Source organism: Streptomyces murinus, assembly GCF_002154555.1.
GTDB lineage: Bacteria > Actinomycetota > Actinomycetes > Streptomycetales > Streptomycetaceae > Streptomyces > Streptomyces murinus.
The window spans coordinates 1-50727 of record NZ_MUNF01000072.1 but is presented as its reverse complement, the minus strand read 5'-3'; the positions used below and the strand labels follow the sequence as shown (position 1 = coordinate 50727).

General features: G+C 72.2%; 45 protein-coding genes and 1 pseudogene. 22 read left to right on the top strand and 24 right to left on the bottom strand.

Going from position 1 to position 50727, the window contains the following annotated elements:
* Nucleotides 1-1365: 1365 nt before the first annotated feature.
* The gene (locus CCN72_RS05880) at nt 1366-1926 is read right to left on the bottom strand and encodes a TetR/AcrR family transcriptional regulator C-terminal domain-containing protein (protein WP_208637928.1); all 561 of its coding nucleotides are present in this window, start codon (nt 1924-1926) and stop codon (nt 1366-1368) included.
* Between the two features lie 78 nt (nt 1927-2004).
* Here CCN72_RS05880 and CCN72_RS05875 point away from each other — a divergent pair, with 78 nt between their 5' ends.
* Nucleotides 2005-3255, top strand: coding sequence for an FAD-dependent monooxygenase (locus CCN72_RS05875; RefSeq protein ID WP_086806608.1), 1251 nt, complete (start codon nt 2005-2007; stop codon nt 3253-3255).
* Between the two features lie 330 nt (nt 3256-3585).
* Here CCN72_RS05875 and lanL read toward each other — a convergent pair whose 3' ends face one another.
* A complete protein-coding gene (lanL, locus tag CCN72_RS05870) occupies nt 3586-6156 on the bottom strand; it encodes a class IV lanthionine synthetase LanL (RefSeq protein ID WP_086806607.1) in 2571 nt (856 codons plus the stop codon).
* 2 nt (nt 6157-6158) lie between these two features.
* Nucleotides 6159-6341: an SflA family class IV lanthipeptide gene (locus tag CCN72_RS05865; RefSeq protein ID WP_086806606.1), complete on the bottom strand. Its 183-nt coding sequence runs from the start codon at nt 6339-6341 to the stop codon at nt 6159-6161.
* A gap of 589 nt (nt 6342-6930) precedes the next feature.
* Here CCN72_RS05865 and CCN72_RS38895 point away from each other — a divergent pair.
* Entirely contained in the window at nt 6931-7089 is a 159-nt protein-coding gene (locus CCN72_RS38895; protein WP_158101324.1) for a hypothetical protein, read from the top strand.
* Between the two features lie 83 nt (nt 7090-7172).
* On the opposite strand, the gene CCN72_RS05860 is transcribed toward CCN72_RS38895, so the two are convergent.
* A complete protein-coding gene (locus CCN72_RS05860; RefSeq protein WP_086806605.1) occupies nt 7173-8213 on the bottom strand; it encodes a helix-turn-helix transcriptional regulator in 1041 nt (346 codons plus the stop codon).
* A 299-nt stretch (nt 8214-8512) separates the two neighbouring features.
* Between CCN72_RS05860 and CCN72_RS05855 the strand changes: the two genes are divergently transcribed.
* From CCN72_RS05855 to CCN72_RS05840, 4 genes are all read left to right on the top strand, one after another.
* On the top strand, nt 8513-9886 hold the full coding sequence (locus tag CCN72_RS05855; RefSeq protein WP_086806604.1) for an ATP-grasp domain-containing protein: 1374 nt from the start codon (nt 8513-8515) through the stop codon (nt 9884-9886).
* A complete protein-coding gene (locus CCN72_RS05850; protein WP_086806603.1) occupies nt 9883-11895 on the top strand; it encodes a PEP/pyruvate-binding domain-containing protein in 2013 nt (670 codons plus the stop codon). The genes CCN72_RS05855 and CCN72_RS05850 overlap by 4 nt, the downstream gene beginning before the upstream one ends.
* Nucleotides 11892-13265 carry an MFS transporter gene (locus tag CCN72_RS05845; protein ID WP_244174140.1) on the top strand — a complete coding sequence of 458 codons (1374 nt, stop codon included), beginning with the start codon at nt 11892-11894 and terminating at the stop codon, nt 13263-13265. The genes CCN72_RS05850 and CCN72_RS05845 overlap by 4 nt, the downstream gene beginning before the upstream one ends.
* A 372-nt stretch (nt 13266-13637) precedes the next feature.
* Nucleotides 13638-15281: a M4 family metallopeptidase gene (locus tag CCN72_RS05840; protein ID WP_086806602.1), complete on the top strand. Its 1644-nt coding sequence runs from the start codon at nt 13638-13640 to the stop codon at nt 15279-15281.
* A gap of 576 nt (nt 15282-15857) precedes the next feature.
* On the opposite strand, the gene CCN72_RS05835 is transcribed toward CCN72_RS05840, so the two are convergent.
* A complete protein-coding gene (locus CCN72_RS05835) occupies nt 15858-16451 on the bottom strand; it encodes a TetR/AcrR family transcriptional regulator (protein WP_086806601.1) in 594 nt (197 codons plus the stop codon).
* 105 nt (nt 16452-16556) lie between these two features.
* Here CCN72_RS05835 and CCN72_RS05830 point away from each other — a divergent pair, with 105 nt between their 5' ends.
* Together CCN72_RS05830 and CCN72_RS05825 are read left to right on the top strand one after the other, a co-directional pair.
* Nucleotides 16557-17348, top strand: a complete 792-nt coding sequence (locus tag CCN72_RS05830; RefSeq protein ID WP_208637927.1) for an SDR family NAD(P)-dependent oxidoreductase — start codon at nt 16557-16559, stop codon at nt 17346-17348.
* Between the two features lie 284 nt (nt 17349-17632).
* Nucleotides 17633-18244: an O-methyltransferase gene (locus tag CCN72_RS05825; protein ID WP_086806600.1), complete on the top strand. Its 612-nt coding sequence runs from the start codon at nt 17633-17635 to the stop codon at nt 18242-18244.
* 114 nt (nt 18245-18358) lie between these two features.
* On the opposite strand, the gene CCN72_RS39535 is transcribed toward CCN72_RS05825, so the two are convergent.
* Together CCN72_RS39535 and CCN72_RS05815 are read right to left on the bottom strand one after the other, a co-directional pair.
* Nucleotides 18359-18526 (bottom strand): hypothetical protein, encoded by a 168-nt coding sequence (locus CCN72_RS39535; protein WP_086806599.1) that lies wholly within the window; start codon nt 18524-18526, stop codon nt 18359-18361.
* 52 nt (nt 18527-18578) lie between these two features.
* A complete protein-coding gene (locus CCN72_RS05815; protein WP_086806598.1) occupies nt 18579-18896 on the bottom strand; it encodes a hypothetical protein in 318 nt (105 codons plus the stop codon).
* Between the two features lie 215 nt (nt 18897-19111).
* On the opposite strand from CCN72_RS05815, the gene CCN72_RS05810 reads away from it, so the two are divergent.
* Nucleotides 19112-19648 (top strand): hypothetical protein, encoded by a 537-nt coding sequence (locus CCN72_RS05810; protein ID WP_107430070.1) that lies wholly within the window; start codon nt 19112-19114, stop codon nt 19646-19648.
* A 79-nt stretch (nt 19649-19727) separates the two neighbouring features.
* On the opposite strand, the gene CCN72_RS05805 is transcribed toward CCN72_RS05810, so the two are convergent.
* Nucleotides 19728-20129 (bottom strand): winged helix-turn-helix transcriptional regulator, encoded by a 402-nt coding sequence (locus tag CCN72_RS05805; protein WP_244174141.1) that lies wholly within the window; start codon nt 20127-20129, stop codon nt 19728-19730.
* A gap of 154 nt (nt 20130-20283) precedes the next feature.
* Between CCN72_RS05805 and CCN72_RS05800 the strand changes: the two genes are divergently transcribed.
* Nucleotides 20284-21204, top strand: coding sequence for a GNAT family N-acetyltransferase (locus tag CCN72_RS05800; protein ID WP_086806597.1), 921 nt, complete (start codon nt 20284-20286; stop codon nt 21202-21204).
* 88 nt (nt 21205-21292) lie between these two features.
* On the opposite strand, the gene CCN72_RS05795 is transcribed toward CCN72_RS05800, so the two are convergent.
* Complete coding sequence (locus CCN72_RS05795; RefSeq protein WP_086806596.1) at nt 21293-21955, bottom strand: zinc ribbon domain-containing protein; 663 nt, start codon at nt 21953-21955, stop codon at nt 21293-21295.
* A gap of 261 nt (nt 21956-22216) precedes the next feature.
* Between CCN72_RS05795 and CCN72_RS05790 the strand changes: the two genes are divergently transcribed.
* The 5 genes from CCN72_RS05790 (at nt 22217) to CCN72_RS05770 (ending at nt 28470) form a co-directional block, all read left to right on the top strand.
* Nucleotides 22217-23017, top strand: coding sequence for a hypothetical protein (locus tag CCN72_RS05790; RefSeq protein ID WP_086806595.1), 801 nt, complete (start codon nt 22217-22219; stop codon nt 23015-23017).
* A 179-nt stretch (nt 23018-23196) separates the two neighbouring features.
* Nucleotides 23197-23685, top strand: a complete 489-nt coding sequence (locus tag CCN72_RS05785; RefSeq protein ID WP_086806594.1) for a DUF5990 family protein — start codon at nt 23197-23199, stop codon at nt 23683-23685.
* Nucleotides 23686-23993: 308 nt separating this feature from the next.
* Nucleotides 23994-24407 (top strand): hypothetical protein, encoded by a 414-nt coding sequence (locus CCN72_RS05780; protein WP_085568322.1) that lies wholly within the window; start codon nt 23994-23996, stop codon nt 24405-24407.
* 188 nt (nt 24408-24595) lie between these two features.
* Complete coding sequence (locus tag CCN72_RS05775) at nt 24596-25576, top strand: hypothetical protein (RefSeq protein ID WP_143664050.1); 981 nt, start codon at nt 24596-24598, stop codon at nt 25574-25576.
* A 185-nt stretch (nt 25577-25761) separates the two neighbouring features.
* Nucleotides 25762-28470, top strand: coding sequence for an ATP-binding protein (locus CCN72_RS05770; protein ID WP_086806592.1), 2709 nt, complete (start codon nt 25762-25764; stop codon nt 28468-28470).
* 111 nt (nt 28471-28581) lie between these two features.
* On the opposite strand, the gene CCN72_RS05765 is transcribed toward CCN72_RS05770, so the two are convergent.
* The 8 genes and pseudogenes from CCN72_RS05765 to CCN72_RS05735 all read right to left on the bottom strand — a co-directional run bounded on the left by CCN72_RS05765 (nt 28582) and on the right by CCN72_RS05735 (nt 38297).
* Nucleotides 28582-29751 carry a hypothetical protein gene (locus CCN72_RS05765; protein WP_143664049.1) on the bottom strand — a complete coding sequence of 390 codons (1170 nt, stop codon included), beginning with the start codon at nt 29749-29751 and terminating at the stop codon, nt 28582-28584.
* A gap of 110 nt (nt 29752-29861) precedes the next feature.
* Nucleotides 29862-30557 carry a lysophospholipid acyltransferase family protein gene (locus CCN72_RS05760; RefSeq protein ID WP_244174139.1) on the bottom strand — a complete coding sequence of 232 codons (696 nt, stop codon included), beginning with the start codon at nt 30555-30557 and terminating at the stop codon, nt 29862-29864.
* 101 nt (nt 30558-30658) lie between these two features.
* Nucleotides 30659-30753, bottom strand: a pseudogene (locus CCN72_RS38890).
* Nucleotides 30754-30891: 138 nt separating this feature from the next.
* A complete protein-coding gene (locus CCN72_RS05755; protein WP_244174138.1) occupies nt 30892-33408 on the bottom strand; it encodes an acyl-CoA reductase in 2517 nt (838 codons plus the stop codon).
* The gene (locus CCN72_RS05750) at nt 33405-34571 is read right to left on the bottom strand and encodes a LuxE/PaaK family acyltransferase (RefSeq protein WP_086806588.1); all 1167 of its coding nucleotides are present in this window, start codon (nt 34569-34571) and stop codon (nt 33405-33407) included. Before CCN72_RS05750 ends, CCN72_RS05755 begins: the two co-directional genes overlap by 4 nt.
* The gene (locus CCN72_RS05745; protein WP_086806587.1) at nt 34568-35707 is read right to left on the bottom strand and encodes a GNAT family N-acetyltransferase; all 1140 of its coding nucleotides are present in this window, start codon (nt 35705-35707) and stop codon (nt 34568-34570) included. Before CCN72_RS05745 ends, CCN72_RS05750 begins: the two co-directional genes overlap by 4 nt.
* Nucleotides 35704-37041: an MFS transporter gene (locus CCN72_RS05740; protein WP_086806586.1), complete on the bottom strand. Its 1338-nt coding sequence runs from the start codon at nt 37039-37041 to the stop codon at nt 35704-35706. The genes CCN72_RS05745 and CCN72_RS05740 overlap by 4 nt, the downstream gene beginning before the upstream one ends.
* On the bottom strand, nt 37038-38297 hold the full coding sequence (locus CCN72_RS05735; RefSeq protein ID WP_086806585.1) for a phenylacetate--CoA ligase family protein: 1260 nt from the start codon (nt 38295-38297) through the stop codon (nt 37038-37040). Before CCN72_RS05735 ends, CCN72_RS05740 begins: the two co-directional genes overlap by 4 nt.
* A gap of 561 nt (nt 38298-38858) precedes the next feature.
* Between CCN72_RS05735 and CCN72_RS05730 the strand changes: the two genes are divergently transcribed.
* From CCN72_RS05730 to CCN72_RS05715, 3 genes are all read left to right on the top strand, one after another.
* The gene (locus CCN72_RS05730; protein ID WP_086806584.1) at nt 38859-39398 is read left to right on the top strand and encodes an EF-hand domain-containing protein; all 540 of its coding nucleotides are present in this window, start codon (nt 38859-38861) and stop codon (nt 39396-39398) included.
* Between the two features lie 251 nt (nt 39399-39649).
* Nucleotides 39650-40189, top strand: coding sequence for an ArsR/SmtB family transcription factor (locus tag CCN72_RS05720; protein ID WP_086806582.1), 540 nt, complete (start codon nt 39650-39652; stop codon nt 40187-40189).
* The gene (locus tag CCN72_RS05715) at nt 40186-41481 is read left to right on the top strand and encodes an MFS transporter (RefSeq protein ID WP_208637926.1); all 1296 of its coding nucleotides are present in this window, start codon (nt 40186-40188) and stop codon (nt 41479-41481) included. Before CCN72_RS05720 ends, CCN72_RS05715 begins: the two co-directional genes overlap by 4 nt.
* A gap of 142 nt (nt 41482-41623) precedes the next feature.
* Here CCN72_RS05715 and CCN72_RS05710 read toward each other — a convergent pair whose 3' ends face one another.
* The 5 genes from CCN72_RS05710 to CCN72_RS05695 all read right to left on the bottom strand — a co-directional run bounded on the left by CCN72_RS05710 (nt 41624) and on the right by CCN72_RS05695 (nt 43660).
* The gene (locus CCN72_RS05710; RefSeq protein WP_037652113.1) at nt 41624-41899 is read right to left on the bottom strand and encodes a hypothetical protein; all 276 of its coding nucleotides are present in this window, start codon (nt 41897-41899) and stop codon (nt 41624-41626) included.
* A 2-nt stretch (nt 41900-41901) separates the two neighbouring features.
* On the bottom strand, nt 41902-42066 hold the full coding sequence (locus CCN72_RS39530) for a hypothetical protein (protein WP_037652110.1): 165 nt from the start codon (nt 42064-42066) through the stop codon (nt 41902-41904).
* A gap of 364 nt (nt 42067-42430) precedes the next feature.
* Nucleotides 42431-42871: a VOC family protein gene (locus CCN72_RS05700; RefSeq protein ID WP_086806581.1), complete on the bottom strand. Its 441-nt coding sequence runs from the start codon at nt 42869-42871 to the stop codon at nt 42431-42433.
* A gap of 66 nt (nt 42872-42937) precedes the next feature.
* Nucleotides 42938-43072, bottom strand: a complete 135-nt coding sequence (locus CCN72_RS41360) for a hypothetical protein (protein ID WP_269820427.1) — start codon at nt 43070-43072, stop codon at nt 42938-42940.
* 93 nt (nt 43073-43165) lie between these two features.
* Nucleotides 43166-43660, bottom strand: coding sequence for a cupin domain-containing protein (locus tag CCN72_RS05695; RefSeq protein WP_208637925.1), 495 nt, complete (start codon nt 43658-43660; stop codon nt 43166-43168).
* 81 nt (nt 43661-43741) lie between these two features.
* Here CCN72_RS05695 and CCN72_RS05690 point away from each other — a divergent pair, with 81 nt between their 5' ends.
* Nucleotides 43742-44593 carry a LysR family transcriptional regulator gene (locus CCN72_RS05690; RefSeq protein ID WP_244174137.1) on the top strand — a complete coding sequence of 284 codons (852 nt, stop codon included), beginning with the start codon at nt 43742-43744 and terminating at the stop codon, nt 44591-44593.
* Nucleotides 44594-45009: 416 nt separating this feature from the next.
* On the opposite strand, the gene CCN72_RS05680 is transcribed toward CCN72_RS05690, so the two are convergent.
* Together CCN72_RS05680 and CCN72_RS05675 are read right to left on the bottom strand one after the other, a co-directional pair.
* Complete coding sequence (locus CCN72_RS05680) at nt 45010-45516, bottom strand: hypothetical protein (RefSeq protein WP_086806578.1); 507 nt, start codon at nt 45514-45516, stop codon at nt 45010-45012.
* 165 nt (nt 45517-45681) lie between these two features.
* Entirely contained in the window at nt 45682-46842 is a 1161-nt protein-coding gene (locus tag CCN72_RS05675; protein ID WP_085568303.1) for a glutathione-independent formaldehyde dehydrogenase, read from the bottom strand.
* Between the two features lie 334 nt (nt 46843-47176).
* Here CCN72_RS05675 and CCN72_RS05670 point away from each other — a divergent pair, with 334 nt between their 5' ends.
* From CCN72_RS05670 to CCN72_RS05660, 3 genes are all read left to right on the top strand, one after another.
* Nucleotides 47177-48649 carry an aminotransferase class I/II-fold pyridoxal phosphate-dependent enzyme gene (locus tag CCN72_RS05670; RefSeq protein WP_086806577.1) on the top strand — a complete coding sequence of 491 codons (1473 nt, stop codon included), beginning with the start codon at nt 47177-47179 and terminating at the stop codon, nt 48647-48649.
* Nucleotides 48650-48812: 163 nt separating this feature from the next.
* Nucleotides 48813-49397: a DinB family protein gene (locus CCN72_RS05665; protein WP_086806610.1), complete on the top strand. Its 585-nt coding sequence runs from the start codon at nt 48813-48815 to the stop codon at nt 49395-49397.
* 140 nt (nt 49398-49537) lie between these two features.
* Nucleotides 49538-50581, top strand: a complete 1044-nt coding sequence (locus CCN72_RS05660) for an LGFP repeat-containing protein (RefSeq protein WP_086806576.1) — start codon at nt 49538-49540, stop codon at nt 50579-50581.
* The last annotated feature ends 146 nt before the right edge of the window (nt 50582-50727 follow it).

Below are 50727 nucleotides of genomic sequence, written 5' to 3'. Positions count from 1 at the left end.
CTTCTACACCGTCCCCGTCGGCCAGGCCTACGTCACCACCGCCGCACCCGCCCCCACCGACGACTACTTCCCCTCCACCGGCCGGGTCGTCACCGGAGGGAAGAGCATGTACACCATCCAGTACAACCACCGCACAGCACTGGTCTACGCCTCCGACGTCAGCGCACGGTAAGCATCGGGCGGCAACCCGCCGCGACGGTCCGGGGACGGAGTGGCGGGCCTGCCGTAGCGCGCAGATCAGGTGAGCCGGACGGCCGGTGGGGCGGCCCGTGCCGGAGCGGCCGATGGGGGTGAGCCGTCCCCGGCCTCGCGGTCCGGGCCGAACGCGGAACACAGGGCAAGCAGTCCGGTCCCCGTGCGGTCCGGGCCGACTTGCGCCTCGCGCTGCGGGATCGCATCGAGGCCGGCGCCCCTGTGTACGAGGATCCGGATGTACGAGGATCCGGCGATCTCCAGCCGGATCCTGTCCGTGCATCGGCAGGGCTTCCGGCAGCTCCTCGATGAGCCGCGGTCGGCGACACGTGGACGGCGTCGTCGCCGCGGTCGGCGGGACGAACCCGGATCTCCCGTCCACGCCGGACGAGGTCCAGGCCGTCGCCTCCGTCCCCTCGCCGCAATGCCTCGGCGCGCCCGTGGCCGCGGTCCTGACACCGGCCGGGCGGGACCGGGCCGGAACACGGTGGCGTGTCCCGGCCCGTGCCGGCTCGCGCGCTACCCCCATGCCCGGTGGCAGAGGCCCACGATCTTGGACGACACGATTCCGGCCGCCCGGCCACACAAGACACGCATCTGTCCGGAACGAACCCGCGGCGCCTTCGCCGCCCGCCAGGGCGACGAAGGCCGGGACCGCGCCCGCGGCTGAACGAAGTGCCGGGAGGGGCGGGCGCGCCAGACACGGTGTGTCGACCGTCGCGAGAGCGTGGTGCTGGTGTGCGACTTGCGCGCGGGCGCCTCGGTACGGCGTACCGGGGCGGCCCCGGCCCGGTCATGCCCGGGCCTGCCGTGAGACCGGTCGGGCCCGATCCGCACCAGCGCGGAATCCTGCCTCGGAGGCACCCGCGAACCGGTCGGCAGCGGAACAGGGCGGGCGGAGACGGCCGGACCGCGTACGCCCTGCGGACGACCGTCCGCCGACGGGGTGCCGGGCGTCACCGTGGCGCAGCCCGTGACACCCAGCAGGACCAGGACCACAATCAGCGGGCGAAATGACACCGGCCCACTGTGCGCCACCGCGAGCGCCGACGGGCCGTACCACGAAGCAACTCACCCCAAGGAACGACCGGTCGAGCTGGATTGACCGCGTAGGGCACCTGATCCGAGGGACCAGTCGACTCCCTGCATCCCGGTTCCCTGCGTCCCGGTTCCCTACATCGCGGTGCGGTGCACGAGGCCGTTCAGGATGAGGGCGAGGCCCGCCTCGAACGCCGACTCGTGATCGATCACCGGCATGTCGGCCGGCAGATCCGCGTCGTCACCGGGGCCGGGGTCCGCCTGCTCCTCCAGGACGCTGCCGACGGTGAAACGGCCGGCGGCCAGCATGGCCATCTGCGCGTCCCGCTCAGGCACACCGGAGTCGACGAGGAACTCCATTTTGCGGCGGAGCCGGGCGAGGTCGCCGGTGGGGGTGGTGCCGGCGTGCAGCCGTGCGCCGTCCCGGCGCATCAGCAGGGTGCGCCGGAAGCTGCGCGTGTTGTCCGCGAACCAGTCGCGCCAGTCGTCGCCAGGGGATGGCAGGGGCGCCGTCGCATGGGGTTCCATCGCCGCTTCCGCCATGGCGGCGAGGAGGTCCTTCTTGGTGCGGAAGTACCAGTAGAGCGAGGGCTGTTCCACGTTCAGTCGATTCGCCAGCCGTCTCGTGCTCACGGCGTCCAGCCCGACCTCGTCGAGCAGGCCGAGGGCCTCGGTGATGACGACTGCGCGGTTCATCTTGGTCACGTTGACAATCTATCGCTGATAGATAACTCTGAACAGGAATCTTTCACTGATAGATTGGGGAGGGACGGCATGGCGGAGGGATGGGGCGAACGGCGGCTGCGCGTTCTCGTCGCCGGTGGGGGAATCGCCGGGCAGGCCCTGGCTTTCTGGCTCAGCCGGGGCGGCCACCGGGTGACCGTTGTCGAACGCTTTCCGGCGCTGCGGGCCGCCGGGGCCCAGGTCGATCTGCGCGGGCAGGGCATCGAGGCCGTGGAGCGCATGGGGCTTCTCGACGCCGTCCGGGGCAAGCTCGTGGACGAGGCGGGCGTCGCCCTCGTCGACGCCCGCGGCAGGGCCAGGGCGACGATCATGGCCAACACCTCGGGGCGGGGCCGGCAGACCCTCACATCCGAGTACGAGATCATGCGCGGGGACCTGGTGCGCATCCTGCACGATGCGACGAGGGACGATGCCGAGTACGTCTTCGGCAAGAGCGTGGACGGCTTCGAACAGGACGAACACAAGGTCGTCGCGCACTTCTCCGACGGCTCCTGCGGCGAGTACGACCTCCTGGTCGGCGCCGACGGGCAGGGCTCCCGCATCCGGCGGGCGATCCTCCCGGAGGGCTTCGACCCGTACCGGCGCCTCGGCATCCACATGGCCTACTGGTTCGTCCCGCGCATCGCCTCCGACAGCAACATCCGGGACACCTACATGGTCCCGGGCGGCCGCCAGATCATGCGCCGCAGTCACAACCCGACCGAGACGCAGGTGTACTTCGTCCTGCGGGAGGGGTCCGAGGGTGCCTCGGCGATCCACCGCGCGCCCGTCGAGCGCCAGCAGGAGTTCTGGGCGAGCAGGTTCCACGACGCCGGATGGCAGACCGAACGCTTCATCGAGGGCATGAGGACCAGCCCGTTCTTCTACTCCCAGGAGATCGTCCAGGTCCGCGCCGACACCTGGTCCAAGGGTCGCGTGGTCCTGGCCGGAGACGCCGCCCACTGCGCGTCCCCCTACAGCGGCATGGGCATCTCCGGCGGCCTGGTCGGCGCCCACGTCCTGGCCGGTGAGATCAACCGCCGCCCCGGCGACCTACCGACCGCCCTGGCGAACTACGAGAGCGCGCTACGGCCCTTCGTCAACAAGATCCAGGGCCAGGTCAAACCGAGCCTGCTGCGCCTGGCCATGCCGATGACCCGGCGTGCCATCGATGCCTTCCAGGCCACCACCGCGCTGGCCTGCCTCCTGCACATCCCCGACCTCGCCGCGCGCCTTTCGAAGGAGGATCGCGGAGGCACCTGGCAGCTCCCCGAGAACCCGGCCCCGACCGCCACCGTCTGAAAGCGACCGGGCGGTTCGTACGGAGGGCCGTCGCAAGTACCCTTGGCCGGGCGGCCCGTTCCCCCGCCTTCGCTGCTGTCCGACCGGCTCACCGACCGCCAAGCGGTGACCGGCGAGGCTTGGTCCGCCGACCGCGTGTCGGCGCGCCTCACGCCTTGACGGGTCCCCCACCCAACTCCCCCATCCCACACACCGCACACGCGCAGCGCGTGTCAGGCACCGTGCGCGGCTTCGCCGAGCGCCGCCGTCTTCCACGCGAAGTCGCCGTACGCGAAAGCCGTACCAGCGGCGGGGGGACCGCGACGCCAGTGGCGGTGGCGGTGGCGGTGGTCAGGTGACTCGGCCGAGCCGTGGGCCGCCCCGGGCGCGGAGGCGTCTGAAGAAGGCCAGGACGCCCGCGGAGCCGCCGGCCCAGGTGGCGCTCGGCCCGGTGAGCCCGGTGTCCGGGAACATGGGCCGGGACCAGGTGCCGCCGCTGCGGCCCAGGATGAGCAGGGCGGTGGTCTCGGCCGCGTCCCAGAACTCCTCGGACCCGGACGCCTCCGCGACATCCACCATCAGCTCGCCCACCCCGGCCAGCCCGCAGCACTGCGTGACGAGCGGCATTCTCGGTGCCAGTGCGGCGCAGGCGCGCGCGGACCGTCGGGCCAGGTCGAGGTGTCCGGGTTCGTCGAGGCGTTCGGCGGCCCGGACGAGTACGGTCCCGATGCCTGCCAGGCCCCGGCACCACGAGCCGTAGCGGCGTGTCGCCCCTGGCCCGGTGGCCGCCGCGATGATGTCCGGTGTCACGGCGGCCAGGTGTGCGCCGGCCTGCTCGGAGCGGCTGATCGCGTCCATGTCCCCGGTCACGCCGCCGTATTCGAGGAGGAAACAGGCCACGCCCGCCTTGCCGTGGGCGATGCCCTCGCGCAGCGCGGCGCTGCCTGCCGTGTCCGTGCCGCCCGGGGTCAGCCGGGCGGTGCCCGAGGCCAGCATCCGGTCGCAGTCGGCGGCGACGGCGAGGTGCCGGTGTGCGGCGTGCCGGTGACCGGACCGGAGGGCGAGGCCGGCCAGCAGCAGTCGGCCGAGGCCGATCCCGGCGGCGCCCGCGATCAGGTCCGCCTCGGGCGGTCCGCCGTCCGGTGCGCGGCCCGGCAGGGCGGGTTGCCCGGGCAGCGGGTCTTCGTACGTCCCCGCCTCTCCTGCTGTCACCTGGGCCTGGGTCAGGAAGAGTTCGACGCCCGTGCGCCCGGTGTAGAAGCCGGGTGGGAGGTTCCTCGACTGTTCCGCGGTCCACCGTGCCAGCGCGGTGACGGTCGAGCGTACGCGGGGCCGGTGCAGGTGGTGGAGGAGTTCCAGTCCGATTCCCGAGCTGCCGCCGTAGACGTCGATCGAGGTGGGGACGTTCCGTCGGGCGGCCCGTTCCGGGTCCACGATCGCGCTCGCCTCACCGACGCAGAACGCGGTGGTGTACTCGATGATCTCGTCCAGCAGGTCGTCGTCGATCCGGGGCCGTGCGGGCCGGAGTGTGGTCCCGGCGGTGCCGGTGCGCAGGCGGTCGGCGGTGGCGGTCCGTTCGGCCGGGTCGAAGCTCAGGAGGCCGGATATCCGCGACCGGATCTCCCGGTGGGCGGACCCGGGCAGTGCCCATGCCAGGCAGGCCAGGGTCCGGTCCCGGTTGACCGCGTGGTCGCTGTCGACGATCACCGGGTCCATGCCGGTGGCGGCGAAGAAGAGGGTCGCGCCGAGGGCGTAGTAGTCGTCGGCGGGGGCGGCCGGGCCGGTCGTCCGCAGAACCGGCGCGCCGTACCCGGGGGTCGCCCCGCCCGGACCGGTGCCGTCCCGCTCGCTGATCCCGAAGTCGATCACGTGGCAGTGGCCGGGGCGGGAGGCGTCGAGCACGACGTTGTCGGGCTTGAGATCGCGCACGACCACGTTTCGGCCGTGGATCGCGTCCAAGATGCGCAGGAGCCGGGAGGCCAGGGCGGACAGGGCGCGCTCCGGCCGGGTGCCGTCGTCACGGTACGAACCGTCGTCACGGTACGGGCCGTCGCGCAGGACCTCCCGGCGCAGGTCCCGGTCGCCGCAGTCGCTCATCACCAGGCACTCGTCCGACCGGTGAGCGAAGTAGTCCAGCGCGCGGGGCACGCCCGTGACGCCGTCGAGGGCGGTGAGGACCGCGCGTTCGTTGCGCAGCCGGTGGCGGGCGTCCGCGCCGGACTCGTCCTCGCCCACGAAGGCCCTCGCCTGTTTGACCACCACCGGCTGCCCGAGGACGCGGTCGACCGCGCGGTAGACATTGCCCTGCGGCGATCGCGCGATGCCGGCGGTGACCGTGTAGCGGCCGCCGCCGAAGTGGGGTGCGGACGGTTCGTCGCCGGGTCCGGAGCCGCTCGCGAAGGGGTCCTCGGCCCAGGGCGGGCACCGGTAGCGGCCGACGGCCAGGCCGTCGAACATCCGGCCGTCCGGGCCGGTCATGACGGATTCGAGCCGTCCGCTCCGGCCGGTCCGGTAGTCGCCGGTGAAGGGGCCGTAGCGGTAGTAGACCGGTGCCCTCGGATCGACCCGCCGGTCGCTGACGACGCGCGGGCCCTCCCGGTCGCGCAGTACGGCGGCGAGTTCCCGGGCGATCTCGGCGACCGTCTCGGCCGGGGCGTAGACGGTGATGGCCTTGCCGACGGCTCCGGCGCTCACCACCCCGGAGTTGAGGCGGCGCAGGACGTCCGGATCGCGGGCGAACTTGGCATGGCAGACGTGCCGGGACAGCACCGGCAGTACGAGCGCGGTCACGGTGTCGAGGTCGGCGGGACGCGCCGAGACATGCAGTTTCCAGCCGTGTTCCATCGCCGGCATCCGTGGATCGTTCAGGTACGACCACGTCTCGTCGGACCAGCCGCCGCGGCCGGCGATGGAGACGGCCACCGCTACGAGTTCAGGTCACACGAGAAGCGGGTGGTGGCGGTCACCCAGGGGTCGGCGAGGCATGCCGTGGGCTCACGGTCGTCACGGTCGTCGTCCTCGAACACGATCGCCTCGTCGTCGATCTCCAGCGGACCCGCGTCGCGGAATCCGTCGGTTTGAAGAAGATCCGGCACGGCTACGGGCATGTGACGCCTCCATGGTGTGTCGTGCGCTGAGGGAAGGACATCGGCCGACGCGGGACGCTGGACCCGCCGGGCCGAGGACTGCTGCACAAAGGTAAGGAGGGGTACGCCCGCTGACAAGAGGTCAGATCACCCAGCGGGGCCGCTTGACCTGCCGTCATCGGGACGGCCGCCGCGATGCGGAAGGGGAACGGGGGACTCCCTCTTCGCGCGGCGGCGCGCCCGGGCCGTGATCCCGGCGTGCGTGTCGTTCCACGGGCCGGGGAGCCGCCGGCCCGCTCCGCCGTCGCCGGAGCGGGGACGACATGGCCGCCGACCGTATGCCGCCTCCGTCAGGTACCGGCCGGGCGGGTCGCGTTCGGGCAGGAGCGCCGAGCACGGAATGCGGGCGTCCGCCGGGCGCGGTGTTCATTGCGGAACCTCCGGTCGGCGCCGTGCGGCCCCCGGGGACGTGTCCGGCGTTCTTCGTCCCGGGCCACGCCGCCGATCCGGAGCCGGTCGCGGTGACCACCCCCGGCGCCGCCCACCCGGTCCGGACCGGTTCGCCCGCCCAGGCCGGGGGTCTGCGGGCCGGTTTGACCGGATACTCGCCGTGGACGGAAACCTCGTTCCGGACGCCCGGGTCGCGGTCGCGGCCGCCCGCTCCCGACGGCCCGGATCCACCATCGTGCTCACCGTCGGGCGCGGCAGCGGGCGCCTCCGCCTGTCCGTCCGGCTGGCCACCGGTCTCCCGCGCGCTGCTCCCCGCTGACAGCGCGGATTTTCGCGTCGGTGGCCCAGGTGGCGCATGCGGAACCGGCGTACGCCTTCAGGCCGCGTACCTCGCGCGGGCGGTCACACCGGGCTGGAGGGGTGGGCCGCCGTGGGTGAGCGGGGTGGCCAGGCGCGGGGGGAGAGGAGGCCGAGGACGTAGGCGCGGGCGACCATCGCCGGGCGCGTCGGCGCTTCGAGGAGGACGCGGAGCCGGCTGAGGTGGTAGTCCAGGGTCTGCCGGGACAGCCGCAGTTCCTCGGCGATGTCCGCGTTGCTGCGGCCCGCCGCGAGCAGGGCGACGATGCGTATCTGGGCGGCGGTCAGGGTGGGCTGGGTCTGCTGGCGTCGGCCCAAGTGCGTGACGACGGCCCAGACGCCGGTGACGCCCGGCGCCGGCGCGCCGACGGTGGTCAACCGGATGCGGGCCCGGCGCTGCCATCCCTCCCCGTCGACGAGTACCGCCGAGGCGCGGGCGCTTCTGCGCCGGCCGGCGATCAGGTCGTCCCAGAGTCGTAGCAGGGCGCAGCGTTCGGGTGTGTCGGCGAGAAGGGAGGCGGCCCGCACTCCGGTCAGATCGGAGAGGCGGACGCGCAGGATCTCGGCCGTGGCGGTGCCGGCCTCGCTCACCCTTCCGTCCGGGGCGAGGCGGACGCAGGCCAGTCCGCTGTGGTCGCGCAGTGCGCGTAAGTCGGCCTCGGCCCGGTGCCGTTGGTCCATCGCCCGGACGTAGTCGGTGACGTCGACGTAGATACCCGCGACGCAGCGTTCGGCGCCCCAGCGGACGGGAAACCGGTAGCCCGCCGCGTGGGCGGGAGTTCCGTCCGGGCGGCGGTAGGTGAGGGCGTGCCGTATGGACTTGCCGTCGGTCAGGACCTGTTGGTCCATGGCGAGGAAGCGGCCGGCGTTGGCGGGTTCGTCCAGGTCGGACAGATGGCGGCCGATCACCGCGTCGCGTGTCGTCCCGTACAGGTGGGCGTAGGCGTGGTTGGCCCACACATGGCGGCCGGCGCCGTCGCGCATGAACGCGGCGGCCGGGGTGAGTTCGGCGAGGGCTCCGAAGGGGTTCCGGCCGGGCGGGCCGGCCGCTTCGTCCGAAGGTGCGTTGCGTTCCGTCTCGTCCACGGGCCCACTCCTTGAATACCGCACGACATGACGTTGGGTGACGTCTCGTGCGTAAGCCGTAGCACCCCGGGAACACGGGAGAACCGGGCGCTCTCAGGCTCTGCACCAGCTGGGTGCTAGCGCATCACAACACCTTCACATGACATCAACCGCCCGGCGGGATAGGGCATTTGCCTGAATGGTTCGCGTGGTGCGGCCGCCGGGGGGTGAGTTGGGACTGGTTCGCTTGAAGGGGGAGAACCGGCGGGCGTGAGTGCTCCCGACGTCAAGTGCCCCGACATCGAAGGAGATGGGTCTACGTGAGCCAGGTGCTGTACGTGCATGCCAAGGGCGGGCCCCCGGTGGGTCATGCTCTGACGCGGGTGGCCGGGCGGGCCACGGTGCACCTGCTGGCGCTGAGCGGGCTGCCCGTGGGGGTGGCCGAGGACGCGGCGCGGCTGTGCGCCTCGGTGGTGACGCCTCCCCGGGCGGAGCACGCGGACCTCGTCGAGCTGATCACCACCCGCGCCCGCGAGGTGGGGGCGGACGCCGTCCTCACCTTCTCGGAGTACGCGGTGGTCGCGGTGGCCGAGGCGTGCCGACGGCTCGGCCTGAGGGGCGCCGGGGCGGCCGCCGCTCTCGCCCGCGACAAGCGGCTGATGCGGGCCACGTGGGACCGTCACGGTGTTCCGCAGCCCCGCTTCCGCCCTGTCGCGGGGCTCGCCGAGCTGGAGCGGGCGACCAGCGAATTGTCATGCCCCTTATTACTCAAGGCCGCGTGGAGCGCGGGGTCGACCGCGCACCAGATCATCGACGGGCCGGAACAGGCGCGGCACGCCTGGCACCGTTCGCGTCAGGTCATGGCCGAGTCGGCACACCTCGGCTTCGCCGAGATGCATGTGCGGGGCGCGTCGGAGGACTTCATCGTCGAGGAGATCGTCACCGGGCGGGCCGAGGAGTGGTTCGACGGGCCCGGCTGGGGTGACTACGTGAGCGTCGAGGGCGTCGTCGTCGACGGCGATTTCCGGCCGGTCTGTCTGAGCGGGCGCATGCCGACGGTGTGGCCGTTCACCAAGCGCGCCGGGATCACTCCGGCCGCCGTCGGCAGCGGGGCCCAGCGCGGGATCGTGGCGCTGGCCCGGCGGGCCGTGGACGCGCTGGGGCTGGAGAACTGCGGCACCCACACGGAGATCAAGCTGGGCGCGGACGGCCGTATGTGGGTCATCGAGACGGCCGCCCGGTTCGGGGGCGCGATGACCGTGCCGCAGATCGAGGACGTCTTCGGCCTCGACCTGGTCGGCATGTTCACCGATCAGCTGCTCGGCCGCTCGCCCGGCTGGCCCGCGCGGACGCTGACGCCCGCGGACGCCGAGGGCGCGACGGGCTCGCTGGTGGTGCTCGCGGTCGACGGCGACGGCACGCCGTGGCCGCGGCGGCATCTGTGGGACTCCTCGACGGTGGTCCGCAAGGCGCCGATCGGGGCCGGCAGCACGCTGTCCGTGGTCCGCGAGAGTTCCCTCCCCGACGGCTCGCCGGTCCCCGTCTACGACCCCGCGGGCGGCGCCAACACCATGGCGGGGCTGTGTCTGCTGTCGGCCGACCGGCCGCAGTCCGTCGTACGCGACTTCACCGCCCTGGTGGCCGCGCTGCCGGACCTCCTGCCGGTGGACGCCGCCGAGGAGGCACGCGCATGACGTTCGCACCGGACGAGGCCCGCGCCGCCGATGCGGCGGGCGACCGTACCGTGGTCGGCGTCAATCTGTCGCTGCCGCTGTTCCGCACGCTGTCCGGCGTGCTCGCCGGACACCCGTACCTGAAGGTCGTGGTGGACCGGGCCGAGGACACCTGGCATCTGCTCGACACCCGGGTACACCCCTTCCACGTCGACTACATCGCCACGCGCGTCCTCGGCATGACACCGCGGCAACTCGACGCGGAGCTGGACGCGTTCAACGCCCAGGTGTACATGGCGCCCGACCGCCGCTTCCTGCTGGGAATCCTCTCGTTGCACAGCGACGAGGATGCCGACGGCGCCGAACGGCCCTTCCTCGTCCTGGAGACGACGGAGGCGGACACCATGCACGGTGCCCTGCTCCAGGAGTTCTACGACTACGTCCGCCATCGCGTGGACGGGCGCCTCCCGTTGCTGCTGAAGCCGGCGAACCACGGCCAGGAGCATGAGCTGGCCCTGGTCGGCGACACCCGTATCCCGCGCATCCTGAGCCAGGAGCTGTTCGGCAGCCGCACCCGGACCTGCCTCAACCCGGGCGTGGCGGAGGGACGTCTGCGGTATTTCCGCAGTCCGCAGGAGTACCGCGCAGGGGCCGCGGACCTCGGCTGGGCGGACATCGTCGCCATGGCGGGCCTGCCCGACGACGTGCCCCGGGTGGCCGGTTTCATCAACACCCGCCCCACCACACCGCTTTCGCACACCAACGTGCTGGCCTCGGGCTGGGGTATCCCGAACGCGATCGTCCGCGACCTGGACGTCCTGGTGGAGCGGCACGGCCTGGACGACGCCTGGGTCCGCTACCGGGTGCGGGAGGACGCCGTCACCCTCGAACCGCTGTCCTGCGCCCCGGCGTTGGAGCGGCCGGTCTGGGACACCCAGCGCATCCATATCGGCGCGCCGCTCACCGGGGACGCGCCGATCATGGAACTGCACCGGCTGCGGCTCGCCGACCGCGACAGCTACGGCACCAAGGCCGCCCACCTCGGCGAACTGCACCATGTGCTGGACAGCCGCACCGCGGACCTGACCGCCTTCTACGCCCGCCCGCGCCCGCCGCGGCCGGATCTGCTCGCTCATCTCGGCACCCGGCTCGGTGAGCCCGAAGCACCCCTGGAACGGCTCCGGTTCACGGCCGCCGAACGCGTGGCCCGAACGGTCCGGGCGCCGCGGGGCGTGGCGCTGCCGTTCCATCTGCACCATCTCTATCTGACCTCGTCGCCGGCGCTCCAACAGGGTATCGGCAAGCTGAAGTTGGCGCTCGAACTCGACGCGCTCGACCTGATCGACCCGCTCTCGCTGGATCTCCAGCACCTGATGCGGAGCACGCCGATGCCCGAGGAGGTGGCGCGAGCCATCACCGGAGCCGTGCCGCGGCTGCTGGCCGACGGTCGCCGTCTGGTGGTGCGTTCCTCCTCCAACGCCGAGGATCTGCCGGGGTTCTCGGCAGCGGGCATCTACGACTCGGTGACGACGGTACGCGGCGCGGAGCAGCTGATGGACGCCGTCATCCATGTGTGGGCGTCGCTGCTGTCGCCGCGGAGCGTGCGGATGCGGCACCAGGTCGGCATCTCGCTGGACGACACCTACATGGGGGTGATCGTCCAGGAGTACACGCCGGCCGACCTCGGGGGCGTGCTGGTCACCTGCAACCCGACGCGCCGGGAGGACTTCCGGAACGTGTACCTCAACTGCACGGCCGGTTCGCCCGAGCGCGTGGTGGACGGCACGGTCCTGCCCCACCAGTACCTGTACAACACGGTCGAGGGCGGTGGCCGTACGGTCGCCGTCGGATCCTCGGGCACCGACCTGCCGGCGGACACGAGGCAGGCGCTGGCCGAACTTGCCCTGGCGGGGCGCCTGTTGCAGTCCCACTTCAGCACGGACGACCCGGACGACGCCCTGGACATCGAGTGGCTGATGACCGGCGAGGGGGCGTTCCAGCTGGTCCAGGTCCGCCCGTACGCCCGATGAGGCGCCATGGGCCCGCGCCGTGGCGCCGCGCTCCGCACGAGGACCTGACCCCGGCGGCCCGCCGGGTGATCCGTCTCAACAACGGGTTCCAGCTGCTGTTCAATCTGCTGTGGTGGATGCCCGTCTTCTACGCCTACCAGCGTGACGCGGGCCTGTCCGACGGCCAGATCTTCGGCATCCAGAGCGTCTACTACATCGCCTTCTGCCTCTTCGAGATCCCGACCGGACTCGTCGCCGACCGCATCGGCGCGCGCAACTGCCTGTGGGCGGGCGCGGTGGTCATGACGGCGGCGAACCTGATGCCGGTGTTCTCCCCCTCCTACCCGGGCTTCCTCCTCCACTTCCTGGCCATCGCCGCGGGGCGCTCCCTGACCTCGGGCGCGGCCAGCGCCTGCCTCTACGACGGGCTGCGCGCGGAAGGGGCGGACGCGCACTACCTCCGCGCGGAGGGTACGGCGCGGGCCCTGGGGCTCGCGGCGAAGGTGGTCTGCTGGCCGCTCGTCGGACCGCTGATGGTGCTGGCGCCGCAGGCTCCGTACGTACTGAGCGCGGCGAGCGCGGCGGGCTCGCTCGGCTGCGCCCTCGCCCTGCCACGGCTCGCTCCGCGCGAGGCGAGCGGGGCGAGCCGCGCCTCCGGGCGGCGCGAGGCGGCGCTGCTGCGCGACACCGGCGCCGCGCTGCGGGCCCTTCGGGCCTCGCCGTGGCTCGCCCTGCTCATGGTGCAGGGCGTGGCCGTCTTCACGCTGTCGCGGATCTGCCAGGTCAACCTCTTCCAGCCGGTGCTGCTGCACCATGGCATCGGCGAGGGCAGCACCGGCAGTGTGCTCGCGGCGATGACGGTCGCCGAGGCGGTCGCCGCCGCGCGGCCCCAGTGGCTGGGCTCCCGGCTGTCGCCCACGGCCTGGGTGTCCCTGCTGAGTGTCGCGCTCGCGGCCACGCTGGCGGGCACCACCGTCGGCGGCCCGTGGACGGTGGCCGCTCTGCTCTGCGTGTTCGCCGCGATCACCGGCTTCTGCTACCCGGTGCAGCGCAAGCTCATCAACGACGCGATCCCGAAGGACGCTCCGCGTGCCACCCTGCTGTCGGTGGAGAGCATCGTGGACCGCGGGGTGTGCGCCCTGGCCGCGGTGGCCGCGGGCGCCTGTCTGGCGGCGGGCCGGCTCGACGCCCTGCTCTGGCAGTCGGCCGCCGTCACCTGCGCCCTGATCCCGGCCCTCCATCTGGCGCTGCGCCGCGCGAACCGGGCGGCACGGACGCGCGGGGCGGGTACGGCGACCGGCGCGGACGCGGGCTCCGGGCGGGCGCGGACACTCCCGGCCGACGAACCCGTCGCGCTGCCCGTCGACGAGGGGGCCGCCCCGAGGGCCTGAACCGGGGCTCGGGGCGGGCCGGGAGCGCACCGGGTACCGGCCGGGCGGCCCGCCCCGTCCACCGTGCGAGCGATGCCCGCGCCTTCGCGGGAATTCGCGCGGCGTACACATGCGGAACAGGCTGTGCGTCGCCTGTGAAGGAGGCGTGGGGTTGTTGTCGCTTGTGACCCACGTGTATGGCGCAAGCGGTCGTTGCTGGGGTTTTCTCTGCATGTCACTGCCAACCCCCCACGTGATGAAGGGAATTGAAAGACCGTAGAGCCTCGCTCTGCATTGGCATGCCCCTGCCATTCCGGGGTGTGTCCTTCATGTGGCTCACACCGGCCGGCCCCACACCGACCGGGAAATCCCCCCACGGAAAGAGAAGCCTGCATGACCCACGGCAACATACGTCACCAGCGCACGACCCTCGCGGTGGCCACCGCCGTCGCCGCCGCGGCCGCCCTGCTGAGCACCTCGCTCACCGCCTCGGCCGCCGCCCGGCCCACCGCCGACTCCGCCCGCCCGGCCGGTGCGCCCGTCGCCCTGTCGGCCGCCGCCCACACCGGTCTCATCCGGAACGCGCAGGCCGAGCTCGCCGGGACCGCCAGGGCCCTCGGCCTGGGCAGCCAGGAGAAGCTGGTCGTCAAGGACGTCGTCAAGGACGGCAACGGCACCGTCCACACCCGGTACGAGCGCACCTACGCCGGCCTCCCGGTGCTCGGCGGCGACCTGATCGTGCACACCTCGAAGTCCGGCAGGACGCAGGGCGTGACCAGAGCGTCGAAGGCCACGCTGAAGCTCGCCTCGCTCACCCCGCGGATCGCCGCGGCCACCGCGCGGAAGCAGGCCCTGAGCCTGGCGCAGAAGGGCCGGTCGGCGAAGCCCGCCGTCGACCGGGCTCCGCGCAAGGTCGTCTGGGCGGCGAGCGGGAAGCCCGTCCTCGCCTACGAGACCGTGATCGGCGGCTTCCAGGACGACGGCACGCCGAACCAGCTGCACGTCATCACCGACGCGGCCACCGGCAAGAAGCTCTTCCAGTACCAGGGCATCGAGACCGGCGTCGGCAACACCCAGTACAGCGGCAAGGTCGACCTGACGACGGCGCAGTCGGGCTCGTCGTACACCCTCACCGACGACTCCCGCGGCGGCCACAAGACGTACAACCTGGACCACCAGCAGGACGGCACCGGCACGTTGTACTCCCAGGACAACGACACCTGGGGCGACGGAACCACGTCGAACGCCGCGACCGCCGCGGCCGACGCCGCCTATGGCGCGCAGGAGACGTGGGACTTCTACAAGAGCACGTTCGGGCGCAGCGGCATCAAGAACGACGGTGTGGGCGCCTACTCCCGTGTCCACTACGGCGACTCGTACGTGAACGCGTTCTGGGACGACAGCTGCTTCTGCATGACGTACGGCGACGGCTCCGGGAACAACGACCCGCTGACCGCGCTGGACGTCGCCGGCCACGAGATGAGCCACGGTGTCACCTCCAACACCGCGGGCCTCGAGTACTCGGGCGAGTCGGGCGGTCTGAACGAGGCCACCTCCGACATCTTCGGCACCGGCGTGGAGTTCTACGCCAACAACAGCTCGGACCCCGGTGACTACCTCATCGGCGAGAAGATCGACATCAACGGCGACGGCACCCCGCTGCGCTACATGGACAAGCCCAGCAAGGACGGCGGTTCCGCCGACTACTGGTCCTCGTCCGTCGGCGACGAGGACGTCCACTACTCGTCCGGTGTCGCCAACCACTTCTTCTACCTGCTGTCCGAGGGCAGCGGCGCGAAGACCGTCAACGGGGTCGACTACGACTCGCCGACCAAGGACGGCTCGACCGTCACCGGTATCGGCCGGGACAAGGCGCTCCAGATCTGGTACAAGGCGCTGACGACGTACTTCACGTCGACCACCGACTACGCCGACGCCCGCAAGGGCACGCTGTCCGCGGCGACCGACCTGTACGGCGCCGACAGCGCCGAGTACAAGGCGGTCGAGGCGGCCTGGACCGGGGTCGACGTGCACTGAGCCGTCCCGCTCCCGCTCGACCGACGGTGGCACCCGGGCCTGTGACCCGGGTGCCACCCGCGTTTGCGCCGACCCGGCTCCGTCGGCCGCCGACCGTCGGCTGACGAACAGTGAACGGCCCGGGGCGGGACCGGTGCGGAGTCGCATCGCCGGCTTCGGCGGGAAACTCGGCGGTCTCCGGCCTCGCGCACCGTACGCCGGCGTCACGGGTACGCCGGCGTCACGGGTCGGCCACGCCCCGGCCGCGTCCGGCGCGACGGGTTCGGTCACGGGTGCGGCAGGTGCCGGAATCGGCCAAGTGCCGTGGTGGCGCCGGTCCTTCACCGGGGCCGGGTGTTCACGGTGGGGGCCGATCTCGCGGCGCCTGCGACGGGTCGGCCATCGCCGCGGCCGGTTCGTCCTCGCCCGGCGGCATCCCATCACAGGACTCTTGCCGGTGGCCCCCGCGCGGCTCGGCGGCATGGGGTTTCGGTCGCGGGGCGCGGCGGGATCGTCGCGCGCCTCAACCCCGCCCAGCATTCCGGCAGCGCGCTCACGGAGACGCGGCGCAGGCCGGTCACGGAGTGCCCAGCGCGCTCACGGAGTGCCGCGCAGGCCGGTCAGCAGGATCTCCAGGGCCAGGTCGGTCGCCTCCCCGACCGGTGTGTCGTCCAGCAGATCACCGACGGCGAGCACGGCCAGGCCATGGACGGTGGAGAAGGCGACCTGGGCGAGGCGCACCGCGTCGCCGGAACGGACGGCGCCGGTCCGCTGGGCCTCGGCGATCACCTCGGCCGCGATCTCCAGGCTGCGGTGCCCGAGCACCCGGATCTCGGCGTCCGGCTCCACCTCGTGCTTGGCGGTGAACATCAGCTCCAGCAGCGCGGGCCGCTCGGTCGCGAACCGGACGTAGGCGCGCCCCAGTGCGGCCAGCCGGCCTTCGACGGGGCCGGGGCCTCCCGCAGCCGCCTCCATACGCCGGTTCAGGTCGGTGAAACCGTCGGTCACGAGCGCGTCCAGCACAGCCTGCCGGTCGCGGAAATGCCGGGTCGGGGCGGCATGGCTCACACCGAGGTCCCTGGCCAGCCCGCGCAGGGACAGCCCGACGGCGCCGCTCTCGGCCAACACTTCCTCCGCCCGCTCCAGCAGAGCGGCCCGCAGGTTGCCGTGGTGGTAGGAGCCCTCGGCCATGCTTCTCTCCCGATGTTGTCAGTTGACTACAATGATGTCACGTGCCTACATTGGCATGGCCGGCCCACCCCGAACGACCGACCGACCGAAGCGGAGCCGCCTCCCATGCCCACCATGTCCTATCAGGGGACCACCGCCGTGATCACCGGCGCCAGCTCCGGCCTGGGCGAGGAGTTCGCCCGGCAGTGGGCCGAACGCGGCGCCGACGTCGTACTCGTCGCCCGCCGCCTCGACCGGTTGGAGAGCCTCGCCGCCGAGCTGGAGAGGCGGCACTCCGTCTCCGCCACGCCGATCGCCATGGACCTCGCCGAGCCGGGCGCCGGCGTCGCGCTGCGGGAGGAACTCGCCGCGCGTGGCAGGTCTGTCCAGACCTTGATCAACAACGCCGGATTCGGCAGCCACGGCGCCTTCGCGGAGCAGGACCCGGAGCAGATCGCGCGCATGATCCGGCTCAACGTAGGGGCGGTTACCGAGCTGACCCGGGCCTTCCTGCCGCAGCTGGCCGCCGACGGCCGCGGCGCCCTTGTCAACGTCGCCAGTACGGCCGCCTACCAGCCCACTCCGGCCATGGCCGTGTACGGCGCCACCAAGGCATTCGTCCTCAGCCTGACCGAGGCACTGGCCCACGAGAGCCGCGGCAGCGCGCTGCGCGTGCTGGCGGTGTCCCCGGGACCGGTCGCCACCGAGTTCTTCGATGTCGTCGGCAGCAGGAAGGCGATCGTCGGCCGGATGGCCACGGCCGCCGACGTGGTGGCGGCGACCCGCAGCGCCCTGGAGGGCCGCCGCACCCCGTCCAGCGTCATCGCCGGGCTCGGCAACCGCATATCGGCCACGGCGGCCCGGCTCGCCCCGCGCCGCATCGCCCTGGCCGCGGCCGGCCGGGCCCTGGGGGCCTGACCGAACGGGGACGATGCGGACGACGGCTTTCGGCCTGGTTCGTGCGACGCCGTTCGTGCGGCGCCGTTCGTGCGGCACTGGCCGTGGGATCGTCGGAACGCAAAGGACTCAACAGCTCGTACAAGGAGGGGGCGAGGGGGCCGGCCCCGTGCGGGGGCCGCCTCGGCGACGGCGAGGAGACGTCCGTCCACGAACCGTCCCCTCCACGTGCATCTCGCCTCACGTGGCACCGTATCGAAGGGCCGCGGCGATGAACCGGCCCACTGACGACGCAGGAGCAGACCATGCCGAGCACGCTGGTGAACAGGTTCCGTCCGGTGGCCGTCGCGGCGATCGCCGCCGTCCGCCGACCCCTGGAGGTGGCGGATCCCTTCGCCGACGTCCAGGCCGCAACCCGGCGGCACCGGCGCGCCCACCACTGCGGAGCGTTCGCCTACGGGGAGGGTTCACTGCCCGCCGCGATCGTGGCGGCGGTCGGCGCCAGGCGGATCGTGGAGGTCGGTACGGCCTTGGGCTACACGGCTCTCGCGATGGCCCACGCGGCGCCGGGCGCGCGGGTGGAGACGATCGAAATGGACCCCGGCCACGTCCGTCTGGCCCGGGAACAGATCAGCGCGCACCGGATGAACGATCGCATCGACGTCCTGCCGGGCACCGCCGAGGCAGTCCTGAAGACACTGGAGGGCGGCTCCTACGACGTGGCGTTCTTCGACGGGTTCACCCCAACCGGCGAGGTCGTCCGCGAACTCCACCGCCTGCTGCGGATCGGCGGGACGCTGATCGCCGGCAACCTCATCCTGGGCCCGGACCGGGCGGTCACCTCCCATCTCGGCGACACGTCCCGCTGGCGGACCCACTCCTTCGGCGAGACGGCGCTGTGCGTCAGACTCGCCTGAGCCGACCCACCAGTGACACGCCGTCCGCCTGCGGGCCCGCAGCCTGAGCGGTGGCAACGGTGGGGCGGGGGCCCTCCGGTCGGCCGCGGCGGACTGTGGAGTCTGAGGCCCCCGTCACCTTCTGCGGGACCAGCCGCTGCCGATCCCCGCGACGTGCAGGGCCAGCGCGGCCAGCCCCAGGAGCATGATGTTGACGGACGAGAACGTGTGATTGGTGCTGATCTCGGCCGCGTTGACGAGGAACGACACGAAGAACAGCACAGCCGCGACGATGCCGAGCATGACAAGCCCCTCTCGGTAGGAAGTGAAACCCGTATGCCCGGCCGACGCGGTCTCAGGCGTGGGCTTGAGCGTGGGACTGGGCGCTGGCGTGGCGGGAGCCTGTCGCCCGGTGCGGGGCGGCGTGATGTGCGGGCCGGCCCGTCGCGGGGACGGCGAGCCGCCTCAGGGACAGGCCCGCGGTGACGAGGAGAGCGGTGAAGACGGCCAGCAGGAGAACGGACACCCACATCTCCCGGCTCCCGGGCGCCTGCCGGCCGGACCACACGGCGGACCCCGCCCACAGCAGGACACCCGCGGCGTAGAAGGAACGGACGCGGCGCAACTGCCGTACGGCCCGCAGGAATTCGATACGTTCGGTCTTCGGTGCCATACCGAGCCGGGTACCCCCGATGTGTGACGGGCATCAGGGTCGATCAGCCCCCGCACACCGACGACGACCACGAGCGGCTCCGTCGCCGAAACGGTCCGGCCGCGTGCCATCCGGGCGACACACCGGCATCAGCCCGCCCTCTTGGTGGTAGGTCTGACCGGTGTCCGGGCGCGAGCGAGACCTCCCGGTCACTCAGGCCACGATCAGGAGTGAGCATGCCCCCAAGCCTGGCGTCCCGGCCCGCGAGCGGTTTCCGGCGCCCTGCGCTGCGGGAACGCTGGCGCAGGGCGCTGAACGATCACACGGTGCCCGCCCAGCGCTCACTCATGGCTGCCTGGCTCGGCTTCGGCTGCACCTTCGGCGCGGCACGGCTGATCACTCACGGCATCCGGGGCGGCTGGCTGCCCTGGGGAAACATCTCCGCCGGCCGGACACATCTGCACCACTACAACTTCGGCATCGCCACGCTCGCGGGCATCGGACTGGTGGCGGTCCGCGGCGACGACGCCTATGTCGGCCACCCCGGGATCGGTGCCCTCTACGGTGCCGGTTCGGCGTTGATCGCCGACGAGTTCGCCCTGCTCCTCGACCTCAAGGACGTGTACTGGGCCAGGCAGGGACGCATCAGCGTGGACGTCTCCCTGGGCATCCTCAGCGCGTTGGGTCTCTATCTGACCGCGGTCCCGTTCTGGCACGAGGTCACCAAGGTCACCCGCGACCATCTCCAGGGGCGGCCGGCCGACGCGGCGTGAGCGCCGTGAACCGGCACCGGTGAGGCCGGTCCAACCGGCTCAGCCGGTCCACGTCTCCGGCTCGTACCGGCCGCCCGGTCTATCCGGTCGGTTCGGTGATGACGCCCCGGCCGGAAGGCGAATGGAGCTGCTCACGGGCCGGGCCACCGCAATGCGCGCACACCACCGCCGCCTCGAAGCGGTGCCCGCACGCGTGCTGGAAGCGCATCGGCGGGTCCTCGGCGTTCAGATGCCGATCACCCCACGCCATCAAGGTCAGCAGCACATCGTTGAGTTCCGCACCCGCCTCGGTCAGGTGGTACTCGTAACGCGGAGGATGCGCGCTGTACAACTCACGGCGCACGATGCCGGTGGCCTCCAGCTTGCGCAGCCGGGTGGTCAGAATGTCCCGCGGCGCACCCGTGTTCGCCGCGATCCCCCCGAAGCGCCGTACACCATGGCTGAGCTCGCGCACGATGAGCAGGGCCCACCGCTCCCCCACCAGACTCAAGGTGTCCGTTATAGAGCATTCCCGAGGCGACATGACTGCGAGAATAACCCGGAGCCGGACCGACGAAGACGCGCGGGGGACGGCGGAGCGCGTCCGGGCCGGATCGGGTCTTCCCTCCCGGTCGGGGGGTCGGGGAGGGTGAGGCATGCGAGCGGATGACTGGCATCTCACCCAGGACATCGACGGCTTCCTCGACCGGACCGGTACGTTCCTGCATGCGCGACCGGTACGGCACATCGTCACCCTGTCCGCGTTCCAGAAACTACGGGAGCGGGAAGCGGACACGGGCGGCGCGCAAACCCCCGTGACCGGAACGCGAGTCCCCGTCTTCGGGTGGGCGGAGCGGGCCGGTGAGATCGGCGGGACCTTCTACCACCTGCCCTCGGGCGGCATCGGGCTCACCCCGCTCTCCCCCGCGCGGGCGGACGCTCTCGCCGCCCGGCTGGCCGGCCTCGGCTATTCGTTGCCCTATGTCAGCGCGGACCGCGACACCGCGGCCGCGTTCGCGAAGGCGTGGCAGCGGTATACCGGGGTGGGGGCGGCGGTGCGGGTGCGGCTGTGTCTGTACCGGCTCGGGGAGCTGACACCGCCGCGGCCGGTTGCGGCGGGGCGCGGGCGGTCTGTCGGCGAGCACAGCGGCGACCGTGACCAACTGATGGAGTGGTGCCGGGAGTTCGCGGCCGATGTCGAAGAGGACGTGACCATCGACGCGGGCACCTGGGCGGGCACGCGCTTCGCCCGTAAGCGGTACACGTTCTGGGAGTCGCCCGACGGCGTGCCGGTTTCCATGGCGGGGGTGAACCCGATGCTCGCCGGGGCTGCCCAGGTGGACCCCGTCTACACCCCGGCGCGGTTCCGGGGGCGCGGGTACGCGGGCGCGGTGACGGTGGAGGTCAGCCGGGCGGCACTGGCCACGGGCGCCGAGAGCGTCGTCCTGTTCACGAACGCGGCCAACGCGACGAGCAACGCCCTCTATCAGCGCCTCGGATACGTCCGGGTGACCGACTGGGCGGTGTACGACTTCGCAACCTATGAGTTCACTCGGCTCGGCTCCGACGATCGGTGATCCCGGACTCGGGAGCGTTCGACGCCGGCCGCTCGGCCGGGCCGGCGCGTGTGGTGTCCCCGGACGATCGCGCCCGGGGACACCCGGGTCAGCGCCTGGCTCCGCAGGAGGGGCAGAAGGCGGCGTCGTGCGGGAGACTCTGATGGCACGCGGAGCAGCTCACGGGCTGGGCCAGATGGTGGCCGCAGCCGTGGCAGAAGGCGCCACCCCGGGTCTCGGTACGGCAGTTGGGACAGACCAGCTGGCGGGGAGTGGTGACGTCGTACCCCGTCCCCTGCTGCTGGCCGACGTCGTACGCGCGCTGGGCGACCATGTCGTTCAGGCCACGCTGCTGGGCCGCCTGCGCCTCGGCCGCGGTGTCCGGCGAACAGGTCAGGCACAGTCCCTGCCCCTGGTTCCAGCAGCGGGCGCAGACGTAGGAGGTGCAGCGCGGGCAGCGGTTGAAATGCCCCTGGGCACGTTCGATGGCACGGGTGAAGGCGGCGTCCCGCTGGCTGCCGAAGTTCGCTCCCGCCAGCCCGTCGGCGGCGTTGGTCACGCTCTGGCCGGTGCTGCCGCCGATGACCGACCAGGCGGCGTTCACACCCCGGGACAGCCAGCCCGCCATCTGTCCGGCCCGGAACGGCTCGAACGGGGAACGCCAGGTGTCCCAGCAGCGCGAGCACGAGAACTCGAACTGGAAACCCGCGCCGGTGCCCTGCTGGACGCACAGGTCGCGGTGGTTGTTGCTGAAATATATCTCGGTGCCCATGACGGCCGTCTCCCCCACAAGTCGATCCCGGCGAGGAGTGTATAGCCGTCGGCCGAAAGCGATCCCCGCGAGGGGCGGGCCGCGGTCTGCCTCGAGGACATCGGGCGGGCGGCAGAGGTCCGGCCCGGCGGACGCCGAGGACCGCGCCGGCGCTGCTCGGGGCGCCGCTCGCGACCGCGCACGGCTGAATCGTGACCGGGCGACGGGCGCGGCCACTAATCTCTCGAACAGCCTTTCCACTCGATCGGAAGCGAGTCGCACATGGCCTCTTCAAGACCCCTCAACACCGCCACCGCATGGCTGGTGCGCCTGTTATCCGCGCTCACCCTGGTCGCGGGCGGAGTCGTCTTCTTCTCCGGTACCGCCGAGGCCGCCAGCATATGCGGCAATGTCTCGGTGCCGCCGGGCTACGTGATCACCTCGGAGTCGCTCACCGCGAGTTGTACCGGCGGCTACCTGACCGAGACCATCCAGCCGCCGTCCAACGGTCTCGCCGTCTGTCTGAACGGCCCGGTCCCGAGCGGCTACGCGGTCACCTCGATCTACACCACCAACAACTGCGGCCCGTACCAGACCGGCCGGATCAACACGGTCACCAACGGCATGCGGATCTGCGGCAACTCCAATGATTCGCTGCCGAGCGGCTACGTGATCACCAGTGAGGGACCGGACAGCACGTGCTCGCAGTGGTACGGCGAGACGGTCAACGTCGCGAGCAACGGCATCGCGGTCTGCGGCAACTCGCCGATTCCGGCCAACTACGTGATCACCTCCAGCTACCAGAACGCGGCCTGCGGCATCTATCTCGGCGCCCGGCTCAACACCGCCTCCGACGGCATGACGTTCTGCGGCAACTCGCCGATCCCGACCAACTACGTGATCACCGCGAACTTCCAGATCAGCAGCTGCGGCCAGTACCTGGGCGGCCGTCTGAACGTGGCCTACAACGGCATCATCGCCTGCGCCGACTCCCCCACTCCGCCCGGCTACTGGGTCTCCGCCAACGGCATCCAGTCCTCCGCGTGCAGTCCCTACCAGGCGGAGCGCCTGAACAACAGCTGATCCCCGGCACCCATTTCCGATCCGGTCCGCCGTCGACCAGAGCGGCGGACCGGATTTCAGGGGGCGATGACGTCACCGGCGCGGCGAGCGATGTCGTGGGGCGGGCGGAACCGGGGGCGCCGGGTGTGCTGCCGGGTGCCGGCCGGGACAGCGCTGTCCGCCGGAGCCACACTGGTGGCATGCATCTGCACATCGAAGCTCACACCCTGCCCGGCCGGAACTGCGGTCCCGGCCCCGGCTTCCCGGGGATCAGCGGGATCGAGGTCGCGGTCCAGCGCAAGGACCGGCCCGCCGAGCTGCTCGATCCGCAGCCCGGCGACGCGCCGACGGCGACCTGGACGCTCCCCTGTACGTTCACCGCCGACGGCGAGTTGCGCGGTCCGTACGTGCAGAACCGGCTCGGCGGGCGCTTCGTCTACCTCTCCTGGCTCGGCAGGCGGCCCGGCGAGGAGGTCTCGCGGATGTTCCGGCGCGCCAAGCTGATGCTCGACGAGGTCGCGCCGCGGGTGCTCGACGAGGCGCGGCTGAGCGGCGTGCTGGTGGCCCGGCTCGCTCTCACCGACGCCCAGGGCGGTCCGCTGTGCGGGCGGGTGCGGCTCCCGGCGGTCGTCTGGAGCGCCGGCGAGCCGTCGGACGCCTTCCCCGGACGCGCCGGTCGTCGCCCCTGACGCGCGCCTCGCCGTCGGCCACCGGCGAGCGCGACCACCCGTACCGGCCGATCCGCGATCAGCGGCCCCGGTCCTGGCCCTGAGTCGGATCCGGCAGCGGAGCGGTGGACGGTCCGGACCCTCGTCGTCGCCTCGGCCGTGCCCCTCCGCCGGGGCCCCACCGGGCCGGGGCCGAACGCCAGGCGAACGTCAAGCTGCCGTCATGGAGACGCCGACCGGGGGCGCCGAGGATGTGATGCAACGGCAGGGGCGAGAACAGGGGCCGGCCCGGCACCCGTCGCCTCCTGCCGGCAGAAGGGACAGCTCCGATGCAGTTCCGCACAAAGCTCGCCGTGGTGGCGACGGCCGGCCTGCTGGCCTCCGGGCTCGCGTTCGCCGGCGAGGCGCAGGCCGCCACCGGGTCGCCCTCCGCGAACGTGTCGCCGAAGTGCTCCAACTCCTACGGTGCCCTGCGGGCCTATTACCTCAGCGGCTACTCCGGGCCCTGCGAGGAGTTCTGGGCGACCTGGCACGACACCTCCGGCATCACCTTCAGCAACGGTGTCACGGTCACCGGCGGTCAGGTCTGGAGCGCGGAGAACGACAGCTGGCGCAACGCCAACATGTACTCCGGCGCCTGGGGCCAGGGGAACCTGCACATCCAGTACGCCGGGACCTCAAGCAACAACCTCAAGGGCCTGGGGCTCCTCAACTCGCTGAGCTGGACGCCCGACTGGAACTGACACCGGCGTCCTGAATCGGACGCACCGGACGCACAGACCGGTCGGCCTCCGTGACCGCGAGCCGGTCGGCGTCCGGTGTCGCGGACCGGTCGGCGCGGCGTGCCACGCGAGTGGCCGCCGTGCCGGCCTGCCAGGCCCCCGCCGCCTCCCTGCCGTATCCGCATCACGATGGAGCCGAGGTCCCGCCCGTGATCCCGAAGCCGCACCGCCTTGGCCGCGTCACCGGACCGCTCCTGCTCGCGGCCGTACTGACGGGCGCCGCGACCGCCTGCGACGGCCCGCCGACGGCTCGGCCCCACCCCGGCGCCGGGCACCCCACGGTCAGCGCCGCCGACATGCCCCTGCCCGCCCGGGTCCCGGTGACGTCGGTCGGCGCGTCCCCGACCGCCTGGCAACTGCCCATGGACGCCTACCAGTACACACCGGCCCAGTCCGCCCGGGTCCAGGGCGCCGTCTACGCGCTGGCCAACTCCTGTATGCGCGACCTGGGTTACTCCACCGATCTGCCCACGCGGCTGCACCCGGGCCCCGACCACAACGCCTTCCGCTACGGACCGGTGACGGACGCCCAGGCGGCCCAGGGTTACCGCTGGATGCTGCGCAAGGCCGCCCCCGACGGCGCCGGCGCCCTGAACCCGACCGGCGAGGAGTACGGCGCGCTGCTCGGCAAGTCCCGCCAGGGGCGCAACGGGCGTCCCGTACCGGCGGGCGGCTGCCTCGGCTCGGCCCGCGGCGCCCTGGACAGCCGGGGAGGCCGCGTCGACCTCCCCGACGTGATCCGCGCCATCGCCGATGACAGCTACGCGCTGTCCCAGCGCACCGCCCAGGTCCAGACGGTCTTCCGCGCGTGGTCGGCCTGTATGCGGCAGGCCGGGTACCGCTATCCGGACCCGACCGCGCCCGCCCGCGACAAGGCGCTCGTCGGTACGGCGCCCAGCGGGACCGGCCCGGTCCCCGCGGCGGGCCCCCGCGAGGTGGCGGTGGCCCGCGCGGACGTCGCCTGCAAACGCCAGGTCGGGCTCTTGTCGGTCTGGTACTCCGTCGAACGGACCATGCAGTCCGAGGCGGCCGCCCGTCATGCCGCCGAACTCGCTCCCGTCCCGGCCGCCATCGCCCGGACCGTACGCAACGCCACCGCCGTCCTGACCGCCGGTGGCCACCCCGGCTGAACCGGGCCCGCACGCCGAACAGGGGACCCGCGCACCACGCTTCCCCTCCGCCTGAGCGGCCGCGAGCCCGGTGCAGACTTGCCCTCCCCCAGGACAAGCGGCAGTTGAACCCGTACCGGCTGTTGACCGAGAATGGTTCGACTGACTTGTGCCGTTTCGACGGCTAACCGTTTCCAGGGGGGGAAATGGGCGGTAGTGCCTTTGGGGAGCTTCTGCGCGATTGCAGGCTCTCGGCCAGCTGGACACAGGACGAGTTAGCCGACCGGTCAGGGGTGTCGTCCCACTCGATCAGCGTGCTGGAGGCGGGGCGGCGACAGCCGCGGCTCTCCTCGGTGAGCCGGCTCGCCGAGGCCCTCGCTCTCGATCCGCGCCGCCGTGAGCAGTTGCTCGCGGCGGCGCGCACCGTATCCGCCCCGCCCCGCCCGGCCGTCGCCCGTACGGCAGCGCGGCCGCGCCCGGGTGCGCCCTGCCAACTCCCCTACGACACCCGGCTGTTCACCGGCCGGGCCCGGGAGCTCGACCAACTGCTGGCACTGGCCAGGTCGGCGCCTGCGGGCAGCGCCTGCGGGATGGTGGTGATCTCGGCGATCGACGGCATGGGCGGCGTGGGCAAGTCCGCGCTGGCCATCCGCGCCGGGCACCGGGCGCGCGGCCAGTTCCCCGACGGGCAGCTCTTCGTGGACCTGCACGGCCACACGGCCGGGATCTCGCCGGTCGCGCCCGCCGACGCCCTGGACTGGCTGCTGCGTTCGCTGGGCGTACCGCCGCAGCAGATACCCGAGGATCTGAGCACCCGCTCCGCCCTGTACCGGGAACGGCTCGCCGACACCCGCACCCTGATCGTCCTCGACAACGCCGCCAACAGCGCGCAGGTGCGCCCGCTCCTGCCCGGCACGCCCGGCTGTCTGGTCCTGATCACCAGCCGCAAGCGACTGACCGGCCTCGACGACGCACACAGTCTCGCCGTCGACGTGCTCCCGGCCGCGGACGCGGTCGCGCTGCTGCACGAGGGCGCGGGTCCCGGCCGTGTCCCCGCCGGTCATCCGGCGACCGACGAGCTCGTGCGGCTCTGCGGCCATCTGCCGCTGGCGATCCGCATCGCCGCCGCGCGGCTGCGCCACCACCGCGGCCTGGACCCGGCGGACCTGGTGGACAGGCTCCGCGACGAGCATCAGCGCCTGGCTCATCTGACCGACGAGGACCGGAGCCTGACCGCCGTCTTCGCGAGCTCCTTCACCTCCCTGGCCCCCGACGAACAGGACCTGCTGCGGCTGCTGGGCCGATTCCCCGGCTACGACGTCGACACCTGTGCCGTCGCCGCCCTGGCCGGCATCGACCACCGCGTCGCGGAGCGGCTGCTGGAATCCCTGCTCCACCACAACCTGCTGCTCCAGCGCACCCCGGGGCGCTACCTCTTCCATGACCTCGTCGGTCTCTACGCCCGGTCGAAAGCCGGAGAAGAGACCGGGGAGACGGACCCGGACGCCCCGCTGCGCAGGCTGGCCGGGTACTACCAGGACACCGCCGCGCGGGCCAATGAGCACCTGGCACGCCGTACCCGCCCCGGCCGGCGCCCGGAGCCGGCGGCGCCGGCCGCCCTCCCCGTGCTGACCGACCGGCCGAAGGCGCTGGCCTGGATGCGCAGCGAGCACCGCAACCTGCTCGCGCTCCTCGGTCACCCCGCCCTCGTGCCCCTCCCCTCCTTCACCGTGTCGATCTCCGCCGACCTGGCTGCCTTCCTCCTGCTGGAGGGGCACTGGGGCCAGGCCGCCGCGCTGCACCGGTCCGCGGTGGCCGTCGCCGCGGCCGCCGGTGACCGCCGCGGCGAGGCGGACGCCCTGTGCGATCTGGGCCGGGCCCGGCACGCGACCGGCGACTACCGGGCCGCCGCGGAGTTGTACGAGGAGGCCCTGGCGATCCACCAGAAGCTGGGCGACGGGCACGGCGAGGCCAACGACCTGCACGAGCTCGGCCGTATCCGGCTGCTGACCGGAGAGATCCAGGAGGCGGCCTGGCTGCACGAACGGGCCGTGGCCGCCTTCCGGTCCCTCGGCGACCGGCTGGGCGAGGCGCGCGCGCTGTGTGATCTGGGCCGGGCCCGGCACTCCTCGGGCGACTCCCCCGCCGCGGTCGAGATGACCTTGCGGGTGCTCGCCCTCTACCGGACCATGGGAGACCGTCGCGGCGAGGCCGCCGCGCTGCACGATCTGGCCTATGTCCTGGACGACATGGGTGACCGGGAGGGCGCCGGGGACTTCTATCAGGAGGCGCTGTCGATCTACGAGGACCTCAACAGCGTGCAGGGCGTGGCCAACACCCTGCGCGGACTCGGCCGGGTCCGGCACGCCGTCGGTGACCACCGCGCCGCGGCCGAGCTGCACCAGCGCTCGCTGGACACCTGCCGGAAGGCGGGCAGCCGTCATGGAGAGGCCGATTCACTGCTCGGCCTGGGCCGGGCCCGCGACGCGCTGGGTGACAGCGGTGACGCCGTCGCGCTCTACCGGCAGGCGCTGGCGCTCTACCAGGAGATCGGCAGCCGGGTCGGCGAGACCGGCGCCCTGCTCGCTCTGGGCGCGCTGACCGAGCGGACGGCGGACCCGCGCTCGGCGTTGCTCCTCCATCAGCAGGCGCTGGCGCTGGCCCACGACACCCACAGCCCGCTGAACGAGGCGCGAGCCCTGGAAGGCGCCGCCCGTTGCGCGCTCGCTCTCGGTTACAGCGCCGCCGCCCTGGCCGGTCTGGAGGACGCCCTCGCCCTCTACCGCCGACTCGGCTCACCCGCCGCCGAGGACACCGCCGCCCGGCTCTCCGCCCTGCGGACCGCTCCCGCTCCGGCCACCGGGGGCCGGCCACCGCAGTGGTCCACCAGTACCCCGACACGCCCGGCACCGTGACCGTACGGCCCGCTGGCCTGCGGAACAACTCGCCCAACCGACCGCGCAGCGTGTCACGTCGCATCGCATCGCATCGACGAGCGGGGTGCCTCCGGACGGCGGTTTGCCCGGTCAGCGGTCGTGGAGGAGGGCGACCGCTTCGGCGAAGTCGGTGTGCGCGGGTTCGAAGGATCGTGCCGCGACGAGGAACATCGACCGGTCGATGAGGGCGCGGGCGAGACGCGCGGGGTCGTCGGGCAGTCGGCGGGCGAGCGTCACGCTCTCGTCGAAGTACGGCGTGAACCGCTCCTGGAACTGGTGGGGTCGGTCGCCTTCGCGGACGGCCACGCGGATGCGCATCCGGCGTCGGACGTCGGCCAGCTCGGGCAGCCGGTCGGCCGCACGCAGTCGCGTCGCCTCCGCTTCGAGGTCCGGCAGCATGCCGAGAAAGCCGTCCCGCACGTCGCGCGACCACCCGAGCGCCGTGCCGAACGGCGGCATCGGGGACTCGGGGCTCGCGGCGGGTTCGGCCGACCGCCCCGACAGGACGAAAAGCGTCCTCCACCACCCGAGGACGCAACTCCAGTTCTTCGGCTCGCCCGTGGTCGCGAGCTCCTCCAGGACGTCCAGGGCCTCTCGCCGAGCGGCGGCGGCGCTCACCCCGTCCCCGGCGGTCTCCCGCATCCGGGAGAAGTGGACCAACTCCCAGGCGAGTATCGCCAGAGCGGTGCGCTGTTGGGCGGTCTCGCGCCGGGTCTCCTCAAGGAGTGCGCGGAATACGGTCGACGCGGCGTCATGCAGCCCGGCGCCCTCCAGGTTCGCCGCCCACCGCACCATGGTCCAGAAGGAGTGCTCCGGGGTCCCGTTCCGGGCGGCCGCTTCGTCGAGCTTCGCGGCCTCCCCGAAGCGCCCCTCCTCGGCCAGGACGTTCGCCAGGGGCCCGGTTCGGCCTGCCGCGGCCAGCTCCGCGCAGATCGCGCGTCCTTCCGCCCTGCGACCGAGGGCGAACAAGGAAGCCTGATAGGCGTCCAAGGCCCGGCGCAACCGTTCCGCCCTGTCCGGCGCCCCGACCTCGATCCCGCGAGCGGCCCGGGAAGCCTCGGCGGCCAGCGCGACCGCCGCCTCCGGGTCCCGGGTCTCATGGCGCAGCGCGAGCAGGGCGTCGACCAGCTTCGGCACATACGCCTTCGGACTCACCTCGGCCAGCACCCGGTACGCGCCCAGCAGTTGGGCCCGGCTCGGCCGACCGGACCCCAGCAGCAGCACACGGGCCCGCAGCACCTCGTCGTGATCGATCGTCACCAAGTCCCCCTCCGCTGTCCCCGGATGACGTACGAAGGAGATTCTGAGCGGCGGGGAACGGACCGGACAAGCCTCGCCGACTGTGGGTTCCGGTGTACGGCCGCGGGGCCTCAGGCCGCCGGAGCCATGGGCTCGCCCAGCCGAGCGGCCGCGGTCTTCCAGGCGGCGGTGACGGCGAGGTGGGCCTGCGCGGTGGCCGCCGGTCCGTCTCCGTCGAGCAGCAGTGGCGGTCCGACGTGGAGGTGCAGGCGGGGGCGCCGCAGCGGTGCGGTCGCAAGGCCCGCGAGCTGCTTCATGGCCGAACCGGAGGTGACGCGGCGCGCACCGGCCTGGCCGACCGGGATCACGGGCGCGCCGGTGCGGTGCGCGAGCCGGGCGAGTCCGCGGCGGAAGGTGCCCGGCGCGGCTTCGGTGGCGTCCTTGCGGTCAGGCAGGCCGCCCTCGGCGTAGATGAGGATGTGCCGGCCCTGCTCCAGCGCCTTCTGGGCGAGGTCGATCGCCTGGGGCGCGCGGGGGTCGCCGCGGTGGACAGGTATGTGGCCTTCGCGGGCGAGGGCGCGGCCGAGCAGGGGCACCCGCCACAGGCCGGCGGTCGCCATGATGACGGGCCGGGCGCCCAGGCGGTGCAGTGCGGCCAGGACGATCGCCGGGTCCGCGAGTGAGGTGTGGTTGGCCGCGATGATCCCGGCCGGGGGGAGGTCGGCGTCGTCGTCGGCGGTGATCGTCAGCCGTCCGACGGCGGGGACCAGATGATCGGCGAGGCGGCTGAGCACAGGGTTCTCCGGTTCACTCGGAATGAACCTCATCGTCTCCGATGGAGCGGCAGTGCGCCTGAGTGTCCGTACTCATCTCGCGGTCGGCCGGTTCCCGCATGCCCGCGCTTCCGCCCGTACGCGGGCCCTGTGGGCGGAGAGGGCAGGATTCGAACCTGCGTGGGCCCCGAAGGGCCCGACCTCGAGACGGACTCGGCGGTCCCCGATCAACCACTCCGGGCACCTCTCCCTGCTCCCGGCCCCGGTTGTTCCCGGTGCCGTTCACAGGAAGAAGACTGACAGGAGCCCCTGACACGCCCCTGACACGGACGCGCCGCCGCGCGGGCGGCGCGTCGGCGTCGTACGGACGCGCCGCCCGTGCCCTCGGCTATGCCGCGCGCAGGTCGATGACCGTGCGCAGCTTCCCGCTGGTCGCGGTGCGCTCGAACGCCTCCCTCGGCACCGTCTCCACGGTGAGGGCCAGCAGGCCCTCCGCCTCGGCGGATCCCAGCTCCGGCACCTCCGCCGCCAGCGCGCGGTGCGCGGCTCCGGGGTCGTCGGCGTACTGCTCGTCCAGGCGGATCGTCAGCTCCTCCCGGCCGGCGCCGGAGCGGACCACGAGCTGCACCTCGCCGTGGTAGGCGAGCCGCTCCTGCGCCGCGGCGACGACGCGCCGGTAGTTGAGGAAGTACGTGCCGACGCGTACGACGTCGCCGTAGCGGCCGAGCAGTTCCAGCCGGGGTACATGGCTGCCGCAGGCGCACGGGCCCTCGACGGCGCGCCCCAGGTCGCCGATCTCGTAGCGTTCCAGCCGCTGGCCCGCGCGTGCCCGGGTCGTGAACACCAGCCGTCCGGGTTCGCCGGGTACCACCGGCCGGTCGGCCCCCGGGTCGAGGATCTCCAGGGTGTGCAGGTCGGTCAGCACATGGTGGACGGAGCCGTCGGAGGAGGCGCACTGGTAGCCGAGCGGCCCGAGGTCGGTGCTGCCGTACGCGGCGGACCGGATCACCTCGACGCCGAACTCCTCCATGAGGACGCGGCGTTGCTCGCCGGTGAAGTGCTCGCCGCCGTAGAACACCGTGCGGATGCCGCCGTACGCGCGCAGCCGGTCGGCCTCGGCGTGGAACAGCTGCCACAGGTAGGACGGCATGCCGAACACGGTGTCCGCCCGGTGGGTGACCAGGGCCTCGGCGACCGTGGCGTGGTCGGGTCCGGCGGCCATCGGCAGCTGGGTGGCGTTCAGCCGCTCCAGGATGGAGAAGAAGCTGATGAAACTCCCGTACATCCCGCCGCAGTAGAACAGGTTGGCCGCGCGGTCCCGTGCCGGGTCGAAGCCGGCGGCGAGCAGCCCGTCGGCCGCGGCCCGCATCTGGTTGTCGTAGTCGTCGACGGTGAACACCGACAGCGCGGGCGCGCCCGTGGAACCGCCGCTGCGGAAGTACAGGTGGGCGTGGCGCGCGTCCAGTTCGGCCAGCGCGCGCTGTACGCCCTCCTTGCCGAGCAGCGGCGCGTCCGGGACCGGGGGCAGGACGGGTGCGGACACCAGGTCGTCCAGGCAGGCCACCGGCCCGAACTCCGCGTCCGCCGCCCGGACGCTCACCCGGCGGCTGTAGCGCTGGAGCGCGTACACGCCGTCGTGCGGCTCGCCCTCGTAGCTCTCCAGCATGGAGCCGACCGGGGTGACCCGGGTGACGCCGGCGGCGAACAGGGCGCGGGACAGCGCGGCCACGTCCGCCCGGCCGCCGCCGACGGCCGCGGTCTGGAGGTAGCGGCGCATGGGCCGCAGCGTTTCGGTGATCCGGTGCCGGGGCAGCGGCTTGACCCAGACGCTGCGGTGCAGCGGGGAGGCCGCGAGCGCGGAGCGGGTGTCCGCCAGCACCCGCCAGGAGCCGTCGTCAGCGGTGAACACCCGGGTGAGGCCCAAGTGCTGTTCGAGCCGGGCGAGTTGCTGCACGGTGGTGATCTCCGCCAGTTCGGCCGGGCCGGGCCGGGGCGCGGGGCGGGCGCCGGAGACCTTCGCGAGCCGCTCGGCGAACCGGCCGGCGAACGCGAAGACCTCCTCGGTGTCCTCGGTGTCGAGATAGACCACCTGCGGACTGGAGCAGGCCTGCTGTTCGAACCGGCAGACGTCCTCGGCCAGCGCGTCCAGCAGGCCGTCCTCGCCCGCCGCCGCGCGGGTCAGGTAGGCGAAGGAGATCCGGTGCCCCCAGGCGACGACGCGGCAGCCGGGCGGCGCCAGTTCACGCACCGCGTTCTCCGCCTCCTCACCGCCCCAGACCGCGATGGCGTCGGCCTGTCCGCACAGGGTCTCCAGCCAGTCGCGGCGCGCGGAGGGGAAGCGCAGGGCGATCACCCGCTCGGCGATCAGTCCGCTCGGGTCGGCCGCCGCGAGCGCGGCGAGCAGGTCGAGGGCGAGTGCCGTGTCCGAGCCGCTCGTCTTCAGGACGTTGACGTTCCCGGCGAGCAGGCCCTCCACGACGCTCAGCGGGGCGACGGCGGCCGCGTTGCCGGGCGCGATGTGCACCAGGAGCCCCACCGGCGCCCAGGACTCGAACACCGTTTCGCGGCCGTCCGGCCGGGTCAGGCGTTCCGGGCGCAGGCCGCCCAGTTCCCGGCGCAGTTTGCGTTCCAGTGCCTGCCGGGTGAGCGCGCCCGCCAGTTCGGCCAGCGTGGATCCGGCTTCCGCGGTGGTCAGGTGGGCCGCCAGCCGGGTGTGGAGGACGGAGCCGGGGTCGGCCAGGTCCGCGGCGACCGCCGCGCAGGCGCCGAGCACGACGTCGGTGGGTAGCGGGTGCTCCAGGACGCGGGCGGCCGTCTCCGGCAGACCGGCCAGCCGCCGTCCCGCCTCGGCGTCGTCGACGAACTCGCCCTGCCAGAGGTGGAGTACGGGTACGGAAGCGGTCACGACATTCCCTTCATCATTTCGGCGGCGGCGACCGCGCAACTGCGGTTGCGGCTCACCCCGGCACGGCCGAGCACGGTGAACCAGTCGGTGGACAGCGGGCAGGGGCATTCCTCGCCCGGATGCAGCGAGGCGAGGTCGCCCATGACGACGCTCTGCGCCGGTACGGAGGTGATGTACGGGCTGACCAGGTGCAGGAAGCCGGGTTCGCCGTACGGCAGTGGGCGCAGCGTCCCCGGGTCGCGGACCGCGGCGCGCGACCACACGGGGACGTGCAGCCGGTGGTGTGCGCACTCGACGTACGGCACGCAGTGCTCGACGGAGCCGAAGGTGTCGCGGACCGACTCGGCCGGGATGCCGAGGCGTTCGGTGACCGCGGCGCGGAACTCGTCCTTGCCGATCTGCCGGTCGGTGTGGCCCTTCCAGCCGCCGCCGAGCACCACCAGCGACCCTTCGGGCAGCCGCAGCGGGGCCATGCCCATGGCCTTCATCCGCTCCAGGGTGAAGTACAGGAACGCCGGGAAGCCGAGGATGCGGACCGGCGCGTCCTCGTCGGCGTAGCGCTGGAGCGCGGCGATGCAGCCGTGCACGTCGAACTCGTGGCCGGAGCCGGTGTGCCGCAGCGCGTGCGTGGTGTGCCGGGCGGGGGCGAAGTCGCACAGGTAGTTGTCGGTGAACGACGTGCCCAGTTTCAGCGATGGCGCGGGCTCGTAGCTGTAGAGCAGGTAGTTGACCGGCCGGTCGGGGGTGATCCAGCCGTAGTGGTCGAAGATCCGGGCGACCATGCGCTGGGCCGAGCGGATCGTCCAACGGTCGAAGAACATCTGGGACTTCTGGCCGGTGGTGCCCGAGGAGGTCAGGTGCAGGAACACCTCGTCGCGGGGGACGGAGAGCACCTCGTGGCGCTTGAAGAACGCGGCCGGCACCAGCGGGGTGCGCACTCCGTCGCCGACGGTGGGCGCCGGGATCTCGGGCTGCTCCTGGAGCAGGGCGGCGAAGAACGGGGACCGTGCGGCGTGCCAGGCGTTGGTCTCGGCCATGGCGGCGGCGAACAGCCCGTCGGCCTCGGCGCCGGTCGCGTACGGGTCCGCCAGGTCGCACAGGCGCTGCACCTGGCCGAGCGCCGCCGGGTCGGGGACCTCGACGGGAGCGAGATGGGGGTTCATCGGGACACCTCGTGAAGGGGCAGATAGGTGGAGGCCCAGGCGCTCAGATAGGCGCCGAGGTAGGGCTGGAGCAGCGGGCTCACGGCCGTCGTACGGAAGTCGATCTGCCGGCTGGTGCGGGAGAGCACCACGTAGTCGTGCAGCCGGTCGCCGACGCGCCGCATCGCCGGGTAGACCGCGCTCGGTACGAACCCGGAGGCCAGGAAGATCTCCAGGGCCTCGGTGTCGGCCAGCGGCAGCAGGGTCTCGGCGTAGTCGGCGCCGGCCCGGGTGACCGTGGTCATCAGCGCCTCCAGGGCGCCGGTCAGCGCCGCGGGGCGCGGGTGGACGGCCACGAGCGCGCAGCTGCCCGCCACCGGGTCGAGGTCGGCGTACGCCTCGAAGCCGCCGTCGGCCGCGACCAGCAGCGCGTTGGGGGTGTGCAGGGGGAAGAAGCGGTCGGCGGCGCGGGGGAACCGTTCGAGGAAGCGGCGCCGTACGAAGGCCGGGGCGGAGATCAGCTCGATCGGCTCGGCCCCGAAGGCCCGGCGCGGCGCGCTGTCGAGGGCGACGGCCCGTGCCGTGCCGGCGCAGTCGATGCCGATGCCCGCGGACGCGGCGGCCAGCAGCCCCGCGAGGCGCTCGGGCACGCGGTCCACGGGAGCCCGCCGTTCCAGCACGCCGTCGGCGTAGCGGGCGAAGAGCGCGAGGCTCTCGCAGCCGTCGACCTCGACGGCGTTGGGCAGCAGGCCGAGCGGCCGGAAGCCGTTGCGTACGACGACGTGCTGGGGGCCCTCGGTGACGACGCGCACGGTGGCGTAGAGCGAGTCGAGCACACCGGTGGCGAGGGCCGCCTCGCACACCGCGCCGGTCAGCCGGGAGGCCAGTCCGCCGCCGCGGTGCCCGGGGTGCACGGCGAGTCCGAGGAGTTTGCCGACGCGGCTGCCCGCGTCCGTCTGCACGACGGCGGAGCCGACGAGGTTCCCGCGGGGCGTACGGGCGGTGAGCCAGTGGGCGGAGCCGTCGGTGATCATCCGGCGCATCACGGCCGGGTCGCTGCCGAGCGGCACCGGGTAGCCGTGGCCGTACACGTCGAAGTACAACTGCCGCAGTTCGGCGATGTCCTGGACCGCCGCCGGGGCGAGGACGACGGTCATGACGTCTCCCCCGCCGGGGTGAGGTGCGCCGTCGTCGCCGTGTCGCCCGGGGAGGTGCGCGGCGTGTCGGGCCGCGCGCGGCCGGCGAGCCACCACAGCGCGAGCGCGACCGGGACCAGTCCGGCGCCCTGGACGAGGCAGAGCGCCCGCGCGCCCAGGTGGTCGCCGAGCGCGCCGAAGACGAGGGAGGACAGCGGGAAGGTGGCTCCGAGGAGGGCCTGCATGACCGCGAAGAAGCCGGGTTTGTCGGCCGTGGGCACCAGGCGCTGGAACAGGGCCACGAAGCGGACGCCGATCACGCCGACGCACCATCCGGCGATCGCCAGCGCGCCGATCGCCGTCGCGTGCCCGGCCCACAGGCCCGGCAGTCCGAGCGCCACGGCCATCACGGCCAGGCAGGCGCTGCCGACGGCGACGGGGCGCCCGGGTACGCGTGCCCCGGTGAAGGAGCCGACGAGGGTGCCCGCGCCGAGCGCGGCCTCCAGGGTGGCGACGGTCGTCCCGGTGGAGTGCAGCACCCCGCGGGTGTACAGCGGCATGACGACGTAGACGGCGGTGGTGAACAGGTTCGCCGCGGCGAAGCAGAGCAGCACGCGGCGGATGAACGGGAGCCCGGCCAGGATCTGGCGCAGCGTCCGGGGCGCGGACGGCGTGCCGTGCCGTTCTCCTCCGGCCGTAGAGCCGTCTTGCGGGTCCTGCGGCGCGTCGGACGTGCCGGTCGCTTGGCGGAAACGGGCCGAGGCGACCAGCAGGGCGGCGAGCAGATAGGCGGTGCCGCAGACGGCGACGACCGCCGGGAGGCCGCCCGCGTCGACCAGGAGCGGGCCGAGCAGGCCGCCGCCGAGTCCGGCCAGCGACTGGGTGGACAGTTCGAAGCCGGTGGCGGCCTCGATGTCGGCGTCCTCGACCAGTTCGGGCACCGATGTCGTCAGACACGGGTCGAACACCGCCTGGCAGGCGGCCAGCGCCAGGCCCACGGCGTACACCGCGGCCATGGGCAGATCACCGGCGTACGCCCAGAGCGCCACCGGTACGGCGACGGCGCCCGCCACGGCCGCCGCGACGGCCAGCACCGTGTGGTGCGCGTGGCGCGCAACGACACGGGCGACCACGGGGGCGAGCGCGACCGCGGGGAGGGTGCTCACCATCAGGAAGAGGCCCGACTCCAGACCGCGCCGCTCGCCCCCGGCGAAGCCGACGAGCCACCAGACCGCGCCCACCTGGAACATCCGGCCGGCGGCCTGGGTGAGGAGCTGAGCGGTCCACACCCGGCCGAAGGAGGGGTTGCGCAGCACCAGCGGCAGGCGCCGGCCGCGCGGGGCGGTCGCGCTCATGAGTGCGGCCGTTCGTCGACGACCCGTACCAGTTTCCCGGAACGGGAATTGACGGCGAGATCCTGGTGCCGTGCCCACTCGACGGTGAGCGGGTTCACGTGTCCGGCGTCCGCCGCGCCGGTGTAGGCCGGCCGCTGGGCGAGGACGGCCGCGGCCACGGCGGCTCCCAACGCGCCGTGCCGGTCGGTGGGTTCGCCGGTGGCGAGGCGCAGTACGAGGCCGTCGCGGCCGTCCTGACGGCGTATCACGAGCTGGAGCCCGGTGATCTCGTCCGCCGTGTCGGCGCCGCGCACGATGTCGTGCACGTCCTCGGTGTAGAGGGAGACGGGGCCGACCCGTACGCCCTCCTCGGCGCGGCCGAGGATGCGGAAGACGCCCGCCTCCCGGTCCACCCACTCCGCGCGGTCGCCGGCCGGATAGCGCAGCACCGGCATCAGCCGGCGGCGCAGATCCGTGACGACCAGGCGTCCGGGGACGCCGGTGTCCTCGACGGGCGCGTCCTCGTCGTCGAGGATCTCCACGGCCGTGTGCGGGACGAACGCGCGGTGCACCCGCGGGTCGCCGCCGGGTACGGCCTCGCCGAGGAGGCCCGCGTCGACGCTCGCATAGCCCAGTGAGCGTGCCTCGGCGTTCGGGAACGCCTTGCCGAGCAGCGGGAGTTGGTCGCCGAAGAGGCACTCCCCGCCGAAGAAGAGGAGTTCGACGTCGGGCAGGGTGCGGCCGGCCGCGGTGAGGCGTTCGGCGAGCGCGCACAGGGTGGTCGGGGTGCCGGCGACGACCTCGACGCGGAACTCCTCCAGGGTGGCCGCGGTGGATTCCCAGGGCGTCGCGCCGCCCAGCGGAAGCCGTACGTTGGCCACCGGGGAACGGTGCAGTGAATCCAGGATGAAGGTGAAACTCGCGTACAGGTCTCCGGCGTAGAACAGATCGGCCACTCGATGGCCCGGCCGCAGACCGGCGTTGACGAGTCCGGCGCCGAAAGCGGAGGTGAATTCCCGCCATTCCGTGCGTGTGTAGCAGGAGAACTTCGGGGATCCCGTGGTTCCGCCGCTGCGAAAGACGACGGCTTCCTGAAGTGGGGCCGTCAGCAGCCTGTTCTCACGGGGTGAGTTGGCCCGCCAGAATTCCGCCTGGGGCACGACCGGCAGGTCCGTGAGCTCGGTGACCTGGTCGGGGAGGTGCGAGTAAAGCTCTTGGTAGAACGGTGAGTTGAGGCGCGCGAAGCGTACCAGCTCCGCCAATGATTGAACGGGCATCAATTCCTGCTCGAAGAGGAGTACCCGTCGGCGGTTTATGGGCACGACGGGGGTACGGAGGATTCGGTCCACCCCGGAGGTCGGGCCGGAGGACCGTTTCATCAACCGCTGTCACTCAGCGTATCTCACCATTCGGAACGGGCTTGCATCAACGAGCCTTTCAGGCAAGGGGCTTGGCCCGGGGCGACGAATTCACGCCCCTTCCGGTTCCCGGCGGAGCGGAGACGGTGGTCACATGCCGACCCGATTCCATAAGGGATGGTTGGCCATGCCAAAAGGACCCTTTGCATGCGGGGCGGAGGCCGGCGGACAGCACAGCGCCGGGGACGCCGGGGCGACGGACCGGAGTGCGGCACGTACCCTTTGCGAATATTTGAACCGGTCGTCCCAGAGCGACGGTTGGGACGAGCGGGATCGGGGCCACGAGCCTCCGATCGCTCGCACTCATGTGCCCACTTGGGAGCGTCCGGCCCGCGACCTACAGTGACCGGTGGTCCGCCGCCGCTGCGCGGGGCGTTCACCGGGGTCCGCGGTTCGGTTCGGTGCCGAGGGAGGCCGTTCATGGCCAGCGAGTTTCAGGAGCGCAAGCTCAGGGGGATGTTCGCCGCGTTCGACGCCGACGGGGACGGCTGTCTGCGCGAGGAGGACTTCAGGGCGCTGGTCGCCCGCTGGAGCCGACTGCCGGCGGTGGGCCCGGGGACGGAACTGCGCGCGCGGGTCGAGAACCTTCTGATGGGGTGGTGGTCGGCACTGCGCGAGGCCGGGGGCGCCCGGGGAAGCGGGACGGTCGACCTGCCCGAACTGCTCACCGTGGTCGACAGACTGCCCGCGATGGCGGCGGAGGTCACCGCCACGGCGAACACGGTCTTCGACGCCGTGGACGCCGACGGGGACAGCCGCATCAGCCCGGAGGAGCACCGGCGACTCGTGGAGACCTGGAACGGGCGCCCGGTTGACCTGACGGGCATCTTCGAACTGCTCGACGCGAACGGCGACGGCCATCTCGACCGCGGGGAGTTCGCGCTGCTGTGGCGCCAGTTCTGGACGAGCGACGACCCCACGGAACCGGGCAACTGGCTCTGCGGCAGATTCACCGCCTGAGCGGAGCCACGGAGTCAGCCACGGAGACGGGGAATGCGCGGTTCCGTGACCGCCGCCCGCAAGCCTCGGCCTTCATGGTGGCGCCCGGCTTCACCCTCTTGCTGTCCGGGGTGTGCTCCAGCGGACCGTGGACCAGGCCCGCGTCGGGGACCGTCACCTCGGCAACACTCACCCGTTCGGACACCGGGCGATCCCGGCGGGGTTCGGAAAATCCCTTGCTCAATGGTCAAGAAACGTTGACCATTGCTGGCATGCCTACCGATGATCTTCCCGAGACGCTTCGCGTCAGCACCGACGAACAGCTGCGCGCCGTCTCCAACCTGACGCGTCACCGGATCATGGCCGTACTCCGCTTCGAGCCGGCGACGATCACGCAGATCGCCGAGCGGGTCGGCCTCGCGAAGGGGAGTTCCAGCTATCACGTGCGCCTCCTGGAGCGGGCGGGCCTGGTGAAGGTGGTGCGGACGCGGAAGGTGCGGGGGGTCACCGAGCGGTACTACGCGATGGCCGCGCGGTCGATCGTGCTGCCGGATCCGGGCGAGGGAGGGCCGGACGTACTGATGCGGCACGCGGTCGCGGACCTGGAGGCATCGCCGGTGGACGGCGAGCGGCAGGTACGGATGGCGCATCTGCGGCTCACCGAGGAGCAGTTCGCCCAGTTGGCGGCGCGGCTGCACGCTCTGGCGGACGAGTACCGGGAGCTGTCCGATCCATCGCTGCCGGACGCCTCACTCGTCTTCGCGCTGTTCCACCCGGCATCCCGCGCGCAGGCCGAAGGAGACGCCAAGTGACCGCGGACGTCGTGAAGTTGCCGACAGGGTTCGGGCGGCTGTGGACCGCGCAGACGATCTCCTCGCTCGGCGACGGAGTCACATATGCCGCGCTGCCGCTGCTCGCCCTGACATTGACGCGGGATCCGATGGCACTCGCCGTCGTCACGGCCGCGGGGACGCTGCCGTGGCTGCTCTTCGGCGTGCTCGGCGGCGCGCTGGTGGACCGCTGGGACCGCCGGCGCGTCATGTGGGCCGCGGACACGGCGCGTGCGGCGCTGCTCGCGATACCGGCGGCGGCCACCGTGCTCGATGTGCTGAGCATCGGGCTGCTCGCGGCCGTCGCCTTTCTGCTCGGCCTCGGCGGGCTCTTCTTCGACACGGCGGCCACGGCCTATCTGCCGGATCTGCTCCGCCGCGACCCCGCCCTCCTGGAGCGCGCCAACTCCCGCCTGCGCGGCGCCCAGACCGCCATGTCCGGCTTCGCGGGGCCGCCGGCGGGCAGCGCGCTGCTCGCGCTCGGACGTGCGGTTCCGCTGCTCGGCGACGCGGTGTCGTTCCTGCTCTCCGCGCTGCTCGTACGTACGCTGCCCGCCCTGCCCCGGCCGGTCCCGGAGGCCCACGAGTCGCTGCTGCGGCAGGCGCGGGCCGGGGCCTCGTACGTCTTCCGGGACCGGGTGCTGCTCGGGCTCGCGCTCCGCCCGGCGGTCGGGAACGTCGCCTTCCTCGCCGTGGAGACCGTCCTCGCCCTCTTCGCCCACGACCGTCTCGGCGTCCACACCTACGGCTTCGGCCTGCTGCTCACGGCGGAGGCCACCGGCGGACTGCTCGGCGCGGGTATCGCCTCCCGGCTCGGCCGACGGCTCGGCACCGGCACCGCGCTGACCTGTACGGCCACGGTCGAAGGCCTTGCCGTCCTCGGGCTCGCCTGCGCCCCGGACCCGTACGTGGCCGGGGTGGCGCTCGCCGTCTGCGGGGCCGGCATGGGGGCCACCATGGTGCTCGCGCCCTCCCTCCGGCAGGCGATCGTCCCGGCCCACCTCATGGGCCGGGTCGCCGCCACCTCCCGCATGCTGGCCATGTGCGCCGCCCCCGTCGGTGCCTTCCTCGGCGGCTGGCTGGCCACCGCCTGCGACATCCGTACCCCGCTCTACGCCGCCGCCGTCCTCCTCCTGGCGATGACGGCCGTCACGGCATCCATGACCAGCAATCGCCGGGTCGAAGCGGCGCTGCGTGCCGCGGCCCCGGCCGGCGGCCCAGAGCGTCCGGCGTCCGAGGTTCCCGCGCTGGAGAGTGCGACCGACTTGTTGTGACGCCTTCGCGGCCGGGCGGCACGACAAGTCGGGGGGCAGGTTCCTGCGGGGCGCGACGAGTGGCAGGGCCGGTCGGCCGCCCCGGCATCCCGCTCCCGGCGCTGTTTCCGTTGTCGGGCGCGGCACCGGCGCCCCGGGGTGCTCAGCCGCCCCAGATCGACCAGGACGTGGCTCCGTGGACGGACGCCAGTACGGCGAAGACGACCAGGTCGGCGATGCCGAGCCCCAGTCCGAGCAGGGCTCGGAACCGGCGGGGTGTGTCCCGGCGCAGGGCGATGACGGCGAGCACGATGGCGATGGGGCCGAGGACCAGGTTGAGGACGAGCAGTCCGAGTAGCCCCAGGACGAAGGAGGCCACCGCCATGCCCTCGGTGTCCCGTCGGCCCGTGTGCGCGGAGGGTGGTGCGGTCAACCGCATGATCAGGCCCTCCTCGTCCGGCCGCGCCGACGCCGCTCGCGTCCGGCGAACACGACGAGCCAGCCGACGATCACGGCACCGACCACCAGCGTGACGGGCCAGGGCAGGTAGGCGGCCGAGCCCAGGATGATGCCCAGCAGGAGCAGGGCGACGACCAGGAAGAGCACGTCTACCTCCTCGGTCCGACGGTGACGGTGCCGGCGATGGACGGCGCTTCGCCGTCATGTCCGTACGGCGGCCTCAGCGGCCGTTTCCTCAACGCGTTCATGTCATCGCCGGTTACCCGGGGGCACGCGTCTCACGCGCTCAGCGGCGCGACGGACCGGTCCGCAGGGGGAGCGTGTACCGCCGCTTTGTCGCATGCGGTCCGGCAAATTCCGGTGTCAGGGGGCGAGTTGGCCCGGCGGCACGGGGATGGGCGAGTCAGGCGAGTCGGGCCACTGAGCCCAGAGCGTCCGGCGGCGGTTCAGAAGGCGGTGATCTCGTTCGGCCGCGGGGTTCGGTGCTTCCCTTTCCGCTTCCGCTTCCGCTTCAGTGCAGTTGCTCGGCCAGTCCGACGATGATGCCCTCCGGGCCGCGGACGTAGCAGAGCAGATAGCTGTCCTCGAACCGGGCGATCTCGCCCAGGAGTTCGGCGCCGTGCGGGCGCAGGCGGGCGACGGTGTCCTCGATGTCGTCGACGGCGAACATGACGCGGTGCGTGCCCAGAACGTTGTGCGGTCGGTTGCGCGGTCCCGCGCTGACCGCCGCGGGGCTGCGGTACTTCGCCAGTTCCAGCCGACTGTGACCGTCAGGGGTCCGGACCATCGCGATGTCGCAGCGGACGCCGTCGAGTCCGGTGCACCGGTCGGCGAAGCGGCCCTCGACCTCCGCCCGGCCCTCCAGTTCCATACCGAGTTCCACGAAGAACGCGATGGCGGCATCCAGGTCGTCGACGACGATGCCGACGTTGTCCATCCGCTGAATCGCCATGATGGTCGCCCCTTCTTCGCCACCTCTGATGCCCCTGGGACGGAGCCGGTGGGCCGCAGGTTTTCCTCACCCCTGGTCGGCGGATCCCCCGACGAGTTCGATGAGCGGAGCCAGGATACGGGGCAGGTCGGCCTCCGAGCTGATGACCCGCTGGTCCTGCCAGGTGTACCGGTCCACGAACCATTGAACGTTCTCCGGCATGTCGCCCCTCGCTGTCACAGTCGAACGAGTTGTCGAACTTGATCGTACGGACGGCGTTCGCTCGACGGCCGGCGCCCTGCGGTGCCCGCGGCTTCAGTTGAGGTCGGTGGCGGGCTCGGTCGCGTAGCGGCTCATCGCGTCGATGTTGGCCTGGGCCGTCAGCGGGCGGCCGGAGGCGAGTACCGCCTGGAGGTCCCGGAAGTACTGCACGTACAGGTCGGGGGTGAACGTGCTGAGCATGACGGCGGGTTGGTCGGTCGGGTTGGCGAAGGTGTGCGGGGTGCCGGGCGGAACCATCACGAGTGTGCCCGCGCCGGCGTCGTAGTCCTCGTCCCCCACGGTGAACCGCACGGTGCCCGACAGGACGTAGAAGCCCTCGTCGTGTCGGGCGTGGCGGTGTTGCGGCGGTCCCTGGGTGTGCGGGGCGAGGACGGACTCGGCGATCGCGAGGCGGTGCCCGGTGCTGCTGCCGTCCTCCAGGATCCGCATGCGCGTGGTGCCCAGGACGATCACCTCGCCGTCGCCGGGCCCCGTCACCGACACGGCGGGGCTGGGCTGCGGCTCGCTGCTCTTCGCCTCTTCGGTCATGCCCACGAGTTCACCGCCGAGCCCCCGGGGCTGTCCAAGACCTGTCCTGCGACGCCGATACCTCACGGGTATCGTCGCAGCGTGGAGCTACGGACCTTGCGCTACTTCGTGGCGGTCGCCGAGGAACTGCACTTCGGCCGGGCCGCCACCCGGCTGCACATGAGCCAGCCGCCCCTGAGCCGGGCGATCAAGCAGTTGGAGGCCGACGTCGGCGCCCTGCTCCTCGTCCGCTCGCCCGCCGGTGTCACGCTCACTGTGGTGGGCACGGTGTTGCTCGACGAGGCGCGGGCCCTGCTCGACCATGCCGACCGCGTCCGGGTACGCGTGAGCGCGGCGGCCGGCGTCGCGACCATCACCATCGGCATCCTGGGCGACGGCACCGACCCGGGAGTGGCCAGGCTGGCCGCCGACTTCAGCCGCCACCACCCCGGCATCGACATCCGCGTCCGCGACACGGACCTGACCGACCCGACGTGCGGGCTGCGCGCCGGACTGGTCGATGTCGCCCTCACCCGGGCGCCGTTCGACGTGACGGCGCTGACGGCGCGTGCGCTGCGGACCGATCCGGTCGGTGTGGTCCTGCGCGCCGACGATCCGCTGGCCGACCGCGACGGGCTGCTGCTCGCCGAGCTGAGCGACCGCCGCTGGTTCCAGTTCCCGCAGGACACCGACCCGATCTGGCAGTCGTACTGGAACGGTGGCAGGCCGCGCGAGGGCCCGGTCGTGCGCACCGTCCAGGAATGCCTGCAAGCCGTGCTGTGGAACGGCACGGTCGGCCTGGCCCCGCTCGGACACGACCTGCCCACGGAGCTGGCCGTGGTACCGCTGACCGACATGCCGCGGAGCCGAGTGGTGGCGGTGTGGAACGAGGGTGACACCAACCCGTTGATCCGATCCTTCATCGAGATCGCGTCATCCGCGTACCACCGCTGAGCAACGACAACCGCCGGTGCTGGTTCGGCGTTTCCGTCCACGTGGTCCAGGAGTACGACCATGAGTGATACCGGTCCGGACGCCACTGTCATCGTGGGACTGCACGGGTCTCATCGTGGGACTGCACGGGGTGCTGGACCGGTATTCGCCCTCGCGGACCCGTCCGGCGCGGCCCGGCCGACCGGCACCGTCTCCGCCCTGCCGTCGGCGGATCTCGCCGCGCGGGCCGCCGGGATCCGCGAGGCGGCACTCGAACGCACGTACCGACACATGAGGGTCCAGCTGCTCAAGCCCGCCGAGACGACGCCCCCAGGGCTCGCCCGCCCTCTCGCCGGTGTGGTGCAGGCCGAGGGCTTGCGCCAAGCGCTCGCCTTCCCCTGCGACGTACGCGAGTGGTTCGGAGGTCTGACCCAGGATCACACCCGTCGTACACCCGGCGCGCCCGGGTGGAAGACGGCGGCTGCGGCCGTACGGCGCAGATCTTCCACCACGTCAAGCTGGTTGCGCGCGCGGTCGAGCAGATCGTGCAGCTGTGCCCCGTCCAGTTCGGTCCGTTGCGGAGCCAGTGCGAGCAGGGTGAGCCAGAGCAGGGACTTCCCTTCGATCCCCAGGCGCAGGGTCTCGAGTTCCATGACCGTGTCGAGGCCGGAGTGCCGGCGCAGGACGCCGTTGGGTTTCAGCCGGCGCAGCCGCTCCGCGGTCCACCCCGCGATCACCTTGTAGCGGTGGGCGGGTACGCCGAGCCCGTCCATGATCGTCAGGAGAGTCCGCCGGTCCTGGGCGATCTCGTCGGCCATGCGTTCCAGGAGGGAGGCGCGGGTGCCACGCCTGTGACGATGGGCCAGGTGCCGCGCGAGGCCGGCGCCGAGCGTGGCCCCGGCCAAATGGTCGTTCAGATAGATACCGAGTACGTCGTGTTGCACGGTCAGCCCTTCGCAGCTCTCCTGCCGAGTCCCCGCCCTCGGCGATCGTCCGTCGGACCCGTCGTCGCGGCGGCGCGGCGTGTCCGCACAGTCACCTGGACCGCTCTTCGGCACGGCGCACTCGGCGTAGCAGGTCGTCTACGACCGGTGGGCCCTCCCACCTGATCAGCGCCGGCCGTCGGGGTGCAGGATCACCTTGGTCCAGCCCTCGTCCCGGTTGTCGAAGTGCTCGTACGCCGACGCCGCCTCGTCCAGCGGAAGTTCGTGGGAGACGACGAAGCCGGGTTCGGCCCGGCCGCCGGCGATCAGGTCGCGCAGGGCGCGGTTGTACCGCTTCACGGGCGCCTGGCCGGTGCCCATGTGCTGCCCCTTGAACCACATCAGGCCGTAGTCGAAGGGAATCTTGCCCTCGGCTTCCAGCTTGCCCTGCGTCTTGGCGCCGCCCGGGTCCTCGGGCAGGAACACCCCGACCACGCCCAGGGACCCGGTGAAGCGGACACTGTCGATGAGCCCGTTCAGCGTGAGAGCGGCGTCCTCGTGACCTCCGGAATCGTGGGCCTGGTATCCGACGCACTCGCAGCCGTTGTCGGCACCGAGCCCGAGGGTCGCCTCCTTGACGACCTCGGCCGGATCCTCACTGCTCGTGTCGATCGCGATGGCACCGATCTCCTCGGCCTTGCGAAGGCGGTCCTGGTGGTGGTCCGCCACCCACACCCTTCCGGCTCCCTTGAGGATCGCCGAGTACGCGGCCATGAGACCGACGGGCCCGGCGCCGTAGACGATGGTCTGGTCTCCCGGGCCGACACCGGCCATCTCGGTGGCGTGGTAGCCCGTCGGGAAGATGTCGGCGAGCATCACGTAGTCCTTCTGCCGCTCCACCGCGTCCTCGCCCAGCCGCAGGGCGTTGAAGTCGCCGTAGGGCACCCGCAGGTACTCGGCCTGACCGCCCTGGTAGGGCCCCATCTCGGCGAAGCCGTAGGCGGCTCCGGCGAGCGCGGGTTCCGGCTGCATGGTCAGGCAGTAGTTGGTCAGGCCCTTCTCACACTGCTTGCAGAATCCACAGGCGATATTGAACGGCAGTACGACGTAATCCCCGACCTTCACCTTGCTGACGGCGGAGCCGACCTCCACCACCTCGCCGAGGTTCTCGTGGCCGAGGCTCCGGCCCGTCTCGAACGACGTACGCCCCTCGTACATGTGCAGGTCCGAACCGCAGATGTTGGTGGTCGTGATCTTGACGAGGATGTCGCAGGGGTGCTCGATCTTCGCGTCCGGCACGTCCTTGACCGTCACCGTACGCGGTCCTTCGTATACCGCGGCCTTCATGATCACTCCCTTCCTTCTCCGGCGGTCCTACCCACCGGACGACGGACAAGCCGGCACTGCCGTCCCTGCCGGGTCCCCACCCGCGTTTCGGACGAAACGGGCCAGGAAGACCGAGACCTCGCTCGTGCCGTGCGGAAGGCTCCGGCCCGGGACAGCCCCCCGCCGCTCTTCCGCGCCGCTTCGACCGGCTTCTGGATCAGCGGGGGGCCGTCCGCCCTGGCCGGCGGCGAGTCTCCGAGCCGCCCCTCCGACGAGCCTCCGGGCCGCCCCTCGCGTACTCGTGCGGCCGAAAGGGAGGGTATGTCGCTCGGGGTCGGGGGAACACCGCACGGGTATGAGGTCGAATCACGACGAAGCACCTGTCCTTGACGCACTCGCCCGGTATCACGATGCCGACGAGCTGGGCTTCACACCACCGGGTCACAAGCAGGCGCGGGGCGCGGACCCGCGTGCGCGTGCCGTGCTGGGGGACGCCGTCTTCCACGGTGACGTCCTGGCCAACGGGGGTCTGGATGACCGGCTGGCCCGCAGCCGGGTGCTGGAACGTGCGGAACAGCTGATGGCCGACGCCGTGCATGCCGAGCACACGTTCTTCTCGACCTGCGGCAGCTCGTTATCGGTGAAGGCCGCCATGCTGACGGTGACCTGTCCGGGCAGCCGGCTCCTCGTCGGGCGCGACGCGCACAAATCCGTCGTCGCCGGGCTGATCCTCTCGGGCGTCGAACCGGTCTGGGTGGAACCCCGATGGGATGCCGGCCGGCACATCGCCCACCCGCCCTCCGCTGCCGCTTTCGAGGAGGCTTTCGCCCGCTGCCCCGACGCCGACGGAGCCCTTGTCACGAGCCCGACCCCCTACGGATCGGCGGCAGCGCTCCAGGACATCGCCGACGTCTGCCACCGCCGCGGCAAGCCACTCATCGTGGACGAGGCATGGGGTGCGCACCTTCCCTTCCACGACGCGCTGCCGGCCTGGGCGATGGACGCGGGCGCCGACGTCTGCGTGACCAGCATCCACAAGATGGGCAGCGGCCTGGAACAAGGGTCCGTCTTCCATCTCCAGGGCGACCTCATCGACCCCGCCGAACTGGCCTCACGCGCGGACCTGCTCGGCACGACCAGCCCCAACGCCCTGCTCTACGCGGGGATCGACGCCTGGCGCCGGCAGATGGTCCAGCACGGCCGCGAACTCATCGGCCACGCGCTCGACCTGGCCGGCCGCGTCCGCTCGGAGATCGAGTCGATCGCCGGCATCCACGTGAACGACGCCGCCGACTTCTGCGGTCCTGGCCTCGCCGCCGACTTCGACCCTCTCCCGGTCGTCATGGACATCCACGACCTGGGCACGAGCGGATACCGGGCGGCCGATTGGCTCCGCGAACACCATCACATCGACACCCATCTCTTCGACCACCGCCGCATCAGCGCGCAGCTCACCCACGCGGACGACACCGAGACCGCCCGGCGCCTGCTCACCGCCCTGCGCGATCTGGCCGCCCACGCCGCGGATCTGCGGGACGTCCCTCACGTCGCCGTCCCCTCCCCCGCCGACCTGCTGATGGACCAGGCCCAACTGCCACGCGACGCCTACTTCACCGGGCACGAGAAGGTGCCCACGGACGAGGCGGCCGGCAGGATCGCCGCCGAGATGATCACCCCGTACCCGCCCGGCATCCCTGTCGTCCTGCCCGGCGAGCGCCTCACCCAGCCCGTCCTCGACTATCTGACCACCGGAGTCGCGGCCGGCATGTTCCTCCCCGACGCCGCCGACCAGCGTCTGAAGACCGTACGCGTCGTGCGCCGGCGGTGACCTGGACCGGATCCCGGTGCTCCCTGCCACCACCACGTTCGGCGGCGGACGGAGAACCTCGAATCGGACGAGCGGCGACGGTCAGGCCCTCGGCTTCGCCGGCCGGTGCGGACCATGTACTGGATCTTGAGACCACGAGCAGGCCATGGCAGGCTCGTGCCGCGTGATCGATGAATTCGCGAAGGACAGCCTGCACGGAAGACTGCGGCGGGACCGCAAGGCGCTGCTCTGGAAACTCGACGGCTTGTCCGACTACGACGCCCGCCGGCCTTTGACGGCGACCGGTACCAACCTCCTCGGCCTGGTCAAACACGTGGCCACCGTCGAGGCCAGGTACTTCGGCGAGGTCTTCGACCGCCCTTCCCCGAAGCCGCTGCCCCGGTGGCAGGACCACGACGGCAGCGATCTGTGGGCGGCCGAGGACGAGAGCCGCGATCAGATCGTCGGGTTCTACCGGCGTACATGGGAACACTCGGACGCGACGATCGACGAGCTTCCCCTCGACGCCCCCGGCCATGTGCCGTGGTGGCCCGAGCCCCGTCCCAACACGAACCTGTTCGCCGTCATGGTCCATGTCCTCGGCGAGTCCATCCGGCATGCCGGGCACGCCGACATCCTGCGCGAGGGCCTCGACGGCAGGACCGGGGTGCGCGCCGAGAACGAGCGGCCGATCGACGAGGAGGCCCGTGCGGCCTACCGCGCGAAGATCGAGCGGGCCGCCAGGTCGGCCGCACCCATCAAGGCGTGAGCCGCCGGGCATCAGATCCGCGACCCCGTGCGACCGGCGGGTGGTGGCCGAGGAACGGGGGCCGGTCGTCATCTGGTTGAAGTCCGGCTCGAAGACGGTCGCGGGCTTCGTGCAGCCGGGGCCGGGGCAGGAACGCAGACATGCATTCCTCTCTCGGACGTATCGGAACACTCCTGGCGGCCCCGATCGTCGCCCTCGGCCTGGTCACCGCCGGCCTCACCATCGGTGCCACCCCCGCGTCCGCCGAAGTCTTCTGCGGGTCCCACTCCGTGGACGGCGCCATCTGGACCGAGTACACCCAAACCCCCGGCGTCCAGCGGTCGTTGGGCTGCCCCACCACCGATGAACTCGGCGCCCCCGACGGCGTCGGCCGCTTCCAGGCCTTCGACAACGGCTCGATCTACTGGACCCCCGACACCGGCGCACACGCCGTGTGGGGCGCGATCCGCCAGCACTGGGCCGACCTGGGCTGGGAGCGCGGCTACCTCGGCTACCCCCTCACCGACGAGATCACGAATCCCGACGGCTACGGCGTCCGCCAGCAGTTCCAGGGCGGCACCATCTACTGGAGCCAGTACAGCGGCGCCCACGCCGTCCACGGCCTCACCGGCTGGTGGTGGGGACAGAACGGATACGAGAGCGGTTTCTACGGCTACCCGACGTCCGACGAATTCAACGAGAACCACGTCGGAGGCGGCGAAGACAACAACACGGGCGTACGGCAGAACTTCCAGTCCGGGCGCTACATCCTGTACAGCGGCGGCCAGTCCAACGCGTTCGAAAGCTGCCACACCGCTTGCATCGGCTACGGCGGCATCACCAACACGAAGTGGGTGAAGAAGACCGAGGTCTACATGAACCTGGCGGACCAGAACAAGCGCTCCACCCATGTCACCCCGACCGACGCCGCGTTCGCGAGCACGTCGAGCTCGGACACCGCTTCCAGCGACTCGGCGGACGACTGGAAGCAGGTCTGGTCCAACACGCTCATGTTCCCGCACGCCACGGAGGGCGAGATGCACTCGACGTACGAGCAGCTGTACTGCCACGCGTCGTACTCCTACCCCAACGGCGACGGCGGCCACTGGGGCGGTGCGACCTGGGACCTGGAGGCCTGGCACTACGACATGGTCCCCTACGACGCGAGCAAAGCACTCCAGACCGGATGCAACTGGGGAGAGTAGCCCCCCCGCCTGCCCCACGTCCCCGTGGACGACGTGCGGCACCGGGGGGGATGATCAGTCGAGGCCCCGCACGATGTGGGTGTCGTCCGGGTCGTCGGGGTAGCCCGCGAGGTGGAGGGGGCGGGGAGCGAGCCACAGGCCGCGTG

Excerpts from the sequence above, each read along its gene's own strand:
- CCN72_RS05880 (WP_208637928.1), bottom strand. The coding sequence starts at position 1,926 with ATGAACCGCGCAGTCGTCATCACCGAGGCCCTCGGCCTGCTCGACGAG.
- CCN72_RS05875 (WP_086806608.1), top strand. The coding sequence starts at position 2,005 with ATGGCGGAGGGATGGGGCGAACGGCGGCTGCGCGTTCTCGTCGCCGGT.
- CCN72_RS05865 (WP_086806606.1), bottom strand. The coding sequence starts at position 6,341 with ATGCCCGTAGCCGTGCCGGATCTTCTTCAAACCGACGGATTCCGCGAC.
- CCN72_RS05850 (WP_086806603.1), top strand. The coding sequence starts at position 9,883 with ATGACGTTCGCACCGGACGAGGCCCGCGCCGCCGATGCGGCGGGCGAC.
- CCN72_RS05845 (WP_244174140.1), top strand. The coding sequence starts at position 11,892 with ATGAGGCGCCATGGGCCCGCGCCGTGGCGCCGCGCTCCGCACGAGGAC.
- CCN72_RS05840 (WP_086806602.1), top strand. The coding sequence starts at position 13,638 with ATGACCCACGGCAACATACGTCACCAGCGCACGACCCTCGCGGTGGCC.
- CCN72_RS05835 (WP_086806601.1), bottom strand. The coding sequence starts at position 16,451 with ATGGCCGAGGGCTCCTACCACCACGGCAACCTGCGGGCCGCTCTGCTG.
- CCN72_RS05830 (WP_208637927.1), top strand. The coding sequence starts at position 16,557 with ATGCCCACCATGTCCTATCAGGGGACCACCGCCGTGATCACCGGCGCC.
- CCN72_RS05825 (WP_086806600.1), top strand. The coding sequence starts at position 17,633 with ATGCCGAGCACGCTGGTGAACAGGTTCCGTCCGGTGGCCGTCGCGGCG.
- CCN72_RS39535 (WP_086806599.1), bottom strand. The coding sequence starts at position 18,526 with ATGCTCGGCATCGTCGCGGCTGTGCTGTTCTTCGTGTCGTTCCTCGTC.
- CCN72_RS05815 (WP_086806598.1), bottom strand. The coding sequence starts at position 18,896 with ATGGCACCGAAGACCGAACGTATCGAATTCCTGCGGGCCGTACGGCAG.
- CCN72_RS05810 (WP_107430070.1), top strand. The coding sequence starts at position 19,112 with ATGCCCCCAAGCCTGGCGTCCCGGCCCGCGAGCGGTTTCCGGCGCCCT.
- CCN72_RS05800 (WP_086806597.1), top strand. The coding sequence starts at position 20,284 with ATGCGAGCGGATGACTGGCATCTCACCCAGGACATCGACGGCTTCCTC.
- CCN72_RS05795 (WP_086806596.1), bottom strand. The coding sequence starts at position 21,955 with ATGGGCACCGAGATATATTTCAGCAACAACCACCGCGACCTGTGCGTC.
- CCN72_RS05790 (WP_086806595.1), top strand. The coding sequence starts at position 22,217 with ATGGCCTCTTCAAGACCCCTCAACACCGCCACCGCATGGCTGGTGCGC.
- CCN72_RS05785 (WP_086806594.1), top strand. The coding sequence starts at position 23,197 with ATGCATCTGCACATCGAAGCTCACACCCTGCCCGGCCGGAACTGCGGT.
- CCN72_RS05780 (WP_085568322.1), top strand. The coding sequence starts at position 23,994 with ATGCAGTTCCGCACAAAGCTCGCCGTGGTGGCGACGGCCGGCCTGCTG.
- CCN72_RS05770 (WP_086806592.1), top strand. The coding sequence starts at position 25,762 with ATGGGCGGTAGTGCCTTTGGGGAGCTTCTGCGCGATTGCAGGCTCTCG.
- CCN72_RS05760 (WP_244174139.1), bottom strand. The coding sequence starts at position 30,557 with ATGAGGTTCATTCCGAGTGAACCGGAGAACCCTGTGCTCAGCCGCCTC.
- CCN72_RS05750 (WP_086806588.1), bottom strand. The coding sequence starts at position 34,571 with ATGAACCCCCATCTCGCTCCCGTCGAGGTCCCCGACCCGGCGGCGCTC.
- CCN72_RS05745 (WP_086806587.1), bottom strand. The coding sequence starts at position 35,707 with ATGACCGTCGTCCTCGCCCCGGCGGCGGTCCAGGACATCGCCGAACTG.
- CCN72_RS05740 (WP_086806586.1), bottom strand. The coding sequence starts at position 37,041 with ATGAGCGCGACCGCCCCGCGCGGCCGGCGCCTGCCGCTGGTGCTGCGC.
- CCN72_RS05735 (WP_086806585.1), bottom strand. The coding sequence starts at position 38,297 with ATGCCCGTTCAATCATTGGCGGAGCTGGTACGCTTCGCGCGCCTCAAC.
- CCN72_RS05730 (WP_086806584.1), top strand. The coding sequence starts at position 38,859 with ATGGCCAGCGAGTTTCAGGAGCGCAAGCTCAGGGGGATGTTCGCCGCG.
- CCN72_RS05720 (WP_086806582.1), top strand. The coding sequence starts at position 39,650 with ATGCCTACCGATGATCTTCCCGAGACGCTTCGCGTCAGCACCGACGAA.
- CCN72_RS05710 (WP_037652113.1), bottom strand. The coding sequence starts at position 41,899 with ATGCGGTTGACCGCACCACCCTCCGCGCACACGGGCCGACGGGACACC.
- CCN72_RS05700 (WP_086806581.1), bottom strand. The coding sequence starts at position 42,871 with ATGGCGATTCAGCGGATGGACAACGTCGGCATCGTCGTCGACGACCTG.
- CCN72_RS41360 (WP_269820427.1), bottom strand. The coding sequence starts at position 43,072 with ATGCCGGAGAACGTTCAATGGTTCGTGGACCGGTACACCTGGCAGGAC.
- CCN72_RS05695 (WP_208637925.1), bottom strand. The coding sequence starts at position 43,660 with ATGACCGAAGAGGCGAAGAGCAGCGAGCCGCAGCCCAGCCCCGCCGTG.
- CCN72_RS05675 (WP_085568303.1), bottom strand. The coding sequence starts at position 46,842 with ATGAAGGCCGCGGTATACGAAGGACCGCGTACGGTGACGGTCAAGGAC.
- CCN72_RS05670 (WP_086806577.1), top strand. The coding sequence starts at position 47,177 with ATGAGGTCGAATCACGACGAAGCACCTGTCCTTGACGCACTCGCCCGG.
- CCN72_RS05660 (WP_086806576.1), top strand. The coding sequence starts at position 49,538 with ATGCATTCCTCTCTCGGACGTATCGGAACACTCCTGGCGGCCCCGATC.